We start from the raw sequence: 57671 nt of genomic DNA, 5'->3' as shown, positions 1-57671 counted from the left end.
TCGACATCTCGGACGGCGCGCTCGCCGTCGCCCGCGAGAACGCGCTCCGCCTCGGCGCGGTCAACGCGGGGTTCCTGCGCTCGGATCTCTTCGCAGGCGTGCCGTCCGGCCTTCGCTTCGACCTGATCACCGCGAACCCACCGTACATTCCGGACGAGGACGTCGCCGCGCTGCAGATCGACATCCGCGGCTACGAGCCCCACCTCGCGCTCGCGGGGGGCCCGGACGGCCTCGTCTTCACGCGCCGGATCGTCGCGGGCGCGCCGGCCTTGCTCGCCGCCGGCGGGGTGCTGGCCATGGAGGTCGAGGCCGGCAAGGCGGGCGCGGTGGCAGAGCTCTTCGCCGCGGCGGGGTTCGGCGGCGTCTCGAGGCACCTCGACTACGGCGGGCACGAGCGCGTGGTCTCCGGCGTCCTGCCCTGAGCGCCCGCCGCGCGGAGAGTGGACAGAGGGCGAGAGCGGGCGCGGCGGCCGCATGGCGCGGCCTCCGCGAGGGCCGCGCAGCGCGCACGCCTCCGCGAGGATGGGGCTGGCGCGCTGTATGCACAGCGACGCACGGCGAGGGTGGCGTGGCGCAGTCGGTGGCGGGGGGCTCGGCGGTGGCCCGCGCGCCGCCGGCTGCCTGCGCCGCCCCCGAGCGCGTTCACGCCGCGAGGCGAAGAGGTGTCCCATGAGGCAGGTGGATCCCAGGCCGGAGAGCTCGACGGCAGATCTCGTGAAGGAGGCGATCGCCGAGGCCAGGGAGCTGATGCAGGTGGAGGTCGCGCTGGCGCGCGACGAGATGAACGAGGAGATCTCGCGGGCGAAGGCGTCGTGCGTCGCTCTCGGCGCCGCGGCGGCCGCGGCGCTCCTCGGGGTCGCGCTGGTGCTCGTCGCGATCGCGCTGGCGATCGCGCCGGCGCCGCTGCCGGCGCTGCTGATCGGGCTGGCGTTCATCGCGCTGGCGATCGTGGTGGGCGCGGTCGGCTACCAGCGCGCGCCGAGGAGGCCGCTCGAGAGGACCCGGGGCCGCCTCGGTGCGGACGTCCGGCTGGTCCGGGAGCTCGTATGAAGGGGCTGAACGGTCAACGCGCGGACTTCGAGCGCAGGGCGGACGAGCTGCGCGACCGGCTGATGCACACGATCGAGGCGCTCGATCGGCGGCGCCACGCGCTCGTCGACGTGCGGTCGCGGGTGCGCCGGCACGGCCCCGAGGTGCTGGCCGGCGGGCTCCTGCTCGCGATCGCGGGCGGCGCGGCGGCGATCGCGCTGATCAAGGGGGCGCGCGCGCGCAGCGAGCGGCTGGGCGGCGAGCGCCTCCGCGCGCTCGTGCGCTTCTGGCGGCACCCGGAGCGGGTGGCGCCGCGCGGCAAGCCGAGCGTGTCCCGCGAGATCGGCCGGAGGATCCTGGTGGGCATGGCGTCGTACGTGGCGATGCAGCTCATCCGGCGCGGCGTCCGGCTCACGCTGGCGCTCCCGGAGGGGGACGCGCAGGCGCGGCGGAGCCCGCTCGAGCTCAGCGCCGCGACGTCGAGGACCAGGCCGCCGTCCGGTCAGGGCCCGGTGTAGAGGGCGGTGCGCCACCCCAGGTAGAACCCTGGCTGGCGGACGGACGTGCTCCATGTGTAGTCGGCGTAGAGCCACGGGCCCATCGCCACCTTCCAGAGCCGGATCCCCTCGTAGAACACGCCGCCTCCGATGCGGGCCGGCAGGGCGCCGTCGATGACCTCGGCGCCATCGGCGTCGGCGGTCGTGTACGCGACGCCCGTGCCGGCGTCGAAGGTGACGCCGACGTCCCTCCACCGATCCGCGAGCGAGAAGAGCGGGAAGACCTCGGTGTGGAGCATGAACCCGCCTGTGAGGGAGGTGTGGTCCGCGGCGCTCAGGCCGTTTCCGCCGAAGGCCGCGCCGAACGTGAGCCAGTCCGCGAGCGCGCCGCCGATCCAGACGTAGCCTCCCCCGCCGATCCCGACGCCGGTCTCGGTGTAATGGCGCTGGAACCCGATCTTCTGGACGTCGTTCTGGAAGCCGGCGGCGCTCCCGAGCGCCAGGCCTCCGGCGATGCCCGCGGCGAGCCCGCCGCGCCGCTCGGCTGGTCTGGGCGCGAACAGCGGGTCGGCGGCGGGCGTCTCTCCGGACGCTGTCGGCTGCGCCGCGGCGGCCGCGGGAAGCAGGCTGAGGCCAAGGAGCGCCGGCAGCGCGGCCGCGCGCGCGCGTCGGAGGTGGCGGAGGTGGGGACACGTCGCCATGGGCTCCCTTTCCTATACGATGACGCGGGGCTCGGCATCGCAATCCGGCGGCGCGCTTCGCTGGTGTGCCCCGTTTCATCCAGGGGTCGCGAGCTCCCGTGAAGCCCGGCGGTCGCTCCTGGGGGTGCATCGCCGGCCCGCACCGCTCTCCGAGCGGCGCGGACCGCCGCGAGCCAGCGCGCCTGGTCTCGGTCGCCGTCCCACGGTGTCAAGTGACAGAAAAATCTACTGATGCTCTACAGACGTTCCGGCCGCGGAGCGGTTAGCCCCCCATCGCCCATGCCTGTGAGCGCGTCACTCCGATCACCCAGGGCGCGCTCGGCCAATCTCGCTCGCGCGTTCGGTGCAAAAGCGCGGAACGCTCTGGAAATCGCTCACCGCATCAGATCCTCGCAACGGGGCTGCTTTGTCTGCATGTCGAGCGCGTAGTACTCGGTTCTGCCAATCCTTCGAAAGCCCAGCTGTGTCCAGTACTTGCGCAGCTTCGCGAACGCAGCCTTCTCGTCCGCATCGAATGAGCTCATGGCCATCCGAGTCTCCCATTCCGGCCGATCAGGAGAGGAGTGATTCGGGCGAGCATTGAACTGAAGCGGGAACGGCTTGATGACAACGGCGGCGCAGCTGTCGCCAAAGGTGTCTATTGTCCGCCGCATGGCGAGCAGGCCGACACGCCTGCCGCGGTGAGCCTGGGTGATCTCGATACTTTCAACGATCAAGATGTCTGCGCCGGCGCAGCCATCCGATATCGATTCCTTGATGTCGCCGCTGTCGAAGTCGTACGCTGCTGACGCGTATTCGTGGAGGTTCTGGTCGATGGAGTCGCAGACATCGAAGAGAGATTCCCCATCGTTGCATGCGCGCGCGGCCTGCACGACACGCGCAGAGATCCAGCCAGCGACCTCTGGTGTGCTGGAGACGTTGTTGAAAAGAACGTCGCCGCGGATATCAATTATTTCCATCTCGCACTGCGTGCATCCTAGGCTCATCACCTCGTGTGCGATCAGCGTACAAGATAGCGCGTGAGAGGCTCCACGTCACGTGCGTCGCGCAGCTTCGGTGCCCTACTCGTTCTCGCACTCCTTGACATGAAACGATGCGGAGACGAGCAACGCCGGATGGCCGTCGAGGGCTCGATCCATCGCGCAATCGGTCGTCGAAAAATCCACCTCATGCGGGTCGTCGTCGCCGACCGTCGCGACGACGTGGCAGAGCCCATAATAGGCATCATGCCCTAGATACACGCCGACATTCCTGACAGGTATCCCGTTGATCAGCTTCGTTGGCGTGGCCTCTAAGCTGATGAAGCTGATCGGCAGGTCATCATCGTACGCGCGCTGCAGGAGCATCGAGAGGCGGCCACCTATCGCGTCGCACGACGTCGACCAGCTCTCCCCGGTCTTCACGAAATGCCGGCCATCGTCGCCCGTGTCGTAGACCACGGTCTCGCCGTCGAGCTCGACGATCGCCTTCCCCGCGATGTCCGGATTGTTCGAGCAGGCGATCGCGGGGAGCGACAGCATGACCAGGAGAGTGAGCCGCGTGCTCGAGATGTGCGTTCCCATGGGTCCCCTGAGCTTCTCTAGATGTCGGAAAAGGCGCACACGACGCGCGGCTCGCGCCGTTCGACGGCGCCGGTCACGACCGGAACGCTGGGGGAGCAAGCGCCCGGCTCCGCGTCCACGAGAACGGCGCTCATGGCGCCGAGCGCCAGGGGCGACCTGACATCCGCGCAGCGCACGTCCCCGAGGCCTAGGGACAGCGCCGCGTCCACGCGGTCGCTGCACGTGCTGTCCCCATGCAGGACGACGTCGGCGAGGCACGTCCCGCCCGCCGGGGGATCACACGCGCACGGCGGGCAGGCGCGGTGGTCGATCAGCTCCTCGAAGAACTCGAGGCGGGTCAATGCAAGGTCACACCTGCCCTCCCTCGTGGCCTGCATGCAGGCGATGAACCCCGGCGGCTCCTGGGCGGTGTTGCCGGCGCACACCCGCACGAACCTCGCCGGGAGGGGCGGCGGCTCGGGCGTCCCCGAGGGCGTGCACGGCGAGAGCGCCGGCGGCTCGTAGACGACCGACGCACGCTCGTCCGGCTCGACCGGCGACGGGAGCGCGGCGCACGTCCCGTCCCATGCCTCGCCGGCGTCGACGTGCACCGAGACGTCCACCGAGCTTCCGCCGCGCGGGCAGCTCGCCGCGCTCGTGGTCACCTTGGACGGCAGCACGCACGCCGCCTGACCACACGTGCACCCTTCGCACGTCTCCGGCTGTCGTTCAGGTGCTTCGAGCATCCAGCCTTCCCACTTCGGCGCCTGGCCGTCGATGCAAGAAGGCGCTTCGTCCCTCGGACCCACCCACATCCAAAGCACCGGCGCCGCGTCGACCTGCGGCGGAGCCAGAGGAACAAACGACTCGTCCTCGCACGCGAGCAGCGGCGTCGCGGCGAGGACCAGATACGTCAACCGTCGCATCAGGCCACCCTCCGTGCGAACGTCACGATGCGAGCCCGCCGAGGCCCGGGCGACATCGCGGGCGCTCACCATCGGACGCGAACCTCCGCTCCGTGCGCAGCCAGCCGGATCTCCGTGTCGTTCGGCCACCAGACGTAGACGAGGGTGGCGGCGCCAGCGGCGGCCCCGACGATTAGAGAGCCGGTACCCAGGAAGCTCATCAGCTTCCCGGTGGCGGCTGTATCGACCATCTCGTTGTAACCGAGAGGCGGCATCGAACGGACCGGCCCACCTTCACCGGCGCGAGCCCAGGCCGCCTTCGCCTCCAGCGCATACCCTTGCGCGCTCTGCAGGCACATCACGCCCGTGACCAGGAACCCGACGGAGCCCATCGCGCCCGTCGTAACGATCCGGAGATCCGGCCCCGGCCGGGCTGCCCCCTGCGGCGGTCCTTTCGGCGCGGCCGGCCCCGGAGCCCGAGGCCCCGGGGGCGCCTGCGCGCGATCCTCCGGGGCCAGCGTCGGCTTGTCGAGCGTGAGCGGCACCGGCTTCGACTCGCCCGCCTCCACCTTCACGCTCGTGCGCGCGACCTGACCATCCTCGCCGACGGCCGTCACCTCGTGCTGGCCGGGCGGTACGTAGACGCGGCTGCTGCCATGCTTCACCCCGCGGCCGTTCACGAGCATGCCCACGACGCCGGGCGCCGGAACGAGGACCATCTCGCCCACCCGCGTCCGGGCACGGGCGAGGTCGGCGTGACGGCGCTCGTACAGGCTCCGCTCCTGCTTCGTACGGGGGGCCGGCATCTGGTCGACGCACTGCGACAGCTCCACCATGGCCTCCGCCCAGCGGCCCATCCGCGCGTCGAGCTGGCCCATGGTGCACATCGCGACGTTCGACCGCTCGATCTCGTAGACCTCGACCCACAGCTCCCGGGCCCGCGCGATATCGAGGCGAGCCACCGCCGCCTCGGCCTCGCGGATGAGCTCCTTGACAGGCCGGGAGCGCTCGGGAGGCCCCGCCGCGTGCGCGGTGGCGGCCGCGAACAGCACAAGGAACAGCGCTGTTCCCGACGTAAAACCGGTTGCTGGTCGAGGACTGCGCATGCATCACCCTGGTCGGCGGAACGCGCCCGGCGTGCGCGGCAGCGTACGGTGGCGCGGCGTTCCTCTTAACATCGTCCGTGCGTGCGTGGCTAGACGTTTCCGGGTCGCCGGAGGCCCCGAGGGACACGGGTGTTGCATTGCGTCTTGGGGACGAACATTCTCATCGGACGCGCATCGATGGCGGTCCCATGGTGGCATCACCGCCAGCGCGGTGCCCTGTCATACCGGAGCCAGACTGCGACAGGAGGGATCCAAACCACCATTGCCGCGATGTCTTCGCGGACGAGGTGCAGAGGGTGGAAGGTGAGGAAGGCGAAGACGCGCGGGAGGCGGGAGACTGATGCTCCATCAGAGGACGATCACGCGGGAGGTCAACCGCCCGACGAGGCCGCAGACGCAAACAAGGAATGAACAGCAGACGAGCCCGGCTCAGCGGACTTCACCGGTCGACGTCTGGCCGAATTTCCGCGCTCGAGGATGAGCTTTGCCCTGAAATCGCTCTCCGAACCCATGCCAAGAGATCTGGGTACTTAGAGCACCTAACATTACCCCGCTGACGCCGCTCGCTTGAGCGATGCCGCATGACCTGCGACATAGCGTGAGGCGACATCCGATATCGCTGGCGGTCGGACCAGGCGGCGGAGGCCCGATGCACGCGCCCCGGAAGGCGAACGCGGTGAGCCACGGCTCCGGCACAATGCGGCACGGTCCGCCGCGCGGCGGCTCCCTGGACCGCCAGTGAATTCGCGTCAGTCAACCCTGGTGCGCTGCTTGCAATGGCACAGCTGCATGAACAACTCTGTCCGATACCTGTCCACCAGGTCCCTCTTCACGTTGCTCCTTGGCCTCGCGACCCTCCCAGCCTGCCAGGGCGGCGATGACAGCGGCGGAGGCGGCGCCGGAGGCGGAGGCGGCGCCGGAGGCGGAGGCGGCGATGACAGCGGCGGAGCCGCGTGCACACGGAGCGCGGACTGCGCCGCGGGCGAGTACTGTCACTTCGCCGACTACCAGTGTGGCCAGGGCCAGGCCGAGGGCGCATGCTCCCCGGTCCCGATCGAGTGCGGACACGTGATGGATCTGGTCTGCTCGTGCGACGGCACCGTCCAGCGCCAGGACTGCCCGGAGCTGGGGCGCATCGACATCGCAGCGAACGGCGCGTGCACACCGCCGGAGGGCACGTTCGCGTGCGGGTTCACGTTCTGCGAGACGGGCACCTCCTACTGCATGAAGATCGACTATGCGTCGACGCATCCGGGCGTGGTGACGTTCGTGTGCAAGCAGCTCCCCGTGTCCTGCGGCGGCACCGACGACTGCTCGTGCGTCGTGGATGATCCGGACGGGTGCGGGGGACCCGCCACCTGCGAACCGGATGCGGACGGCCACGCCGTCGTGCAGTGTACGGGCTGATAGGCATGCGGTCGCCGTCGGGCCTCCCGGGGGCGGCTTGGCAAGCTGTTGGTCCGAGATGGCTCAAGATGGGTGGCACCCATCTCCGCGCTGGAGATGCCTGCCTCCACCGAAGCGCAGGGAACGGCGCTCCGACGCGGCGTGGGCCGACGAAGGCCCTCCCGGGTTTCCGCGCTATGCTCCCGCCGTGACGCACGAAGCTTCCCTGGAGCGGGCGCCGGCGGGAGGGATCGTCCTCCGGTGGCTCGTCGGGCTGCGCTGGGCGGTGTTCGCGCTGCTCGCGGCGACCCTGGCCGTCGACGAGGCGCTGTTCGGCTATCACGTCCGGTACGCCATCGCCGTGCCCATCCTGGCGCTGGCCGCCGGGCTCAACCTCGCCCTCGACCGGCGGGTGCGCTCGGAGCGGGGCGCGCAGACGGCGCTCGTCGCCGGCGTCGTGGCGCTCGATCTCGTCGCGATCGCCGGGGTCCTCGCCGCGTCGGGCGGCGCGGGCAACCCGTTCAGCGCCCTCTTCTTCGTGCACGTCGCCCTCGCCGCGGCGCTCCTGCCGCCGCGGACGACCTTCGCGCTCGCGGCGCTCGCGGCCTGCCTCTTCGCCGCGCTCTTCGCGCTCCCCGCCGGCGCGTGTTGCCCGAGCCACCCGGAGCACGGCGCGTTCTCCACCCACCTCTACGGGATGCTCCTCGCCTTCGTGCTGAGCGCGGCGCTCGTCGCCCACGTCCTCCTGAAGGTCCGCCGCGCGCTCGACGAGAGCGCGGCTGAGAACGCGGCGCTGCGCCGGCGCGCGGAGGAGGCGTCCCGCTTCCAGGCGCTCGGCGCGCTCGCGGCCGGCACCGCCCACGAGCTCGGCACCCCGCTCGGCACGATCGCGGTGCTCGCCGGGGAGAGCCTCGGCGACCCAGGATCGAGCGACGCCGCGCGGCGCCGCGCCCGGACGATCGCGGAGCAGGTCGAGCGCTGCCGCGTGGTGATCGCGCGCATGCGGGCGGACGTCCGGGCGAACGACCTGCGCGCCGGGGTCGAGGTCGGCGAGGCGGCCCGGCGCGGCGTGCAGGCCTGGCAGGCGGCGCACCCCGGCGTCGCGGTCGAGGTGCGCGGCGATCTCGCGCCGCGCCGCACGGTGCCGCTCGACGCGGCCGACGTCGAGGCGGCCCTGTTCGCGCTGCTCGACAACGCGCTCGCGGCGCTCGGGCCGAGCCCCGCGGCCGCGGAGCCGATCGTGGTCACCGTCGGGGACGAGGGCGGCGCGCCGGTGATCAGCGTCGAGGACAGCGGCGCGGGCGTCGCGCCGGGCCTGGAAGGGCGGCTCGGCGAGCCGTTCGTGACCACCAAGGCGCCCGGCGAGGGCATGGGCCTCGGGCTCTACCTTGTGCGGACGCTCATCGAGCAGGTCGGCGGCTGCCTCACCGTGTCGCCGAGGCAGGGGCCTGACGAGCGCGGCGCGCGCGGCACGCGCGTCGCCCTGCGCCTCGCGCCGGTGGACTCATGAGCTCCGAGGCCGCCGGCGAGCCGACGCTGCTCATCGTCGACGACGACGCGACCTTCCGGACCGCGCTCGGGCAGGCGCTCGGCAAGAGCGGGTTCGCTGTGTCCCTCGCCGCCAGCGCCGAGGAGGCCGCGGCGATGGCGCGAGGGCAGGTGTTCGAGTACGCGCTCGTGGACGTCCGGATGCCAGGGCAGAGCGGGATCGACCTCGTGGGGACGCTGCGGAGCATGGATGACGGCATCCGTATCGTGGTGTTCACCGGATACGGCACCATCGCGAACGCGGTGGCGGCGATCCGGGCCGGGGCGGTCGATTACCTGACCAAGCCGGTGGACGCCGCCCAGTGCGCGCGGTCGCTGCTCGGCGTCGCCCCGGCCGCGCGCGGCGAGGACGACGAGGACCTCCCGTCGCTCGATCGGGTGGAGTGGGAGTACCTCCAGCGCGTGCTCGCGGACTGCGAGGGGAACATCTCGGAGGCGGCGCGCAAGCTGAGGATGCACCGCCGCTCGCTCCAGCGGAAGCTCTCGCGCCTGCCGCCGAGATCGTGAGGGGCGTGAGGGGGTAACGGGGAGGATCCACGAGAGGCGGTTCCGCTCGGTCGAGCGGGCCCTATGGAGAGGCCATGCCCTACAAACCGATCGAGTCCTACGGCGTCATCGGCGACATGCACTCCGTCGCGCTGGTGGGGATCGATGGATCCATCGACTGGTGCTGCCTCCCCCATTTCGACTCCCCGAGCGTGTTCGCGGCCATCCTGGACGACGAGCGCGGCGGCCGCTTCGCGCTCTCCGCGGCGAACGGCGCGTCGCGCAACAAGCAGATGTACATGCCCGACACCAACGTCCTGCTCACGCGCTTCCTCGACGTGGACGGCGTCGGCGAGGTCTGCGATTTCATGCCGATCCACCGGGACACGTACGGCGCCTACCGCCGCGGGATGCACCAGATCGTCCGCGTCGCGCGGGCCGTCCGCGGCGCGGTGCTCTTCCGGCTCGCCTGCCGCCCCGCGATCGACTTTGCCCGCCGCCCCCACCGCCTGATCCTCGACGACCCGCGCGGCGCCGTCTTCGACTCCGATGGAGTCGACCTGGCGCTCATCAGCCCGGTCCCCCTGTCGAGCGACGGCGCCGGCGGCGTCACCGCCGACTTCGTGCTCCGGCCCGGCGAGTCGGCCACGTTCTCGCTGCGCCAGGTCGAGGACTGGACGGAGAGCGCCGATCTGCTCGCCAGGCCGATCGACGGCGAGGACGCCCTCCGGCGCACGGTCGCCTTCTGGCGGTCGTGGCTCGCCCGCTCGCGCTACAAGGGGCGCTGGCGCGAGATGGTCGACCGCTCGGCGCTCGTCCTCAAGCTGCTCACGTTCGAGCCGACAGGCGCGATCGTCGCCGCGGCGACGACCAGCCTGCCCGAGGAGATCGGCGGGGTCCGCAACTGGGATTATCGCTACGTCTGGGTGCGCGACGCCGCGTTCACGCTCTACGGCTTCCTCCGGCTCGGTTACACCGAGGAGGCCGCGCGCTTCATGGAATGGCTGAGCGCCCGCGTCTCCGAGGAGGACGGCCCCACCGGGCCGCTGCAGCTCATGTACGGCATCGACGGACGCCACGAGCTGCCCGAGGTCGCGCTCACCCACCTCGACGGCTACCGCGGGTCGCGGCCGGTCCGCGTCGGCAACGGGGCGACGACGCAGCTCCAGCTCGACATCTACGGCGAGCTCATCGACTCGGTATATCTCTTCGACAAATACGGATCTCCCATCTCCTATGATTTCTGGCGCGAGCTCCGGCGCATGGCAACCTGGGTATGTCAGAGCTGGGAGCACGCGGACGAGAGCATCTGGGAGGTGCGCGGCGGCAAGCAGCAGTTCGTCTACTCGAAGCTCCAGTGCTGGGTCGCGCTCGACCGGACGCTGCGGCTCAGCGACAAGCGCTCTCTGCCGCTCGACCGGCATCGGGTCGCGCGCGCGCGCGACGACATCTACGAGGCGATCATGGCGCGCGGCTGGGACGCGCAGCGGAGGACGTTCGTGCAGGCCTTCGGCTCGAGCGCGCTCGACGCGAGCAACCTGCTCATGCCGCTCATGCGCTTCATCTCCCCGACCGATCCGCGGATCCTCGGCACGCTCGACCGCACGCTCGAGGAGCTCGCGAGCGACACGCTCGTCCACCGCTACGAGCTCGGCAAGGGCGCGGGCGACGGCCTGACCGGCAAGGAGGGCACGTTCAGCATCTGCACCTTCTGGCTCGTCGAGGCCCTCGCGCGCGCTGGCCGCCTCGACGACGCGCGCTTCATCTTCGAGAAGATGCTGACGTACGCCAACCACCTCGGGCTCTACTCCGAGCAGATCGGGCCGAGCGGAGAGCTGCTTGGCAACTTTCCCCAGGCGTTCACCCACCTCGGCCTGGTCAGCGCGGCGTTCTACCTGGATCGCGCGCTCGGTCAGGGCGGCTGAAGATCGGATCTGGGTCCTCGCGCGCTCCCCGCCGGCGCGCGGTGGGGCGTGGCTCGTGCGCGAGCGGTGGAGGGGAGAGAGCAGCTGCCGGCAGCCCGGGATATCCAACCCCGGGCGGCCGGCGCTCGCGAGCCTCGTCAGAGGAGGGGGCTGGCGCGGCGCCGAGGGATCCTGCGACGTGGAGCCCCTGGCGCCGGCCAGCAGGGTGAGGTCAGCTCACCAGCCGCAGCCGCCGAAGCCGCCGAAGCCGCCGAACGTCGGGATGATGGCCGTCGTGCAGCTCGTGAACGACGAGACGAGGGCGCCGCCGCCGAAGCCGCAGCCGAGGCCGCCGAAGCCGCCCCAGCCGAAGCCGCCCCAGCCGCCGAAGCCGCCGAGGCCGCAGCCGCCGAAGAAGCGCTCGCCCTCACGCTGCCCGGTCTCCTGCCCGACCAAGCCCGTCTGCCCCACGCCGGCCTGGCCGATCTGCGCCGGGCCCGCCTGGCCGATCTGCGCCGGTCCCGCCTGGCCGATCTGCGCCGGGCCCGCCTGGCCGATCTGAGCCTGCGAGAGGTCGGACGCCTGGCCGAGCTGCGCCGGGCCTTGCTGCGCGTATCCGCCCTTGGTCGGGTAGCCGCCCTTGGTCGGGAGGCCCTTGGTCGGAAACTCACCCTTGCTGGGAAGGAGCCCGCCCTTGCTGGGCAGCTCGCCCTTGCTGGGGAGCATCGGAACGCCCTTCGAGGGCAGACCCTTGCTGGGGGGCAGACCGAGCTTGCTGGGCCCCATCTGGCCGACCTGAGCCTGAGCCTGCGACTGGGACGCGTATCCGCCGCGCTCGTCCGCCTCGAGCGCGCTGTTCGCGGAGTCGACGCTCTCATCATCCATATCGAAGTCGTCGTCCGCGCCGACCGCGCACCCGGCACCGAGCGCCAGCATCATCGCGAAACCCATCGTCTTGTGCATCGAGATCATTGGTCCTCCCCGGTGTTCCTGATGAGCCTTGCGGCCCCCGAACACCTTGGTGCACCCAAGAGCAGGCTGTGTGCCTCGCTCTTCTGTGCAGAGGCTGCCGCTTCGCACAGCATGGATTCGCGGGATGGAGCCCGCGAATCAGGCGCTCCTCGCATCTGCGCTCCCCTGGGATTTCTCCGCGATTCAATCGCGGTGGATCCGGGCGAGCGCGGCGCTCGCTGGAGCGGCGTCGCGATGACGATGGATAGGATAGAAGGAGCCCCGCCGCGCGCCGCGGGGCCGCGCGGGAAGAAGGAAGACGCGAGCGCGGCGCCCCGCGGCGCGGATCGCGCGCTCTCGCGCGGCGGCCGCGGCGAGCGGAGGTGTCCTCAAAACAGGGTGAACCTCCCTCCGGATCCAGAAAAGAGCGGGCTCACGACGCGTCGACATCACGGGACGTGATCGGACGTGATCGAACCCAACCGGACGTGATCGGACGTGATCGGACACAGGCGGATGCGATCGGACACAAACGGACGTGAGCGGGCGAATTCGATGGCGCCGTCCGGGCGAGAGATGCGCCCTGCGCCCTGCCTGCTCAGCGCCTCGCGTTCCGACACGTTTGTGCATCCCTCTGCCCGTGAGAGCGGAATTGTCGCTTCCGGTCGGAATCGTCCGCTGGAGCGCGACGCGACGCGGCGAGCGGGCGACGGGACCGCCCGCGTCGCAATAGGGCCCTCCCGCTGCGGCGCTTTCCTGCTCCGGCGGCGGACGGAGTCGAATCGACTGTTATTCCCACTTGCGCAGGACGTTCTGTAAATGGTCCAGTGGAGGATGTCGGTGACGGGGAGGGAGCATCTGATTGTGTAGTTTGCCCCACGGCTCTCGACGACTCGGTGGTGGGTTGTCTCATGTCGTCCAGGACGCTGGCTCTCCAGCGTGCTCGGCGTTGGCCGAACGGCGGTGGTGGAGCGCCGGATCGAGCTGCCCTGGCCAAGGTTTGCAGGATCGGCGCGCGTCGGTCGCGGCGCCGTAACAGAGCAGAAACATGGTCCAGCGTCGCATCGCGGCCGTCGCCGCCTATCTGCCGGAGCGCGTCGTCACGAACCAGGAGCTCATCACCAGCTACGGTCTCCCTCACGCTGCGGACTGGCTGCACGAGGCGACGGGGGTCGTGGAGCGGCGCTTCGCCGGCGCGACGGAGACCACGCTTTCCATGGCCGCCTCGGTGCTGCGGGAGCTCATCGAGGTGGGGCGGCTCCGCGATCCCTTCGTCGATGTCCTCATCATGACGGGCGACGACGGCGGGGGAGGGGACGCCGGCGCGGCGGCCTTGGCCGCGTGCATGGCCGGCCTCGTGCCCGCGCTGACGATCGATCTCACGCCCGCTCAGGGCGGTTTTTCCGCGGCCGTCGAGCTGGCGAATCGGCACCTCGACAGGGGGTGTCGGCGCGTGCTCATCGTGGCGAGCGACGTGCGGTCGCGGCGCCTGCGCGAGGGGCAGCCGTGGGATAACCACCAGATCACGGAGATCCTGGGAGACGGCGCCACGGGCGTGTTGCTCGAGCGGGTCGACGGCCCCGGGGCCGAGGTCCCCCCGCGCTGCGCCGAGCCGCCCTCGTCTCGCGGCTCCCAGCCTTTCCTCTCCGCGGCTCACGCGAACCGCGGATAGACCTCCTCCTCGAAGAGCGCCTTCACCTGCTCTCCGGGGGCCTCTGCCACGAACTCCTCGTAATCCTCCCGCACCGGCACCCTGTATCCACCCCTCCACGGAGCGACCGAGTTGAGCCACGCCGTGTGGAGGGTCAGCCCCGGCCGGAACGACGGGTGTCCCAGCTTGCAGAGCGGCCCTCGCGCCAGGTTCGTCGCGTCGAAGATCCAGACCTCCGCGCGGCACGGCGTCGCGACGATCGCCACGACGTAGCCGTCCGTGTCGGCCCCGCTGCCGCCGCGCCGCGGGACGAACTGGAGCGAGCTGAGCCATGACCCCACGGCGCGCCGCGGGAACTCGTAGCGATCCTCGATCCGCATCGCGCGGTGGTTGAACCGGAACAGGCTGTCGGGGTGGCCGCCCTCCGCGCGCATCCGGCGGAGCGCCGGGAGGGGGAGCGACCTGTGCGGGTGCGCCGCATAGAGCCGGTCGATGAACTCGGTCGACAGCTCATCCCATATCCCGCCGCCGCGCCAGTAGACGTTCTCGAGGCGATCGGGCGGCATCCACGACGCGCCCGTCTCCCGGTACGCATAGAGGCCGACGCCGAGCGCCCGCGCGGGATCGGCGAACACCGCCTGGTCCACGACGCGCTCGGCCGCCGCGTCGAAGGTATACCGGCCGATCCGGTTCACGTCCGCCTGCCCGAGCGGGAACAGGCCGCGCAGGCGCGGCGGCGCCGGCGTCTTGTCCGCGGCGTGCCGATCGCAGGGCCGGAGCCACTCCCCATGATCCGTCGCGCAGTTGTGCGCCGCGTGCACGGTGATGCGGTCCCCCGCGTCCTCGTAGTCGACGAGGAAGTGGAGAGTCTCCAGCGGGACGACGACCCGCTTCACCACGACCGGCCCGCCGCCCGGCCGCAGCGCGTCCCGCCGGACCAGGTAGAACGTCGTGCTCGGCTCGTGGGGCATCGTGAGCAGCGACCGGACGAGGCGCTCGATCCCGGGGCTCTCCTTGGAGCCCCGGAACGCCACGCTCTCCAGGCCGATCCTGAACGCCGTGTCCGCGAGCACGACCCAGCGCCGCGTCAGGCCGATCTGGTGCACGCTCTGCTCGATGCGCACCGGCGCGCCGCTCGGCAGGACCAGCGGGTGCCGCTCGGGCTCGTTGTGGCCGTCCCATCGCAGGAGAAACGCGAAGTCGCCCGCCGGCTCGTCGAGCGCCACGCCGCCGAAGCGCGCCGCCTGCCGCGCGAGGAGGTCGCCCGGCCCGGGCGGCGCGCTCGGGCGGAGGCGCGCGGGCAGGAGCTCGAGCGCCCGCTTGGCGAACGCCTCGATCCGGTCCGCCCTCGGGCGGACGAGCTGCTGCTCGATCATCGACGCGGCCGCCGCGGCGAGCCGATCCCACGAGCGCGGGAGCGCGCCGAGCTCGTCGAGCCGCGGCAGCGACGCGACGAACAGGTGGAGGAGCGAGCGGCCGTAGTTGACGGTGAGGAGCTCGCCCCGCTCCGCGTCGAAGCAGGGGTGCGCGCTCGAGAGCGTCATCGGAAAGGGGTGATCGACGGGCGCGGCCGGGTACCACGTGCTGTTGCGCCCGACCGGCGTGACGAGCTCCAGCGTGGCCGGGTCGATCTCGTAGGGCCTGCCCGTGTCGCTCGTGACGAGCAGGCGCGCGGGCGCGCGCGGCGCGTGCATGGGCACGAACGCGGTGTTGAGGTGGTTCCGCAGGCCGAGGTGCGGCGAGAAGCGGAGCAGCCCTGCGTCACGGAAGCCCAGCGCCTCGAAGCGCGTGCCGGGGCGCGAGGCGGCGTCCGCGTGATAACAGGGCGTGCGCGCGATCTTCGAGGTCAGCCGGACCGCCGCGCCGCGGCCGAAGTCGAGCCGGTAGATCATCCCATTGCCATTGAGGATCGGCGCGCCGTCCGCTCTGGGTAGGTCGCCGTCTACCGAGCCGACGGGCCCGATCGCGAACACGTGGCCCGTGAGGTCCCTCGGCACGCCGCCCGAGTGGGATGACTCAAGGACCGCGAGCTCGACCTTCGTCAGCTCTTCCGTGCTCGCTGCCATCAATGCATCGGGGACGCGCTGGCGCATGACGACCTCGGTCACACCACGCTACGCCAATCCGCGCGTCGCGTGGGCGCCGCGCAGCGCCGAGCGCCTCCGAACACGCTCCCCTCCCCGTGATTCCCGCCTGGGACGGACGCGCGCTGGCGCCCTCGCAGCGCCGCGCGCCCCTCTGCATTGCGTGGCGGCGCCGCGCGGCTGCCCTGGTCTTCCGCGCGCTGGCGCTGTCTCGGCGGCTTGCGAAGGTGCTTGTCGGCCCCATCTGTACCTGTGGATCAGGAGGCACATGTTCGACCAGGGGCTGACAGTCCTGCGGATCCGTGGAATCCCGATACGGCTGCACATCACCTTGCTGATTTTCCTGCCGTACGTGGCCTACGTGGCGTCGTCGCAGTTCTCGGTGATCGCGTCGTGGCTCGGGATTCCGCGCGAGGAGATGCGCCTGCCGCCGCTCGCCTGGGGGGCGATCCTGGCTGTCGGGCTGTTCGTGGCGGTGCTCGTGCACGAGCTGGCCCACTCGTTCGTCGCGCTCAAGAACGGGATCCGGGTGCGCGCGATCACGCTGATGATGCTGGGCGGCGTCTCGCAGATGGAGCGCGACGATCCCGAGCACGAGGCGTGGATGGCGTTCGCCGGCCCGCTCATGAGCTTCGGTATCGCGCTCGGCAGCTACGTCGCGTATCGGCTGCTCCCGGCGCCGCCGGAGATCGGCGCCGCGCTCGTGGCCTTCGCGATCACGAACGCGCTCCTCGGCGCGTTCAACCTGCTGCCGGCCTTCCCGATGGACGGCGGCCGGGTGCTGCGCGGGCTGCTCCTGCGCCGCCTCGGGCGGACCCGCGCGACGCGCATCGCCACGGCGACAGGCAAGGTGATGGCGGTGGCCTTCGGGCTCTTCGGCTTGCTCTCGTGGAACCTCATCCTGGTGCTCATCGCGATGTTCGTCTACATGGGGGCGTCGGCCGAGCAGGCGCGCTCCAGCACGAACGAGCTGCTCCGCGGCATCCCGGTCGCGCGGTTCATGACCGATCGGCTCGGCGAGGCGTATGCGGACGAGAGCCCTCGGGCGGTGGCCGAGCGGCTCCTGCGCCACAACCTGGTCGGCGCGCGGGTCATCGACGATCCCCGGGACGGCGAGGGGCGCCGCGAGATCGGCGTCGTCACGGTCTGGGATCTCGCGCGCCAGCTGCAGGGCGGCGCCGCGCCGGCGACGGTCGGCGCGGTGATGCCCGTGGATGTGCCGAGAGCGCACGCGGACGACGACGCGTCCCGCTCGTTCGACGCGCTGGCGAGCGGCGAGGCGAGCGTGATCGCGGTGCTCGACGAGGGCGAGCGCGTGATCGGCCTGGTGACGTCGGCGGAGATCCAGCGCGCGCTCGCGCTCGCCGGGGCGCTCCGCGCTGAGCGCTGAGCGCTGAGCGCCGCGCCGGCGGAGATCCGGAGATCTCGAGTCGCGCCGCGCTGGCACTCGCGTTGCTGAGTTGCGCTCGGAGGAGCAATGACGTGAAGCAGAGCAACAACGTGACTCCGCCCGTGCGAGGGCGGTCCAGATCTCTCGGTGTGACGAGGGCCTCGCTCGCCGCGGCTGCGCTCGTGGTCGGCGCCTCGCTGCTCATGGGGTGTATGGGCACGGTCGGGACCGAGGGGGGGTTCGTCGTGTCCGGCGTTCCGGCGGTGCGCGCCGAGGTCGTCCCGGTGGAGATCGCCGCGTATCCGCGCGTCTATTTCCGCGGGACGTATGCGTACCTGGTCGACGGCCGCTGGTATTACCCGACGAACCGGGGCTGGGTCATCTTCGAGGAGGAGCCCATGGAGCTCGAGCGCTACAGGCAGACGTTCCGGACGTCGCCGAGGTACGTGCCGGAGCGCGAGCTGAGCTATCCGCGCGAGCGGGGGCGCCGTTACTACACACCTCGTTGACAGCGGGGCAGCAGCGAAAGGACGGGTACGAGGATGAATCAGGAGAAGAGCGTCTTTCCCCTCTGCGGCCTCGCGTTATCGAGCTTCCTGGCCCTGGGGTGCATCGTCGACGTGGAGCCCAGCCCCCAGCGCCGGCCGCGGCCCGTGCAGGCCGTCGGGAGCCTGACGCTGGAGTGGACCGTGGCGAGCCGGATCGATTCGCGGGCGTGCTCCCAGCACAGCCGCGGAGGAGCGGATTTCGAGCTGATCGTCTACCGGGGCAGCCGCGAGGTGGCGAGAGACTACGCGCGCTGCGACGACTTCAGCATCACCGTGGATCTCCCGCCCGATGAGTACACGGCCACGGCGACGCTCGTGGAGCGCGGCAACGACCGCCCCGTCACCACGACGCTGACGGTGGACGACATCAACATCGTGCGCGGCGCCACGCTCAACCTCGACGTCGATTTCCCGCCGAGCTCGTTCCTGCGGTAGCAGGTCGCGCGATCGGATGTGGACGGCGAGGCGCTATCCCGATCGCGGGATCGTGAGCCGCACCCGCGTCTCGCCGCGCGGCCCGTCCTCGATGGCAATACCGTAGTTCGTATGGGCGGCGATCGCGTGCGCCGCGATGAGCGGCAGCGCCGGCGGGCGGCCCTGCGCGACCGCCTCGAAGTCGCGGCTCAGCACGACGCTCCGCGCGGCGGCCGGGAGCGGCGGCCCGGCGTCGTCGAAGGTGATCTCGACCCCGCTCGGGCCCTCGGCGAGGGAGACGAGCACCTCGCTGCCCGGCGGCGACGCGCTGATGGCGTGATCGAGCAGCGCGTGCAGCAGCACCGTCAGCGCGCCCTGCGGCACCACCTCCTGCGCGGTCTCCGGCGCCTCGACCACCACGCGCACGTCGTGGCGGGCCGCGCGCGCGAGATCGTCCTTCACGACGTCGCGCAGCACGTCGGCGACGTCGCAGTGGCGCGGGAACTCGTGGAGTGGACACGCACCCAACCTGGCGAGATCACTGACAATTTCTGACGCCGCCGTCACGTGGCGCCCCACCGACGAGGCCGTCTCGCCCGCGTCGCCGCCGTGGGTCCGGAGCGGCGCGATGTCGCGGCCGATCGCCGACAGGATGCCGCGCAGCTGCGTGCCGAGCACGCGCACCGCGGCGACGAGCACCGCGAGGCTGTCGCCGCTCGGCGGGAGGTGCGACACCGGCTCGCTGCCGCCGAGCCGCGAGATGACGCCGGACAGCGACCCGCGCTCGCGCTCGCGCTCGCCCTCGACCCGCGAGAAGACCGCGGCGAGCTCGCGCGCGTACGCCTCGCCCTGGGCCTGCGCGGCGGCGAGCTCCTTCTTGAGGCTCTCGACCTCGAGGCGCTGGAGATCGACCTCGGCGGGCAGCGTCAGCGTCTGCATCAGGCCGTCGAGCTCGAGCCGGCCGCCGTAGCGCAGCGCCATGCGCGACAGCCACACCCGCTCGGTCTCGAAGTTCACGGGCGTCTCCGGGCCGAGGTTGACCCGGACGCTGACCTCGTCGCCGACGCGGTGGATGCTCACGTCGGGCGCCCCGGTCAGGCTCGAGGGGTCGCCGCCCTGCGCGATGAGCACCTGGAGCATCCGCCGGAGCTCGGTCTCGTCGCCGAACACGGTGGTCCCTTCGCCCATCTCGATCTGCACCCGCGCCTCGGGCGCGACCTCCCAGAGGAGCGCGGTCAGGTCGACGCGGCCGCGCCGCCCGCGCGGCAGGGGGCGGCCGTGGAGCGACGCGAGCATGCTCACCGCCTCGTCGAGCCGGTTGAGCGTGCTCTCGACGCCGCCCGAGCTGTCGTCGGGCGACGGCGTCGGCGGCGGCGCGCTCTCGGTCGCGATCATCCCCACGCCCTGGCGGAGCTTCTGGGCGGCGCTCCGCGCCTCCTGCGCCAGCAGCCACGTCAGCTCGGGTCGGGTCAATCTGTCGCTGGTCACCCTGTTTTTCCCTCTATCCGCGACGCTCGGCGGAATCGCGCGCCATGATGCCAGACGTGGCGGTGCCCTGCTACGCTCATTGCCGCTCACCTCGTTCGATGCGGACTCACACTTCCTCCTTCTTGACGCCTTCCTCCTTGACGCGTCTCGCTCTCCTCTGCGGAGCGGTCGCCGCGGCGGCGCTCTCCGGCGCCGCCTGCGCCTCGAGCGCCCCGAGCCCCTTCCCGTCGGCCGGCGGAGCGGGCGGCGAGGGCGGCGGCGAGGGCGGCGCCGGCGGCGAGCAGGCTCCAGCGGACCCGACGCTGGGCGGCCCGTGCGTCGACGACGATCAGTGCGAGGACGGATTTCCCTGCACCTTCGATGCGTGCGACACCGCCCTCGGGCGGTGCCGTTTCACGCCGGACGACAGCGCCTGCCAGAACGACGTCTACTGCGACGGCGTCGAGCGCTGCAACCCGCGGCTCGGCTGCGTGCCCGGCGCGCCGGTCGCGTGCGACGATCAGAGCACCTGCACGATCGACGCGTGCGACGAGGCGACCAAGACGTGCTCGAGCGCGCCGCGCGACGCCGATCTCGACGGCGATCCCGACGAGCACTGCGGCGGGGGCGACTGCGACGACGCCGATCCCACGGTGTCGTCGGCGCAGCCCGAGGTCTGCGGCAACGATCGGGACGACAACTGCGACGGGCGCGCCGACGAGGGCGGCTGTGTGTCTCCGGAGCACGACACGTGCCTGGATGCGCTGGAGATCTCCGCGCCGGGCTCGTATGCGATGACGACGGCGGGCGCGGGCTTCCACTACGCGAGCTCGTGCGGCCTGCCCCGCCCTGCGAGCACGCGTGACGTCGTGGCCGCGGTGATCTTGCCGCCGGGGCCGCCTGTCGACGTCGAGGTGACCGCGCGGACGGAGGCCCCCGATGCGGAGACGGAGGCCACCGACGTCGCCGTGACGCTCGCCGGCCAGTGCGGCGACGCCGCGACCGAGCTCGCGTGCGGGGGGCCCCACGAGACGGCGGACGGCGGCAAGCTCGCGAAGCTCCGGGCCCGCGGCCTCGGCGATCCGGAGCGGGCGACGGCGCTGCCGCTCTACGTGACGACGAAGGTGGGCGCGCCGGTCATCGTCGACGTGGCGTTCCTGCCGCCGGCGCCGGCGCCGGAGAACGAGACGTGCGGCACGGCGGTGCCCCTCGCGCCGGGCGCGCCGGCGCTGGCGACGATCCTCGACGCCGCCCTGGATCTCGGGACCGCGTGCGAGACCGGGCTCGGGGAGCTCGTCTACACGTTCGAGCTCGCCGAGCCCCAGGACGTCGACCTCTACGCGATCTCGACCGACGGCGACGGCGATCCCTCGCTCTCGCTGCGGAGCGCCGCGTGCGCGCTGCCGGAGGACGAGCTCGCGTGCCAGACGGCGGCGGCGCCGCACCTCTTCCGGCGCGCGCTGCCCGCGGGGGTGTACGCCGTGGCGGTCTCCGCGACGGCGCCGACCTCGGTGCTCGTGACGCTGGAGCTCTCGCCGCCGACCGAGCCGCCGCCGGACGAGGCGTGCGAAGGGGCGGCCGAGCTCGCGCCGAACCGGACGGTCTCCGTGTCGCTGCTCGGCCACCAGGACGACGTGGATCTCGGCTGCGGCCCGGCGGCCGTCGACGCCGTGTACGCGCTCGAGCTGCCGGTCGCGTCCGACGTGCTGCTCGTCGAGAAGCTGTCGGCCGGCGACACCGGCGCGATCGCCCTGTCCACGCCGGCGTGCGGCGGCGAGGGCGATCGGCTCGCGTGCAGCGAGGGGGAGGTCACGCCGCTCCGGAGCGCGCGGCGCAACGTCGCGCCGGGGTCGTACCGGGTCGTGGCCGAGGCGCAGCTCGGCCAGCCCGTGAGCGTGACGGCGTTCGTCCGGCCGGCGGTGCCGCCCACGCTGGTGCCCTTCTCCGACGCGTGCGAGGGGGCGCTGGCGATCCCGGAGAGCGGCGGCTTCTTCCAGGGCAACACGGCCAACGCCGCCGCGGACTTCGACGCCGGCTGCGACCGCGCCGGCACGGAGGAGGGCGGCGCCCGGGACCAGCTCCTCCGGCTCACGCTGACCGCGCGCAGGCGGGTCGTGCTCGACATGGCCGGCTCGAGCTACGACACGCTGCTCTCGGTCCGCCGCGGCCCGGGCTGTCCCGGCGTCGAAATGCCGCTTTCCTGCACGATCGGTACGGATCCCCAGCGGAGCTTCCTCGATCTCGTGCTCGATCCTGGCGTGTATTACCTCCAGATCGACGGCCACGCGCTCGCGCACGGCCTCTGGTTCCTGGACGTGCGGGTCGTCGACCCCGGGGACGGCGCCGGCCCCTGACCCGCGGCCCTTTCAAGCTCCCCCCGTCCCTTGCTAACGTCGCCCCGATGTTCGGCCGCATCTCTGCGATCGCCCTCAACACCTACCGGGAGTCGCTTCGGGCGCGCATCCTCATCGGCCTCGCCGGCGTCGCCTTCGCGGTCGCGTTCTACTCGATCATCGTCGGCGCCTACACGCTCCGCAACGGGGCGCGGGTCGTCAGCGACCTCGGCGTCGCGTCGATCTCGCTCTTCAGCATCGCGGTCGCGGTCATCATCGGCGCGACGTCGCTGTACCGCGAGCTCGAGCAGAAGACGATCTTCCCGATCCTGGCCCGCCCGGTGCGCCGCGGCGAGTACCTCGTCGGCAAGTACCTCGGCACGTTGCTCACGCTCGGGGTGTTCATCCTGGCCGACGCCGGGCTCGTGCTGCAGATCAGCGCGGTGCTGGCCGGCCGCTCGCTGGCCCTCGTGGCGGGCGCCGGGGCCGCCTCGCTCGCGGCGCTCGGGCTCGTGGCGTGGCGCTCGCCGATGGCGCGCACGTACGGGTTCGTCCCCTGGGCGGCGGTCTTCCTCCTGCTCGGCGTGCTCTTCGCGGACGGCGCGCCGACGGAGCGGCGCGTCGTGCTCGCGGGCAGCGCGCTCGCGTTCCTCGAGGTCGGCATCGTCGCCGCGGTGGCGACGCTGTTCTCGTCGTTCTCGACGCCGTTCCTGTCCTCGCTGCTCACGCTCGGCGTCTTCCTCATCGGGCGCAACGCCGACTCGCTCGCCCGGCTGCCGGTGAAGTACTTCGGCCCCCAGATCAGCGCAGCGGCGCGCGCCTTCTCCAAGGTGGTCCCGAACCTCCAGATCTACGTGCCGCCGCGCCCGTTGCTCGCGGGCGAGGTCGCTGACGCGAACCTGCTCGTGTACCTGGGCTGGGCGGCGATCACGTGCGCCGGGTGGGCGCTCGTTCTCCTGTCGGTGGCGGCGTTCGTCTTCAAGAGACGCGACTTTCTGTGAGGCTCTCGGTCGTGCTCGGCGTGCTGCGCGGCCTCGCGGTCGCCGGCTTCCTCGTCGGCGCGGCGTCGCTGCGGGTGGTGGCCGCGGGCGAGCGGGAGATCGCGGAGAGCACGGACGCCCTGCGCGCCGGCGACGCGCACGCGGCGGCGCTCCACGCGCGGCGGGCGGCGGGCTGGTACGCCCCCGGGGCGCCGCACGTCCGCGTGGCGTACGAGCGGCTGATCGCGCTCGCGACGGCCGCGGAGGGCCTCGGTCGGGCCGACACGGCGCTCTTCGCGTGGCGCGCGGTGCGCACGGCCGCCCTGGAGACGCGGTGGCTCACGACGCCGCACGCGGAGGACCTGGAGCTGGCCAACGCGGCCATCGCCCGCCTCTCGGCGGCCGCGCCGCGCCCGCCGGGCACGCGGACCGAGCCTGCCGCGATGGTCGAGCGGCAGCACCTCGCGGCGCTCGCGCGCGACGACGCGCCGCGGGTCGGCTGGGTGGTCGCCCTCGTCGGGGCGTTCGCGGCGTGGGTGGCGGGCGCCGTCTGGGTGGTGCGGCGCGGGGTCACGGTGACGGGGCAGTGGGTATGGCCGAAGGCGGCGCCGGGGCTCGCGGTGTGCGCGGCGGGCGTCGCGGTGTGGCTCCTGGCGATCTGGCAGGCGTGAGGCGCGCTGGCGGGCGCATTCCGCGCTGAGCTCGCGTATCGCGGTGCCAGAGGTGGAATGGACCGCGAGGCGAAATAGGGCAGCGGGGCGAAATGGGGCGGGCCAGCAGGGGAGGCGGTCGGGAGAGCCACAGGCGGGAATCCGCAGGACACGACGTCTGCTGATCGGGGGGCGCGCGGTATTGCAATGCGACGCGCGCGACACATCGATCTCGGGGGAGCGGCTCTTGCAGCGCTCCGTTCCGAGGAGGGAACGAAGTTCATGAAGAATCAGATCAAGACGATCCTGTTGCTCGGCGTCATGTCGGCAATCCTGGTGTCCATCGGCGGGGCGCTGGGGCCCGGGTACCTCGTCTTGTTCGGCGTGCTCGCGCTCGCGATGAACCTGGGTGCGTATTTCATGTCCGACCGCATCGTGCTCGCGGTGCACCGGGCCGCCGAGGTCTCGCCCTTCGAGGCCCCGGGGCTGCACCGGATGGTGGAGGAGCTCTCGAGTCGGGCGGGGATCCCGAAGCCCCGCGTCTATGTCATCCCGGACGCGCAGCCGAACGCCTTCGCCACGGGGCGCAACCCGGAGCACGGCGTCGTGGCGGTGACCGAGGGCATCATGCAGCTCCTGAGCGAGCGTGAGCTGCGCGGCGTGCTGGCGCACGAGATCGCGCACATCAAGAACCGCGATATCCTGGTATCGACGATCGCGGCGGCGTTCGCCTCGGGCATCACGTGGGTGGCCCATGCCGTGAGCTTCGCCGGGATATTCGGCGGATCGTCGGACGACGAGGACGGCGCGAGCCCGCTCGGCGGGCTGGCCCTCGCGATCGTGGCGCCGATCGCGGCGACCCTCGTGCAGCTCGGCATCTCGCGGTCGCGCGAGTACATGGCGGACGAGCTCGGCGCCAAGCTGTCCGGGGACCCGGAGGCGCTCGCCAGCGCCCTGTCCAAGCTGGAGCACGGCGTGGCGCTCGTGCCCCCCGAGGCGGCGCGCCCCGCGACGGCCAGCCTCTTCATCGTCAACCCGCTCGCCGGGGCTGGCTCGGTGCTGAAGTGGTTCTCGACGCACCCGACGACGGAGGAGCGCGTGAGCCGGCTGCTCTCGATGGCGTCGAGCGGCCGGACGGCGCGGGGCTGGACGAGCGTGATGGCCTGACGGCGGGTAGCGGCCGCCTTCACTCCACGGATTGCGGCTCCTCGTCGTCGTCGCTGTCCTCGCCGTCCTCGCCGTCGTCGCCGTCCTCGTCGTCCTCGTCCTGCTCGGGGGGCTTCGGCGCGAGCGCCACGCGCGGGTAGCGCTCGCCAGAGGTGTCACGGCGCCCGGCCTCCCAGGCGTCTTCGAGGTTGACGAGCTCATACCAGCCAAGGCGATTCACGGCCTCGAAGAAGAACTTGCCGTCAGCGCTCGGCTCGAAGCTGAGCGGCTCCGGCTCGAGCTCGGCGAGCGTGCGGACGCCATCATCGTAGACGCCCCAGACCCGGATAGGCTTGCCTTCGGAGACCTCCAGCACGGCCACGCGGCCCCCCGCGGCGCTCTCCACGACGCGCAGATCCAGGTCGCCGCGCGCCTCCAGCCTGGACGCGCCGCCGCTGACCGAGAAGATCCAGGTCTCCGACGAGGTGCCGACGATCACCCGCCCGGAGGCGAGCGCCTCGAGCGTGTAGATCTCGTCCTCGCTCTCCTCCTTGCTGAAGTCGTGCACGAGGATCGGCTTGCCGTGCGGGAGGTCCACCCACCAGAGCTTGGCGTCGCCGTCGGTCGCCACGAGCGCGGCGCTCCGATCCGCGTTCACGAGGCCCGTCGACGAGGGGGAGCTCGCCTTCACCGCGGTCTCGATGAGCTCCCCGTCCTTCAGCACGGCGAAGACGAAGGAGCGCCGGGCTTCCTTCTTCCACCCGATGTACACGTCGGCGGGGCGGTAGCGCTCGAGCTCCCGCGCGCCCGCTCCGAAACGCGCGCGCACGTCCCTCGGGACGTCCTCCTCGTCCTCTGGCAGCGGGCGCTGCTTGCCCAGGTAGCGCACGCCGACGCGGCCCGGGGCGGGCTCGATGGCGTACTCCTCGGGCGCCTTCCTCGGGCCTGACTCCGGCGCCTCGTCGTCGTCATCGTCCTCCTCGGACGGCGTGTACACGGCGACCTCGGGGAACGCGTCGGGGTCCGTGGCCAGCCGCTCGACCAGCGCGTCGAGGCCGAGCAGCTCGTAGGTGTCGCCGCTGTGATCCATGAAGGCCCGGCCCTCGGCGATCCGGACGTCGCCCACGGAGGCCTTCACGCGGCCCACGCGGCGCAGCTTGCTCCCGTCGAAGCCGACGAGGGTCAGCCCGTCCTCGGAGTCCTCGCCCTCGTAGCTCTTGACGAGGAGCAGCCGGCCGCCGAGGGCGGGGGTCAGGCCGTAACCGCTCACGCCCCAGCGCTGCTCGAGCACGGCGCCCTCTCCCTCGCGGCGGTAGACGTCGAGGGACTCGTCCGCGGCGAGGATGACGCGGCCCTCCGGGCCGTAGGCGATCTCGGAGATCGACGCCTCGTGCTCGAAGAGGCGACGCAGCTTGCCGTCCGCGAAGGAGAGCTCGGCGACGAGCTTGTAGTCGAAGCCGTACAGCACCGCGCCGCCGTCCTCCCGCGCCGCGATGTAGCCGTGGGGGCTGGGCAGCGCCTCGCCATCGGCGCGCTTGAGCTCTCCGCCCTCGATCCAGGCGGCCGCCGCCGGCTTGCGCCGGAGCTTCGCGATGCCGTAGACGCGTTCGCCGGGCGCGACCGAGACACAGGAGCTCGACCCGAACAGATCGCGCTCCGCGCGCTCGATCTCGGGCTCGGGCGGCACCTCGCGCGACCTCCGCCGCTCCAGGCGGAGCGCGCCCTCCAGGACCTCTGGCCGGGAGTCCTCGTCCTCGTCGCCCTCGCTGGACGCGCTCTCGTCCTCGTCGTCGCCCTCGCCGGACGCGCTCTCGTCCTCGTCTCCGGGCTCGCGCTTCTTCAGCTCGGGGAAGGCGTCCGGCTGCGCGGCGAAGCGCGCGGCGAGCTCCTCCAGGCCGAGCAGCGCGTAGTACTCGCTGCCGTCCTCCACGATGACGCGGGCGCCGTCGATCACGATGTCGCCGATCGAGATGCGCACGCGGGCCAGCCGGCGCATCGTGGAGCCGTCGTAGCCGAGGAGGGTGACGCCGTCCGCGCTCTCGTCCTCGTCGTCGAAGCACTTCACGAGGAGCAGGCGTCCGCCGAGCACCGACTGCATCCCGTAGCCGTCGAGGTCCCAGCGCCCCTCGAGCGCGACGTCCGAACCCTCCCGCCGGTAGGCGTCGATCGAGCCCGCGAGCACGAGCACCCGGCCCTCCGGGCCGTAGGCGACGTCGGAGAAGGGCTCGTCGTGCTTGAAGAGGCGCCGCACGGAGCCCTCCGCGAACACGACCTCCCATACGGCCTCCGAATCCTCCCCGATCAGCGCCGCGCCGCCGTCGTCGCGCGCGGCGACGTGAGCGCCGGTCGTGGTGGCGAGCGGATCGCCCTGAGCGGTGCGGAGCTCGCCGTGCTCGATCCACGCGGCGACAGGCGGCTTTCGCTTCGGCTTGGCGACGCCGAAGACGAGGCCGTTCGGCGCAATCTGCACCTCGCCGCTCCGCCCGAAGAGCTTCCGTTGCTCGTCGGGGGGCTCGGGCGCCTTGTACCCCGGCACGCGCTCCAGCCGGAGCCCGCCGGAGATGACCCTGGGTATGTCGTCGTCGTCGCTGGCCTCCGCCTCGTCCGTCTCGTCCGCGTCGTGGTCGTCGCCCGCCGTGCTCGCCGAGGAGCGCTTCTCCTCGAGGGGCGCGGCGCGCGCCGCCTCGCGCGCGGCTTCGACCGCCGGATCGACCGCGCACGCGGCGTCGAAGCGCTTGCCACCGCCGAAGCGGGGCAGCTCGACGGGCCACCTCGGGCCCGTCGGGGGCTCGGGTCGTTGCTCGGCGGACCAGGCGTCCCAGTCGCTGTCGCTCTCGATCGCCTCGGCTAGGGAGGCCACCTCGATCGGGTGCGCGCCGTGCGCCGCGGTGAGGGCCTGCTGGACCGCGCGCGCCATGTCGGCGACGCACGCCTTGCTCCACCCCGCCGGCCGCACCCGCACGAGCGCCCAGCGATCGGCCCACTGGAAGGGCTCGCCGTGCTCCACCGCGCGCGCGTCGAGCGCCCGCTCCCACGCCTCGCCGACGGCGCGCCGCGCGGCCGCGTCCGGGGGCGCCACGAAGCAGAGCTCATAGGAGAACAGGTCCCCTTCGAGGTCGAACCAGTCGCTCGGCGCTGCCCCGAAGAACGCAAACGGATAGGGCGGAGATCCCGGCATGGGGGCGAACGGTACCGCAGCTCCTGGCGAGCGTGCAGATCCAGACGCCCGACGGCCCAGCGAGGCCCGAGAGGCGCTGCTCATCGTTCACAGTGGTCTTACAGTGGGCTTATCGGTTCCGCGAAGCGAAGCGCATGGACGTGGCTTCATGGCGCTTTCGGAGTCGCCGTTTCGTGATCTATCGAGGTGGCCCGGCTGGAATCGCCATCGCGGTAGCGTCTACTGCCGTCCGTGGCTCGGGATGCCCAGGAAGCTCGGTTGTGCGCACGTGTTCTGCGCGCGCGACCACCTTGTCCCCTTCGGCGATCACGTCCTCGATCGACCATTGTTCGCTCACGAGATCGAGAATCCGTCGCGCGATCGATTTGTTATCTTCGATTGAAGACATCGCTACACCCCCTCCTCTTGTCATGCGGAGAGCGCATCGTCGCTCGGCTCGCCCGCAAAGCCAGCTCCAGGAGAGCCGCCGGCCGAGGCGCCCGCGGGAACGCCACTCTGAGCTGAAAAGGTGGCGCCTCGCGCGCCGCCGAGCCGCCGCGCCGGCCCGCTACGACGCCGCGCGCGGCGCCTCGCCGAGGAGCTCCAGCCTGGCCAGGCTCCCGCAGGTCTCCGCCAGGGCGCGCATCAGCCGCAGCCGGTTGTCCCGCACGGCCGCGTCGTCGGTCATCACGAACACGTCGATGAAGTACTGGTGCAAGAGCGGGGCGAAGTCCGCCACCGCCCTGAACGCGGTGTCGTACGAGCCGCTCCGGACGTCCGACGCGATCTGGTCGCGCAGCTTGAGGTACCCCGCGAAGAGCGCCGTCTCGCTCGGGTGCACGTCCTGCCCGAACGGCGCCACCGGCTCGCCGGCAGGCGCCTTGTCGGCGATGTTCGTGGCCCGCTTGAAGACCTCGCCCACCCGCGCGCGCACCTCCGGGCTCAGCGCGTCGATCGCGCGCACGCGGGCCCTGAGATCGAGCGGGCGATCCGCGGCGACGCGCAGGCACGCGAGGACCGCGTCCTGCGGGAGCCGGTCGGAGAGCAGGCCCCGCAGCCGCTCGGAGAAGAACTCGCCGAGGCGGGTCGCGAGCTCCTCGCGCGCGACGTTGAGCTCCACCCCGGCGTAGCCGTCGTAGGCGGCGCCGAACGCGGCGCCGAGGCGCAGATCGAGATCGCGATCCAGGAGCGTGCGCAGCACGCCGAGGCACGCGCGGCGCAGCCCGTACGGGTCGGCGGTGCTCGTGGGGACGAGCCCGATCGCGAAGCAGCCGACCAGCGTGTCGAGCCGATCGGCCATCGCGACCAGCGCGCCGGCGTTCGTCGGCGCCGTGGCGTCCGCGGCGCCCTTGGGCAGGTAGTGATCGCGGATGACGTCGGCCACCTCCGGGCTGACCCCCTGGGCGAGCGCGTACGCCCGCCCCATCTCCCCCTGGAGCTCGGGGAACTCGCCCACCATCAGCGCGACGAGATCGCACTTCGCGAGGTGCGCCCCCGAGGCCGCCGCCACCAGCGTCTGCTCGGGCAGCATCAGGAGCAGGCCGAGCTCGCGGGCGAGCCGCTCGACGCGCTCGGCCTTCGCCAGGACGCTGCCGAGCCGCTTCTGGAACACGATGCCGCCGAGCTTCTCGCGGCGGTTCGCGAGCGGGATCTTGACGTCCTCCCGGTAGAAGAACTGCGCGTCCGACAGGCGCGAGCGCATCGTGTTGTCGTTGCCGCGCTTGATCTTCTCGGGCGCCTCCGCGGTGTTCACGACCGCCAGGTACCTCGGGAGCAGCGCCCCCGTCCTCGCGTCGCGGACGCCGAAGTAGCGCTGGTGGCCGCGCGCGACCTCGAGGATCACCCGCTCCGGCAGCTCGAGGAACCGGTCCTCGAAGCTGCCGACGATGACGTGCGGCTCCTCCACGAGGGAGAGGTTCTCGCCGATCAGGAAGTCGTCCTCGATCAGCACGCCGCCCGCGTCCCGCGCCGCGGCGAGCAGGCGCTCGCGCATGAGCTGCGCGCGCGCCTCGGGGTCGACGAGCACGTGCGCCGCGCGCATCGCCTCGACGTAGTCCTTCGCGGCGCCGATCGCGATCTCGCCCGACCCGAGGAAGCGGTGGCCGCGGCTCGTGCGCCCGCTGCGGATGCCGGCGATCTCGACGGGGATGACCTCGCCGCCGGAGAGCGCGACCAGCCACTGGATGGGGCGGCCGAACGCGAAATCTCCCTGCCCCCAGCGCATCGACTTGCGGAAGGGGATGGCCGCGACGAGCGACGCCAGGACCTCCGGGAGGAGCTCGGCCGCGGGCTTGCCGGCCTCGCGGCGGGTGCCCGCGAGGTACTCGCCCTTCGGCCCCTCGACGCGGCGCAGGTCCGCGACGGTACAGCCGAGCTTCTGCGCGAACGCCTCGGCCGCCTTCGTGGGCGCGCCGTCCTTGAAGGCCGCCTTGACCGGCGGGCCGGTGACCTCCTCCTCGAGGTCCGGCTGGCGCGCCGCGACCCCGGAGACGAGCAGCGCGAGCCGACGCGGGGTGCCGAGCGCGCGCACCGCGCCGTGGCGGAGCCTGAGCTCCGCGAGGCGCTTCGTTGCGAGATCCGGGAGCGCGCGGAGCGCGGCCTCGACAAACGACGAGGGGAGCTCCTCGACGCCGATTTCGAGCAGGAGATCGCTCGCTTCGTTGGACATGGGACCGCGGACGCTACCCCAGAACCGCTCGTTCGGCGAGGTGGTCGAGCGATCGATCCGCGCTGTTCACGCCGGTTCACGCCGGTTCACCCCCGTTCACGCCGGCCGCGCCGTCCGCGTCGCTCGCCACGCCGTGGCACGGCGCGCACCACGGGCACGCGCCACGGGCGACGTGACGTTCGCGCGGCTCAGCGGGCCTGTGCCGTGTTTCGGAGCGCGCGCGAGAGCACCTTCTTGAAGGCGCTGGCCTCGCCTCCGTTCGGCTTGTTCTTGCGCCCGTAACGGGTCGCCGCGCCGACCCGGGCGACGCACTGGGCTGCGCGCATGTACCGCCGCGCCGCCTTCGCGACAGCCCGATCGCCCGGAGCAGACGCCGACGCGACGGCCGCGCCGAGCTCGTTCAGGGCCTCGTCGAGCGGCGTGCAGCCCTCGGGCGTGGGGGGCAGCTGGAGGGGGGGCGGGGCGTGGCAGCAGCGGGCGCGCAGGGTCGCGAGGGTCGCCATGTCGTGCCAGCCGAGCACAGCCCATTCCTTCGTGGCGTCCGAGACGCCCTTGGGCCCAGCTGCCTGCGCGAGCTGGCTCTTGAGCGCCGAGACGCCCTTCATCGGGTCGGTCTCGGCGCAGGCGAACGACAGCTGGCCCGCGATGGCGGCGTCGACGCTCTTGCCGGGAAAGAGAGGCATCGCGCATGCGGCGAAGTCCGCCGTGGCCGCAGGGTCCGGCGCTGCGCTTGCGGTGCCTGCGTCCGCCGGCGCCGCCGTGCCTGCCTGTTCCGCGCCGGCGTCACCGAGCGCCGGCGCGCTCGGCTCTACGGGCGCGGCGCATGCGGCGGGCGCAGCGTCCGCGGACGGCGGCGCCGGGAGGGACGGCGGCGCGGCGTCGCGGTGGCGAAGCCAGAACCAGGCTGCCCCCGCGGCGCCCGCGATGGCCACGACCCCCAGCGCCAGCGTGACCCACCGGCGCGCCGCGGACGGCGTCTCGCGGCTCGCTCCGGGCGCCGGCGCCGGCGCGCGAAGCGGCGTCGCCGTGCGCGGCGGCGTGCCGAGCCCGGACGCGCCGCCGCGCACGGCGACGCCGCCGGGCGCCATCGGGAAGGGGTGCGACGGCCGATGCGGGTCGTCTTCGCCCAGCCAGGGGAGATCGACGGCCGGGACGTGGGGAGTCGGCGCGCCGAGCCCGGGCGCGCCGAAGCGCGCGGCGACGCTGCCGGGCGCCATCGGGAAGGGGTGCGACGGCTCGTGTGTGTCGTCTTCGCCCAGCCAGGGGAGATCGACGGCCGGGACGTGGGGAGTCGGTGCGCCGAGCCCGGGCGCGCCGAGGCGCGCGGCGACGCTGCCGGGCGCCATCGGGAAGGGGTGCGACGGCTCGTGTGTGTCGTCTTCGCCCAGCCAGGGGAGATCGTCGATCGTTCGCGGGCTCGCTGGGGCATCCGCGTCGAAGAGGGGCACCGCGGTGGGCGAGAAGGGCGGCTGCGCCGTTGCTGCGGGCGCGACGGGCGGCTGCACTATCGCTTCGGGCGAGAAGGGCGGCTGCGCCGTTGCTGCGGGCGCGACGGGCGGCTGAGCTATCGCTGCGGGCACGACGGGCGGCTGCGCCGTCGCTGCGGGCACGACGGGCGGCAGCGCCGTCGCTGCGGGCACGACGGGCGGTCGCGGCGGTGGCTGCACGTGCGCGGTCGGGGCAGCCACTGCGCCCGCGCGCGAGCGCTCCTCCGTCGCTGCGCCGGCGAGCCGCGGCGATGCGGCAGGCAATGCGGTCTGCGCCTTCGAGGCACGGTCCGGCGCCTCCGGAGGCGGGGTGGTCGGCACGCCGATCGTCGACCGGAGCCCCAGGCTGGCGAGCCCGTGGAGGGGCAACGGCGTCCGGCGGGCCGAGGCGCCCGCGAGGGGCGGCGGCTGCGAGCTCGAGTGGCCATGCGGCGGCGCGCTCTTGCGGGGCGGCTGCGAGCCGGTGCCCTCGCGCGGCGGCGCGCTCTTGCGGGGCGGCTGCGAGCCGGTGCTCTCGCGCGGCGGCGCGCTCTTGCGGGGCGGCTGCGAGCTCGACGTCCCCCGCACCCCGCTGCTCGACGGGCGCGGCGCTGGAATCGTCCTCGCCGGCGCCGCGAGCGCGTGCTCATCGAGCGGCGGCAGCTCCTCCAGGCCTTCGCCCGGCCGCGCGGCCTCCAGCGCGCGACGGAGCGCCGCGACCTCGGTGATCCGCTGCTCGGCGCCGCGCGCGAGCGCCTGGTCCAGCACGCGCCACAGCGCGTCGCCCGCCGCGCCGGGCGGCGTTACCCGCGGCGCGGGGCCGGCGCCTTGCTTGCGGCGGAGCTCCTGGTCGCTCTCGGCAGGGAACGGGAGCGCTCCCGAGAGCGCCGTGTACAGGGTGACCGCGAGCGCCCACGTGTCGTCCCGGCGCGACGGCCCCTCGCCCGCGGCCCGCTCCGGCGAGCGGTAACCCACGAAGGCGGGCGTGGCGAGCGGGTCCGAGAGCCACCCCGTCGACGTGCACGGCTCGCCCTCCATGACCACGCACGCGGCCGACAGGCGGCCGTGCACCGTCCCGCGCGCGTGCAGGCTCTCGACGCGCTTCGCCAGGCGGACGACCCAGCCGACCGCGTCCCTGTCCGGCAACGGACCGGCGCGTGCGATCCTCGCAGCGAGCGTCTCCATACGAGCGCCGCAGCGTAGTGCGGCGAACCGCCGCTGACCACATTGTGGCTCCCTCGCGGAACGCCGGAGCGCGGATCGCCCGCGTCTGGCCCTGGAGCGCCGGGGTCAGCCGCCGATCACGTCGGCCATCGTGTATCGGCCGGGCGGCTTCCCGTGCAGGTGCCACGCCGCGCGCAGCGCCCCGCGCGCGAAGAGATCGCGGCTGGTCGCGCGGTGCGTGAGCTCGAGGCGCTCGCCGGGGCCGAGCAGGTGGACGGTGTGGTCGCCGATGACGTCGCCGCCGCGCACGGCGAAGATCCCGAGCTCGTTCGCCTTGCGCGGGCCGACGTTGCCTTCGCGGCCGTGCACGTCGTCGAGCGTCGCGGCCGGCTCGCGGGCCGCGCGCACGGCGTCGGCGAGCCGCACGGCCGTGCCGCTCGGCGCGTCCACCTTGGCGCGGTGGTGCACCTCCACGATCTCGACGTCGTAGCCGGGCCCGAGCCGCCGCGCCGCGCTCGCCGCGATCTCCGCGAGCACGTGGATGCCGATGCTCGTGTTCGGCGACCAGAGGACCGGGACGTGCTGCGCCGTCTCGTCGAGCAGCCGCTCGCACGTGCCGTCGAGGCGCGTCGTGCCGCTGACCACGGCGACCTTGGCGCGCATCGCGAGGTGCAGGAGGCGGGGGAGCGCCTCGGGCCGCGAGAAGTCGATGACCACGTCCGCGCCGAGCAGCCCGGCGCTGGTGTCGTCGCTCATCGCGACGCCGATGGTGCCTGTCCCCGCGAGCTCGCCGACGTCACGGCCGATGCGGGAGGAGCCGCGCGACACGATCGCGCCCACGATCTGGGCTCGCTCGTTCGCCGCGAGCCGGACGATGGCCTGCCCCATCTTGCCGCTCGCGCCGTGGATCGCGACCTTCAGCAGCCGGGCGTCGTCCCCCTGGGCGGCCCCCAGGAGCGCGCTCATCGGCACGCCTCGATGATCTCCGTTCGATTTCACGACGCCTCGCGCCTCGCCTCGAGCCGCCTCATCGCCTCGGCGATCTGCTGCCGGGTCGCCTCTCCGGCCGGCACGAGGGGCAGCCGGACGGCGGCGCTCATGCGGCCCAGGGCGGCGAGCGCGGCCTTCGCGGGGGCGGGGTTCGGCTCGACGAACAGGAGCCCGTGCAGCTCGAGGAGCGCGAGGTGGGCTGCGCGCGCGCCCGCGAGGTCGCCGGCCAGGAACCGCCGGGTCACCGCGCTGGTCTCGCGCGGCAGCACGTTCGACGTGACGCTGATGACGCCCTGCGCGCCGAGCGCCATCATCGCGAGCGTCAGCGCGTCGTCGCCGCTCAGGATCGTGAGCCGGTCGCCGAGGCGCCGCACGAGCTCCTGGCAGCGGAACACGTTGCCCGAGGCGTCCTTGATGGCGACGACGTTCGGCGCGGCGGCGCAGATGCGCTCGGTCGTCTCGGCGGAGAGGTCGACCACCGTCCGCCCCGGGATGTTGTAGAGCACGATCGGCGCCGGGACGGCCCTGGCCACGGCCAGCGTGTGCTCGCGGAGCCCGTCCTGCGAGGGCTTGCTGTAGTATGGCATCACGATCATCACGCCCGCCGCGCCGGCGGCGAGCGCGGCGCGCGAGGCCTCGATCGTCTTCTTCGTGGAGAACGAGCCCGTCCCCGCGATCACCGGCACGCGGCCGCGCGCCGCCTCGACGACGCGCCGGATGACCGCGGTCGTCTCGGCTTCGCTGAGGGTCGGCGACTCGCCCGTGGTCCCGCACGGCACGAGCCCGCTGACGCCGCCCGCGATCTGCGCCTCGACGAGCGCGTCGAGCGCGTCGAAGTCGACGGCTTCGCCATCGGGCGTGAATGGCGTGACGAGGGCGGTGAACGTTCCCGACAAGGGGAGCTGCGACATCAGACGACCATGATCGCCACCCCGGGTGCGCGTCAACAGGAGAGGACGGGTTCGCCGCGGACTCCCCGCTCTCCGCTGGTTCCCGCGCGGGGCGAAGCCGAACGGACGCGGCCTTCGGGCGGGCTGGCGGGAGCCCGCGGAGCTTGTACGGCGCGGGCTGGCGGGACCCGCGGGGCCTGCGGGGAGCGGGCCGGACGCTCCAGGGCAGGTCCGCGTCTGCTATCGTCCGCGGTGTAGCGCCTCGCTCCTTCGGGGGATTTGCCCGAGCGCGTCAGGTCCCTGAGAGGCACCGGCCATGGATCTCGCCCAGTACATCAAGAGCATCTCCAGCGCGGCCAATACCATCCTGGAGGGGATGGCGGTCACGTTCTCCCATCTGTTCCGGGAGCCCATCACCGTCCAGTACCCCGACAAGACGGACCGCCCCGTCAGCGAGATGCTCCCCCCGCGGTACCGAGGCTTCCTGGAGGTGCAGATGGACATCTGCACCGGCTGCAAGCGCTGCGAGCGCGCGTGCCCCATCGAGTGCATCGCCATCGATCTGGAGAAGGACCCGGCGACGAAGAAGCAGGCGATGAGCCGCTTCGACATCGACATGGGCAAGTGCATGTACTGCGGCCTGTGCGTCGAGGCGTGCAAGACGGAGTCGACAGGCGCGATCCGCCATACCCGCGAGTTCGAGGGGGCGGCGCCGACGCTCGACCACCTCACGTTCCGCTTCATCCCGGAGGGCCTCGTTCCGCTCTACAAGGCGCCGAAGGACCTCGGCGAGGTGCCCGTCGGCGAGTACGGGCCGCACGCCCGGGAGGCCCGCGAGCGCGCCATGCGCGACAACCCGGCCGCGCTGGAGGAGCTGCGCGCCATCTGGCGCAAGGAGCGCGAGAAGCAGCAAGGCGCCGAGGGCGCGGAGCCCGCGGGCGGGGGGGCCGGAGGGGGGGCTGGAGCGGGGGCTGGAGCGGGGGCTGGAGCGGGGGCTGGAGCGGGGGCTGGAGCGGGGGCTGGAGCGGGGTAGGAGCGGGGTAGGAGCGGGGGTCGCCCTTGATGGGCGGTGGGCAGCGGTCTAACGTCGCGGCCCTCACCCCATGCCCTCCCTGAGCGCACTCGTCTTCCTCGGGCTTGCCGCGCTGACGCTCGGCTCGGCCGGGCTCGTGGCGTTCTCCAGGAACATCATCCACTCCGCGCTGGCCTTGCTCGGCACGTTCCTCGGCATCGCCGGGCTGTACGTCTCGCTCTCGGCCGATTTCATCGCGGCGACGCAGGTGCTCGTCTATGTCGGCGGCACGCTCGTGCTCATCCTCTTCGCCGTGATGCTCACGAGCCGCATCGCGGAGATGAAGATCTCGAACCCGCGCGGCGGGCCGGCCGTGGCGTTCGGTCTGGTCACGGCGGTGCTGCTCCTGCTCGGCAGGGTGGCGACCCAGACCCCTTGGCCCGCCGAGGCCAGGCCGGCGATGCCGTCCACCGCCAAGCTCGGACACGCGTTCCTCGGAGAGTACCTGCTCCCGTTCGAGCTCGGCTCGGTCGTGCTGCTCGCCGCGATGATCGGCGCGGTCGTGCTCGCGCGTCGAGCCGTCAGGCGCGCCTGGGAGAGGGAGTAGGCGATGGAGGTCGGTCTCATCCATTACCTCACCGTCGCCGCGGTGCTCTTCGGGCTCGGGCTGTTCACCGTCATGACGCGGAAGAACGCGGTGGGCATCCTCCTCGGCGTCGAGCTCATCCTCAACGCCGCCGCGCTCAACTTCATCGCGTTCGACCACTTCGTCGCCGGCGGCGTGGCTGGCCAGGTGTTCACGGTCTTCATCATCGTCCTCGCGGCGAGCGAGGCGGCGATCGCGCTGGCCATCGTGCTTCAGGTCTACCGCAATCACCGGAGCATCATGGCCGACCAGCTGACCTCCCTGAAGAACTGACGCGAGAGCGGTCATCCGTGCGGAAGCGCGGGGTCGGCGTGACGCGTGTGACGCGCGGGATGGGCGCGACGTTCGGACCGGCGGCCGCCGCGTCGCGCGCCGGCGCTGCGCGCCGATGCCGATAGTCGACCGTCGACCAGGCGATGCGCTCGACGCTCCCGCGCTCTTCCTCTTCACGTGGAGCTCAATCCCAGCGACAAGCAGGAAAAACCTGACCTTGCTAAGGCCCAGCGGGCGACCCACGTTCGAAGGCATGCAGAACCTATCCAAGACGGAGCTGGTGGGGTTCGTGGAGCTCGAGGTCGGTTCGCTTGCTGTGCAGGTGCCGATCCGCGCCGCAGCGGCGGCGACAGAGCTGCCGCTCGCATCCTTCGAGGCTGAAGGGGACAATTGCGCCATCCTCGTGCGAGGCGACACGTCCTCGAAGGCGGTCGAGGTCGCGCTGCGAAACGCGGCGCAGGAGGCGGTCAAGCACCTCTCGAAGAAGTTGCTCAACTAAGCGGAGCGATGGTCCCGCTGGCCCGGCGCAGCGCTGCAGGCCAGCGTCTCCGCGATGTTCCGTGAAGTTCCGCGATGTCGGTGCCCCGGGGCACCGGCGGAGCGACGTGGACAGGTTTCTGCTGGCCGCCCGGCGCTCAGCGCGAGCGGGGCGGCCTTCCGGCCCGCGCTGGAGCCTCGCGTTGCGGGGAGCCCGCTGCGCGCCGAGGTGAATTTCTCGACGCACGTCGTGCTACGCTGCGCCGCGAAATCGCCCGTGAAGCTCATCATCCAAATCCCTTGCTTGAACGAGCGCGACACGCTCGCCCAGACATTCGCGGACCTGCCGCGGTCGATCGACGGTGTGGACGAGATCGAGGTCCTCATCATCGACGACGGCAGCACGGACGGGACGAGCTCGCTCGCCGAGCAGCTCGGGATCCACCACATCGTCCGCTTCGCCAAGAATCGAGGCCTCGCCGCCGGGTTCATGGCCGGCATCGACGCGTGCCTGCGGCTCGGCGCCGACATCATCGTGAACACCGACGCGGACAACCAGTATCGCGGCGCGGAGATCCCGCAGCTCGTCGCTCCCATCCTCGAAGGCCGGGCCGACCTGGTGATCGGCGATCGGCAGACCGATAGGATCGAGCACTTCTCGCCGCTCAAGAAGGTCTTGCAGCGGTGGGGCTCGCGGCTCATCCGGCGCCTGTCCGCCACGGAGGTGGCCGACTCACCGAGCGGCTTCCGCGCGGTGAGCCGGAAGGCGGCGCTGCAGCTCTTCGTGCACAACCGCTTTACCTACACGCTGGAGACGGTGATCCAGGCAGGCCGCCGCGGCCTCGCCGTCGCGAACGTGAAGATCACGACCAACCCGAAGACGCGCGAGTCGCGGCTCTTCCGTTCGATCCCCGACTACCTGCGCCGCGCCGGTCCCGTCATGTTCCGGGCTTATGCGATGTACCGCCCTGTGCAGCTCGTGGGCTGGGTCGCGACGGTCCTGCTCGTGTTCGGCGTCGCGATCGGCGTCCGGTTCCTTTACTTCTACCTGCGGAATCCGGACTACAGCGGTTATATCCAGTCGCTCATCGTCGGCACGGGCGCCGTCGTGATGGCGTGCATCCTGGTGGCCGTGGCGCTGCTCGCGGAGCTCATCGCGACGAACCGCCGCCTCGTCGAGGAGGTGCTGATGCGCGTGCGCCGGATCGAGACCGAGCTCGCGGAGCGGGAGCCGGCCCTCAGGCTGGAGGGGATCCAGTCCACCGGCGCGAAGCCGTGGCACAACCAGCAGGTGCAACCGGCGCGAGTGAGCGCGAGGTGAAGAAGAGCCCGGTCCCCTGGACCGGGCTGCTGGTCGAACAGCGCTCGTAGCCCCGGGCCGGGAGCTCAGCCGTCCGGGTCCTCCAGATCGTCGTCCTCCGGGGGAGCCACAGGGTCGCTGGGCTCCGACCCGGGCGGCGTGCCAGCGGCCGGGGGCTCGGGCGGCGTGCCCGCGGTCGGGGGCTCGGGCGGCGGCTCCGCCCGGGAGGTGTCGCGCTGCTGCCGCAGGTAGACCGTGTAGTTCTTGAAGCGCTCCGCCGCGAAGAACACGCCGTCCAGCTTCACGTTCCGGCCGTTCCGCGCGTTCTTGCCTAGCACCACCGCCTCCGCGGCGTCGAGGAGCGCGGCCTGCGCGTTCGTATCCTTGGGCCACGCCCGTGCGGGCTTGGGCTCCTGGCCCTTGGGCGGCTGGAGCTTGGGGAGGATGTGGAGCGCCTCGACCGGGTAGAGCCCGTCCGTGTAGTAGCCCGGCGCGCCGAGCGCGAGCACCTGATAGGGCAGCTCGTCGGCCGGCGGCGGCTCCTTCGGCATGGTCACGAGCTGAAGGCTGCCGAAGCGGCGCTTCTCGGTCGCGTAGCGGTGCACGAGCTCGTTGAACAGCACGGCGGCCTGGAGCGTGTCCGGCGGGCGCTGGTTCGGCGGATACAGGATGTGGGTGATGCCGACGCTCCGGTAATGCGCGTAGAGCTCGGCCGGTCCTCGCACGGGCTCGTAGAAAATGAGCGATTGCCAGGCCTGGATATCGAAGATGATCTCGCGCTCGATACCGAGCGTCGTGCGGTAGTTGCGGGCGAGGATGCGCGCGTCGGGCGGGGTAGCCCCGTTGATCGCTCGGTGATCCTGGCGGAACTTGAACCGCTGCGCGTCGGTCCATCGCTTCTCGTAGGTGGAGCGGATCAGCGAGAGCGCGCTCTCCAGCCGGCGGGGGCCGGAGTAGAAGGGCACATCGCCGCTCCACACGATCTGGAACACCACGAGCGGCACGAGGCCGAGCCGCGCGACGGTCCCGAGCTGCCATGTGCGGACGAGCAGCGCGGCGGCGGCGGCGATCGGCACCGCGAGCATGCCCTGCAGGTACCGGTCCGCGGTGTACGTGTTGCTCCACATCCAGATGCCGGCGAACGTCGCCCAGGCCGCGAGCGCCGGCCTGCGACGCCCGCGGATGACCAGCAGCATCGGCAGGAGCAGCGTGAAGAGCGAGCCCATCGAGGGGACGTAGCGAGTGAACGAGTAGTGCGGGGAGAACGAGAACGTGAAGAAGTTGCCGGCCGCGATGAGCTGCCGCTCGAGCCCCTTCCCCTTGGGCAGGTAAGGCGCGTTGGGATACGCCTTCTCCATGAACTCCGCGGAGCGCGCGTGCTGCGGGTACGACCGCGTGAACACGCGCTGGGCCAACGGATAAACCGGGTTGTTATGGTAAATGGTGTTCTTGATCAGGTGCGGCGCGGCCGTGCCGAGCGCCACGCCCGACGTGATGAGCCCGGCCACGAGGACGCGGCGCGCCGAGAGCAGCGGCCGCCTGCGCTTCTTCAGGGCGCGGGAGGCCGCGCGCGCGAGCAGGTACGCGGCGCGCGGAACGACGACCGCCGCCGCCATGCCCAGGTGATAGACCGCCTGGTACTTCACCAGCATCGCGCCCCCGAGCGACGCGCCGAGCAGGACGGCATACCGCCTGTCGAAGCGCTCCGCGAAGCGCATGGACGCGAGCAGGACCGGCGCCGCGAAGAAGCCCAGGAAATGGTCGGCCGAACCGCCGGGGTTCTGGTCCTGGACGAACAGCGACGGGAACAGGAAGAAAGCCGCCCAGAGGCCAGGGACGCGCTCGCCCTGGAGCAGGTACCGCGCCAGCGCCGCGACGCCGACCACCTTCCCGAGGACGAACACGAACTCCAGGTGGAGCGCCATCATCCACCGTTGCTCCACGAGCATCCCGGGGACGCTGAAACCCCACGCGTAGAGCATGCTCGCGAAGTGGGGGAACGAGCGGTTCACGTCGCCGTAGAACGGCACGATACGGCCGGCGCGCGCATAGTCCTGCCCGATCGGCAGGTGATACCAGGTCGCGTCGAAGCTGATGGAATCCGGGGTCAGCGACAGCAGGTAAAGGAGCACGATGCACATGGCGCCGACGCCCGTGGCCGTGAGCCACAGCCAGCGCATCGTCCCCTTCGGCGTCGTCGAGGCGTCGAGATCGTGCTTCAGCCGCGATAGCCAGCGTGGCAGCTCCAGGAGGCCGCCCGCGAAGAGGGCCGCCGGCATCACGAGCCCGTACCAGGGGCGGATCCAGCCGACCACGCCCGCGAGGTACATGCCAAACACGAAGGCGATGGAGCCGAGCGTCACGCCGAACAGGCCCTCTTCGACCGGCGGCAAGTGCGCGAGGCGGAGCACCCGGCGCAACAGCACGAGGCCGATGCCGAGGCTGGAGAGCAGGAACAGCAGCGAATAGCCCCAGAGCGGCGCGAGCCGCCACAGGAGCCAGTGCTGGACTGGAATGTGCGCGTGGACCACGAGCGCGTAGCCGACGAGGCCCATGAGGCACGCGACCGCCGCGAAGACGTTGCGCAGCAGCCTTTCCCGGGGCGAGCCGGAGGTCAGGGCGGCACAGAAGCGGGCCAGGGGGGAGTCGGGGTTCAGGGCAGCACGCAGGCGGGCCAGCATGAGAGGGGGCGCATCCTAGCGAGGCGCGGCGCGTCGGCAAAGCAGCCGCGCGATCTAGCGAGGCGCGGCGCGTCGGCAAAGCAGCCGCGCGATCTAGCGAGGCGCGGCGCGTCGGCAAAGCAGCCGCGCGATGAGCAAGCCGCCCACGTCCACGGCGAGCGAGGTGGCGCGCGAGATGAGCGCGGCGCCCAGCGCCGCGGCGGGTCCGACGACGGGGGCGAGGCCGACGGAGAGCAGCGCCTCACGCACGCCGATGCCGCCCGGCGTGGCCATCGCGAGGAAACCGGCGATGGGCGCCAGCACGAACAGGCCCGAGCCGCCGAGCGCCGCGCCCGGCGTCGCGCCGACGGCGAGCGCGGCGCACGCGCCGTGCGCGGCCCAGGTCAGCGAGTACACCGCGTGCACGAGCGGCAATCGCGCCGGCATGAGCGGCCCGCGCCCCTCGGGCGCGAGGAGCTTGCGCACGCGCTCGGGCGCGCGGGTACGATCCACGGTCATGAGCGCGACGAGGACCGCGCCCAGGGCGAGGAGCACGGGCAGCCTCCATGGACCGATGAGCGCGTTCGCGCCCGCGAACTGCTCGCCGCCCGCCGCGAGCAGGCCGAACCCCACCATGGCGCCGACCGCGATGAAGCTGGTGAACTCGATCGCGAAGGACGACCCCACCTCCGCGCTGGTCGTCCCGATGCGCGACGCGCCCAGCATGCGGAACAGCGGCACGCCGACCTTGCCGGGGATGTACCGCGCCGCCTGCGACTCGATGTGCAGCGCGATCGCCGGCCAGCGAGGGATGGGCCGGCCGGTCAGCTCTTCCAGGATGAAGGCCCAGGCGAGCCCCAGCACGACGAGGCCGAGCGCGAGGGGCAGCACCGAGAGCGCCACGAACGCGGGACGGATGTCGATCGGCGCGCCGCTCTCCCACCTGCGGGCGAGGTCCCGCGCGGCGAGCCCGATGAACAGGGCAGCGACGACGACCATGATCGGGCGCAGCGCCGTGCGCACCCTGGCGAGCGGGCCCCCGATCCGCTGCGGCGGGCCGGGCGCGGGCTCGGGCGGATCTGCCGAGATCCTCGGGGGGGCGGGCGGGGCGCCGGTGGGCGGGGTGCTGGGGAGATCGGCGAGCGACGCGGATCTGTCCTTCATGCGGCCCAGCGCTTCGCCACGCAGAAGACCGACAGGCCGAAGCTCGGCCGGTAGCCGCGCGCGATGAGGTCGACCTCGGCACCGAGGACGGCTTCGAGCGCGGAGGAAGCGAGGCCCGACTTCGGCGAGGGCTGCTTCATGCTGGTCTTGCGAGGGCGCAGCTTGCGCGCGGCGCTCCAGACGGCGCGCGAGCCGACCGCGGCAGGGAAGAGGAGCTGGTTGAAGTAGGCACAAGCTTCCACGTGGAGCTCGGCCGGCAGCGCGGCGCGGAAGCTGCCAGCCGTGTACCGGCGGAAATGCTGCAATGCGCGGTCGTGGTCGCTGAACAGCCACGGATACGCGGGCACCGTGGCGACGAAGATTCCGCCGGGGCTCAGGTGGTCATGGATCCACCGGAGAGCGGCGCGGTCGTCCTCGATGTGCTCGATGACATCGAGCGCGCAGATCACGTCATAGCGTCGGTCGAGCTGGAACGGGATGGATGTGCCGTAGAGCGTCCTCGCCGCGCCGACCTTCGCGATGGCCTCCTGTCCGAGAGGGCTCACCTCGTTGGCGTCGACGGCCCCGAACTCCGCGAGGACACTCAGGTTCTGGCCGACCCCGGCGCCGACCTCGAGCAGCTCGAGCGGCCGCCGTTCCGGGCCGAACTCGCGCACCAGATGGGCCAGCAGCCGGGCCCTCCCCTTCCTCAACCAGTCGCCGGATTCTTCGGAGTATTGCTGATAGGCAGTCGTTTCCACGCTTCACTCTGCATGCGGGGCCGGATCGCCCTGGGGCGATCCGGTCGGGGGCGGCGACTCTGCTGGTGAGGTCGGTTCCGCCTCGGCCGGCTCCGGGGGGATCGGGATCTCGATCGTCAGGTCGTCCACCTTGCCCGGCTCTTTCCGCGACTTCTTCGGCGGTGGCGGCGGCGGGCGCCGCTTCCGCGGCGGCGTCGTCGTGGCGGCCCTCGCCGACGGCTGCGCGGACGTGGCCGTGGCCGTTTCCACGGCCTTCGCCGTGACGGTCGGCTGGGGCGCGGGCTCTGGCGGCGGTGCGGGCTCTGCCGTGACGGCGGGCGGCGGCGGGGCCTTGCTCTCGGCCGCCGGCGTGCTCTGCGGCAGGCGCTGCGAGCGGACGACCATCTGCCACGCGGCGACGCCGGCCAGGGCCATCAGCGCGAGGGCTGCCAAGCCGGCGCGTCGGCGCCGACGTGAGCCGGGGTCGAACTCCGGAAGCACGCTCTCGCGCGCCTCGTGCGCCACCCCGCTCACGCTGGACCCCTTCATCCATTGGTCCGGCGACTGGCCGGAGGGCAACGCGCGAGCCCGAGGGGCGAGCGGCGGATCGAGCGGGGGCGGCTCGCGCAGCGAGGCGGGGGGCGCGGCAGCCGCGACCGCCCCGACGACCGCTCGCCTGACGTTGTCGCGGAGCCTCTCCGACGACGGGTCCTGGCTCGGCGGCGCCTCGCGCTCGGGGGCGATCGCGTGCGGATCGGCCTGTTGCGGCGAGAGCACGTGTGGCGTTTGCGAGGAGAGCGGCGGCTCGGCCGTGGCGTCTGGCGCGACGGGTACGCCGCTCTGGGGCGCAGCCATCGCGGGCTCGGCCGGCGCCTGGGCCGCGGGCTCGGCCGGCGCCTGGGCCGCGGGCTCGGCCGGCGCCTGGGCCGCGGGCTCGGCCGGCGCTTGGGTCGCGGGCTCGGCCGGCGCCTGGGCTGCGGGCTCGACCGGCGCCTGGGCTGCGCGCTCGGCCGGCGCCTGGGCTGCGGCCGCGGGCTCGGCCGGCGTTGCGTCTGCGCGTGGAGCGAGCGCCGCGGATGCGGCCGTCGCCGTCCAGGGCTCGTCCACGTCGGTGTCGATCACGTCCTCTTCGAACTCGTCGATGTCGACGTCGACGAGCGAGGACGCGCTGTCGGCGGCCTTCCGGAACGTGTCGCTGGGCGCCGGCGCCGGTGCAGGCGCGCCTGGTGGGGCGTCCACGCCGTCTGTCGTCGCGGACGATGCACCGCTCGGCTGCGCGGAGACCGGCGTCCCGGTGGCGACCGGTGTTCGGGCAGCGACCGGCGTCCCCGTGGCGACCGGCGTCCCGGCAGCGACCGGTGTCCCTGCAGCGACCAGCGTCTCGGCAGCGACCGGCGGCTTCTGCGATGCGCTGTCGCTGTGCTGCGGCGGCGCCGGAGGTCGATCGCCGGGCCGAGCCGAGAGCGGCGGCCGTTCGCCGAGCTCGGACGAGCCCGGTGATTGCTCGCTGATCTGCGCCAGCGACGGCGTCTGAGGCCGCGCCGTGGGCCGAGGCGGCGCCGGAGGTCGCTCGGTGGCCCGCGGCGGTGCGAGAGGCCGCTCGCCGATCCGAGAAGACAGCGGCGGGCGCTCGCTGAGCGGAGGCCGCTCGGTGAGCCGCGGCGGCGTCTGCGGCCGCTCGCTTGGCACCGCGGGGACCCTCGCGCTCGATCTGGCCGACGGCGGAGCGGCCGGCATGTCCGCCGGCGGCTCGCCCGATCCTCGCTCGGGCGATCGCGTCGAGCCGGCGCCCGTGGGGTCGGCCACCCGGGGGAGCGGCGGCGCCTTCGGGATCACCGAGCCTGTCGCCGGCCGCGGCGGGGCCGCCGGCGGGCGCGTGGGCGAGGCCCGGGGCGGCAGCGGCGGCGGCGACTGCGGCGATCTCATGCTGATCGGGGCCTCGGTCGACAGGTCGGCGACGCGGGCGAGCGACTCCGCGAGATCGCGCGCGCTGCTGAAGCGCCGCGACGGATCGCGGTCGCAGGCGCGCGCGAACCACCCGTCGAAGCTCGCCGGCAGCTCCGGGTTCACCCTCGACGGGACCGGGATCTCGCCGAGCGAGATCTTGATCAGCAGGTCGCCCACCCCCTCGCTGTCGAACGGGAGCTCGCCCGTCACGCACTGGTAAGCGATCACGCCGAGCGCCCAGAGATCCGCGCGGTAGTCGACCTCCCGGAGCCCCTTCACCTGCTCCGGGCTCATGTAGTGCGGCGTGCCCATGAGCGTGCCGACGCTGGTGCGCTGGGCGACCCGCTTCCCCTTCCCCTGCCCCTTCACCTTGGCGATGCCGAAGTCGAGGATCTTGACGATCTCGTCGTCCTCGTTCGCGCAGAGGAAAAAATTCTCCGGCTTGAGGTCGCGGTGCACGATGCCGGCCCCGTGCGCGCGGGTGAGCGCGCGCGCGACCTGCGTCACGATCTTCGACGTCTCCTGGAGCGAGAGGCGGCGCCGGCGCGCGAGCCGATCGAAGAGATCCTCGCCCTCGAGCAGCTCCATCACGATGAACGGCTGCTCCCCGTCGATGCCGTGATCGATGATCTGCACGACGTGCGCGCTGCGCAGCTGCGCTGCGGCCGTCGCCTCGCGGCGGAACCGCTCGCGCGCGTCCTCCTGCTTCGCGAGCTCCAAATCGATGAGCTTGACCGCGACATGGGTGCCGAGCGCCAGGTGCTCGGCGACCCACACCGCCGCTTGCGCGCCCTGCCCCACGGGTCGGATGAGGCGGTAGCGCTCGCTCAGCACCTGACCAGCTGCAATAGACACGGCGGCAAAAGCCTACGTCGAGGACAACATCCGTGTCGAGTTCATGCGTACCACCTCAGATGCCCTGCGGAACGGTTTCCTTCATCAGCTCGCGCCATTCGTCGTGGGTGAGCTCTGGATAAATGTAGTCGCCCTCGAAATTTGTATGGTGCAGGAGCAACCGGGCGACATCGACGATGGCCTCCGCGACGTCGCCGCCCTGCGCAACGGCCGCCAGGGCGTCGGTCGCTTCACGCACGGCGGCGTGCTGCTTCAGCGCCACCTGGACCTCCTCGGCGAGCCCGCGCGCCTGAAAATGCGGGAATATGGCGGTCTCTTCGTAGCGCATGTGCCGCTCCATCGGCCCACGCAGGAACGCGAGCAGGCTCGCGCGCTCGGCGCGCGCCTCGTCCGCGGAGCGCTGCGCCAGCTCGATCAGCTTCTTCGCCGTGTCGCGAGCGAGCTCTTCCTCCTGGAAGAGCTCGCTCACCATCCGGTCCAGTTCCATGAGGTGCGGGCCGTCGTAGTCCAGATCCCGTGGAGGGTCGAGCGGGGCGCGGCGCGATCCCGCGGCGGAGCAGGTCGACTGCGTCGTGCGCGTCAGTCGTGCGCGCGGGCGCGGACGATCGCGGCGAGCCGGCCGACGACGCCGCTCGCGACCATGGCGAGCACCTGCTTCTCCAGCGCCTGCCGCTCGCTCGGCCTGCCGCCGAACGAGATGCGCGAGCGGGCGGTGGGGCCGCCGACGACGCGGCCGACGACGGTGCAGCTCACGCGGTGGACGTCGCCCCGCGTGGACGAGGTGAACTCGACGACGCGCGCGCTCAGCACGACCGATTTCGCCTTGCCGAAGTCCGCTTTCTTCGCGGCGCTGGAGAGCATGCCGCGCAGCGCGCGGGCCCGCTGGGCCTGGCCCTCGCCCGCGGGGACGTCGACGCTCTTCCATTCGACCTTGGTGTCGCGGGCGAAGGTCGATGCTGGCGAGGCCGTGAGCGTGGTCAGGGCCATCACCGCCGAGAGCAGCCATCGTGACGCGCGGCGCATGCGAGCAGGGTAGGGGGCCGCGAGCTCGCCGGCCAAGTTCGCGCACGGCGCGCGGGTGCGGCGCGGCCGCACCTGCGCGTGATCCGCGGCCGCACCCGCGCGTGATCGCCGCGCTCGCGCCGCGATCGGGCCCGCGCTATGCCGTGGCCGGGAAGCGAGGTTCGATGGAGCGCAGCTCGCCGGGGGGAGATCGACGGGATCGACGAGGACGAGATCGACGCGCGCGCGCCCGCGCGCTCCGCGGGGGCGGGTGGCTCGTTGCGCTGCTCGCGATCGCCGCCGCGCCCGCGGCGGGCAACGCACAGTCGCCGCGTCCGGGAGGCGCGACGGCGGGCACGGGCGCACCCGCGGCGGGCAGCGCGCCGGCGCCGCGAGCCGGGGGCGCGCCGACGCTGCGTCCGGGAGGCGCGAAGGCGGGGGCGAGCGCTCCCGCGGCAGGCAGCGCGCCGGGGTCCGAGAAGCGGGCGCCCATCGCGCTGCCGCTGCGGTGGACCGCCGCGACGCCCGACGAGATGCTCGGCGCGGCGCTGGCCCGGGCACGGCGGGGCGGCGACGACGCGTTCGCCGGGCTCGTGATCGCGGCAGCGCTCGCCGACCGCGCCGCGCAGGGCCGCGCACGGGAGGGCCTCGCGCAGATCGGGGCGTCCTCCTCGCCGCTCGCCGATGAGGCGCGCTGGCTCGCCGCCTCGCTCGCCCCGGAGCCGCCGGCGGCGACGTGGCCGGGCGCGCGCGCCGTCTCGTACGACGCGCCCCCGGACCCGTCCGGGCTCGTCAAGGCGTTCGCCGTCCTCGGCCCGTTCCAGGACAACTCGGGCGGCGGGCTCGCGCTCCGCGAGGGGCCCGAGGCCGAAGGCCAGCGCTTCTCCGACATGAGCGCCCGCTACGCCTGGGGGGTGTACGACGTCGCGTGGCGCAGGGTGCTGCCCGCCGCGTCGACCGCGCGCGGCGTGCCGCTCGATCTTTACATCCATCCGCGTACGGAGACCTGCACGTACCTCGCCTCGCGCGTGACCGTCCCGGCCGCGCTCGATCGCAAGCCGATCCTCGCCCACGTCGCCGCGACCGGCGCCGTGCGGCTCCTGTGGGACGGCGCCGACGTCGCCGCGAGCGAGGCGGCGCACGAGCGCCTCGTGCTCGACCGCATCGCCTCGCGCATCGAGGCGCCCGCCGGCGATCACCTGCTCGCCCTCAAGGTGTGCACCGGGGCCATCGCCGACGCGGGGCGCGTCCGCGTGCGCTTCACCGACGAGGACCGCCGGCCCGTGGCGCTCGCGACGTCGTCGGACCTCACGCCGCTCAAGCCGCCGGCCCCGCCCCCGGGCGCGCGGGCCGCGACCGCCGTCGCGACGGCGCTCGACAGGGCGCTCGACGCGGGCGCGTCGCAGTCGCTCGATCAGACCCTCACGGCCGTCGTGGCGCGCACGCTCGGGGGCGCCGACGACCAGCGGTCGCCCCGCGCGCCCGGGCTGCTCGACCGCGTGACGCGGTCGCCCGGGATCTCCGCCGACGCGCTCGCGCTGGCGGGGTGGGTGTCGCCCTTCGGCGCGAACCGCAGCGGCTGGCTCGAGGCCGCGCGCGCCCGGGGCCTCGCCGAGAAGGACCGGGCCACCGCGGCGTTCGCGCAGCGCCGGCTGGTCGCCGCCCACCTCGCCTCGGAGCGGGTCGACTGGGCCGCGGCCGCGCTGCGCGAGGAGCCGCTGCGCTCGGCGCGCGATCCCGAGGCGCGCGTCCTCAGGGCGCTCGTCAAGAAGAAGCTCGCGACGGCGGGGCTCACGCGGGCCGGGCTCGAGGAGCTGCTCGCGGTCGAGCGCGAGCAGAAGGACAGGACGCCGGTCGTCGTCTGGCAGGAGATCGCGGCCGCGGCCCGGCTGGACCCGGCGCTCGAGCTGCGGGCCGCGCGCAGGCTCGCCGAGATCGCGCCCGAGTCGCGGGGCGCGCCCTACGTGCTCGCGTTCGAGCCCGACGGCGGCGCCGCGCTGGAGGTGGCGGCCGCCGGGGCGCTCGCGCAGCAGACGTCGGCCGAGGACGTCATCCGGATCGGCCGCGCGCTCCACGACGCGGGCCGCGTCGCGTGGGCGCGCGAGGTGCTGTCGTACGCGACGCAGGTCGCGCCGAACCAGCCCGCCGCGTTCCAGGCGCTCGCCGCGGTGCGAGAGGATGGCGCGGGCGCGCGGCCGACGGCCGCCGCGTCGCGCGTGGCCACGGCCGCGCTCGCGCGGGCGCGCGACCTCACGCCCGGCGATCCGTACCTCAAGGCCGAGCTCGCGCTCCGCCTCGGCGAGGGCTCGGCCGGCGCGCCGGGCCGGCAGCGCATGCGCGACGAGCAGCACCTCGTCGCGCCCGGCGTCTTCCTCGCGCGCGGGCGGCAGACCCCGGCGAAGAAGGGGGAGGTGGCCGACCGGCAGCTCCACTGGGTGCGCGTCGTGACGTACCACCCGGACAAACGCGTCTCGCAGCTCATGCACTACGCGCGCGAGATCGTCATCGAGCCACGCACCGATCAGGATCTCTACGAGCGCGACATCCCCGCCGAGGGGGAGGACACGGAGCTCCTGCTCGCGCGGGTCCACCGCAAGGACGGCACGGTGGCGCAGCCGGACGAGCAGGGCGCGGGCGGGCAGAAGCCGTTCGTGCGCTGGCCCGAGCTCAAGGCGGGGGACGTCGTGGAGGTCGCGGTGCGCTCGTGGACCCGGGGCCCCGTCGGCCGCCGGGGCGACGCGCCGTTCTACTTCATCGACTACGTCGGCTCGACCGACACGCGGCCGATCCTCTACAACGAGGTCGTCGTCGACTCGCCGGCGAGCGACCCGCTGGCGATCGACGTGCTGAACGGCAAGGCCGAGCGGGTGCTCAGGTCCGAGAAGGACGGCCGCCAGGTGACGCGGTACATCTGGGACGACCCGCCCGAGGTGCCCGAGGAGCCGCTCGCCCCGCACCTCGCGGAGGTGCTGCCGGTCGTCGTGGGCTCGACGTTCCACGGCTGGCACGACTTCCGGGAGTGGTACCGGGGTGCGGTCGCCGGCTTCATGGAGCCCGACGATCAGGTCCGCCGGCTCGCCGCGGAGCTCACCAAGGGCAAGGCCACGCGCGAGGCAAAGCTGCGGGCGCTCTTCGACTTCGTGGCGGACGACATCCGGTACGTGAACTTCGTGTCGGGCGAGTGGTGGCTGCCGAACCGCCCCCAGGAGCTCCTGGCGCGGCGCCAGGGCGACTGCGACGACAAGGCGATGCTGCTCATCACGCTGCTCAAGTCGATCGGCATCGAGGCGACGGAGGTGCTGGTGCAGACGCGCTACACGGGCCAGCCCTCGCTGCTCAGGAGCGAGGTGGCGGCGATCCCGGTGTTCGATCACGGCATCGCCTACCTCCCGGGCGCGGGCGGCGCGCCGGGCCTGTGGCTCGACGCGACGAGCCCGCAGAGCCGCCTGGGGCCGCTGCCGGCGATGGACGCGCGCACGCTGGCGCTGTTCGTTGACGAGGGGCCGCCGAAGATCGTGGAGACGCCGGCGAGCTCGCCCGCCGATCACGGCGTCGACGCCGAGTGGACGATCGCGCTGCTCCCCTCCGGCGCGGGCGAGCTCGCGGCGAAGGAGCGGCACATCGGCGACGCCGCGTTCGAGCTCCGGTCGAACCTGGCGGAGGCCGACGCGCGCGCGCAGTGGGTCGAGCAGTACCTCGCGTACGGCTGGTTCCCGACGGTCGACGTGAAGCCCAAGGTCGCGTTCCAGGCCGATCTCCCGCACGGGGCGGCGACGCTCGAGTACGAGGCGCGCTCCGAGGGGCTCGCCCGCCGCGAGGGCGCGGAGCTCTCCGTTCCGCTCTCGGGCGCGTCCACGATGACGTCGCAGCTCGCGCCGCTCGTGAAGCGCACGCTGCCGGTGGTCCTGCCGCCGAGCTTCGCGCCGCGGCACCACAGCCGGACGATCACGATCACCGCCCCGCCCGGGTACGCGTTCGCCGAGCTCCCGCCGGGCGGCGACGAGAACGGCGGCGCGTTCGGGCGGGCGACGATCTCCTTCGCGAAGGTGCCCGGCAAGAACGCCGTGGTGGTGAAGGAGCGCGTGATCCTCGATCAGTCGACCATCCCGGTGGCGCAGTACGCCGCCTGGCGCGGCTGGCTGCAGCGGGTCGACGGGCTCCTGCACCGGATGGTGCGGCTCGCGCCTGTCGCGCCCGCGACCAAGCAGGCGCGCAGCGCGCTGGGCACCGAGGCGGGCGGCGGCGCCAACGCGGCGCCGCAGGCGCGCGGCGCGATCCGCTGACGAGCGGCTTCGCCCCTCGCGCCGGCGGCGCGTAAGGCTCTTGCTCGTCCGCTCGCGGCGGCGATCGGCGATCCCGCGCGCCGCGTCCACCCGCCGGCCACGCGCGCCATCGCGGTTGGTACCGTTCTGGCTAGCCGCGCTCTGGCGTACGCACGCACAACCCCGAACGCGCTGCCCAGGGGAGGGACTCGCCATGTCGCTCGAAGAGTACCGACGCCCGAGAATGATCGTTCTTAGCCCGCGCTCGACCGCTTATGACGCCGTGAGGGCGATGATGGACAACCACGTCGGCGCGGTCCTGGTCCACGACGGCCAGCGCCTCGCCGGCATCGTGACCGACCGCGATATCGCGCTGGAGGTCGTGGCAGGCGACCTCGACGCGCGCAGCACGATGCTGCGCGACATCATGTCGGACGAGATCGCGACGCTCGAGCTCGACGCGTCGATCGACGACGCCGTGCGCACCATGCGCGATCATGCGTGTCGGCGCGTGCCGGTGACCGAGCAAGGGCGGCCCGTCGGCCTGGTGACCCTCGACGATCTCCTCGCCGATGGGGTCATCGACGCGGAGGCCGCCGGCTCCGTCGTGAAGGCGCAGCTCGAGGTGGCCGCCCGCTTCAAGCCGGAAGGCGCGCTGCACCCCGAGGGGACCGCGCGCCCGGAGCGCTCGCACGGCCGCGTGCGCGCCCTCACCCGGCGCAAGGCGCGCGCCGACAGCGCCTATGGCCGGCTGATCCACGCCGTCGAGCGCCACAGCGGCCTCCAGCAGCGCGACCGCGCCGAGCTCGCGCTCCAGATCGTCCTCGGCTGCCTCTGCCGCAGGGTGACGCCCCAGGAGGCGCGGCACCTCGTCGCGCAGCTGCCCTCGAAGCTCCACCCGTCGCTCGAGCCGTTCCTCGACGGGCCGGACAAGCGCATCACGACGGCGACCATCGAGGCCGACGTCGCGCGCGAGCTGCGCATGGACCGCGAGGCCGCCGGCTTCGTGCTGCAGGCGATCTGCGAGGCCGTCGCGGACAGCGTGTCCGCGGGGGAGATCGAGGGGTTCCGCGGTCAGCTCCCGCTCGACATGAAGGACCTGTTCCCGCCGACCCCGCTCCGCCGGGCCGTCTGAGCGGGGGTCGGCCCGGCGCGGCGAGGCCGCGCGCCGCGCTCCACCTACGCTTGCGGCCAGACCACGCCGCGGGCGCGCAGATCGGCGACCGTGTCCGCGAGGGTCTCGAGCGGGTCGCGCGGCGTCCAGCCGAGCTCGCGCCGGGCCTTCGTCGCGTCGAGGTACCAGAAGTGCTGGCCCATCTCGGCCGACACCGGATCGACCGGCAGATCGAACGGCAGCCGCTTCCGCGCCTGCTCGATGAGGTGCGCGCCCGCCTTCGCGAGCGCGATGCTCCGCGGCAGCCGCAGGGCGGGGGCCGCGACGCCCGAGATGCGCGCGAGGCGGCGGAAGAAGACCTCCAGGCTCATGTTGGCGGCGCCGAGCAGGTAGCGCTCGCCCGGGCGGCCCTTGTCCATCGCCAGCGCCATGCCCTGGGCCGCGTCGCGGGCGTCGACGAAGGAGAGGCCGCCCGCGGGGGTGAAGGGGAGCCGACGCTCGAGGAAGCTCACGATGTCCCCGGTCGAGGCGCCATGGACGTCGCCCGGGCCGAGCAGGATGCTCGGGTTGACGGCGAGGACCTCGAAGCCGGGCCCGCTGCGATCGAACGCCGCGCGCTCGGCGTACAGCTTCGAGCGGTAGTAGGGCCAGCCGGCGATGAGGTCGATCGGCGTCGCCGCCGTCTCGTCGCGGACGTCGTTCGGGTCCTTGCTGACCGCGACGACGCCGCTCGTGCTCGCGATCACCGCGCGCTTCACCCCCGCGTCGCGGCAGGCGTCGAGGGTGATCTTGGTCCCCTCGACGTGCGTCCGGTAGAGCGCCTCGGCGTCCTCGCGCCGCCGCGAGACGCGCCCGGCGCAGTGGAACACCCCGTCGCAGCCCTCGGCGGCGCCGCGCACCGACGCCGCGTCGAGGATGTCTCCGCGGCGGAGCTCCACGCCCTGCGCGGCGAGCGCGGGCGCCTCTGCCCGGCAGAGCGCCACCACGTCATGGCCACCCCCACGGAGCGCCGTGACGAGGTGCGATCCCAGGAAACCGGTCGCGCCGGTGACGAGATAGCGGCTCATGCGAGGTCGAACACCTTCTGGAAGGTCTGCAGGAGGGAGATGTCGTTCGATTTCACGAGGCCCGTCATGAACTCCATCGGGCTCGGTGTGTAGGCCTCGCGGACGATCTTGGTGAATATCTCGGGCGTGGTCTTGAGGACACAGTCCGCTTGCTGGCTTGGCTTACCGATCCGCGCCTCGCAGCTGGCCGCGTCGATCCGCAGCGTCCACTTCGCCTCGTCCTCCGTGCCGAGCGTCACGTAGTAGGTGATCGGCTGGCTGACCCGCCCCGCCACGTATTTCGACTCGAGCTCGCGGAACAGGAGCGTGAGCGGGTGCTCCTTGGTCGTGGTGGCGGCCTGATCGATGCTCTCGACCCGGCTCAGATCGAGGGCGCCGCCGTCCTTGAGCTTGATGACGGCGAGCTGCGTGAGCTCCGCGACCTTGCGGCAGGCCACCGCGTACTTCATCCCGGCGGTGAGCCGCCGGAGGTCGCCGATCGCGAGCGGCGGCCCGATGCGCGCGACGAGGTCGCGGCGGATCGGGACGGTGCGCCCCTTGGGGAGCGCCTCGAAGGTGCCGCCCAGGTAGAGGGGCAGGATGTCGACGTTGTGGGTGAGCGCGAGGTGCCCGATCGCCGGCTTGAACTCGAGGATGCCGCCGTCGGGGCTGCGCGTGCCCTCCGGGAAGAGGAGCACGGTCCGCCCGCGGTCCAGGATCTCGCCGGTCTGGCGCAGCGCCGTGCGGAGGCCGCCCTTGCGGTCGAAGGGCGCGAGGTTCGTGAGGTTCTCGAAGTAGGCGCGCCGCCAGCGGTTGCCCTCGAAGAAGTAGTCCTGCGCGGCCAGCGAGACGAGGCCGTCCCCGTAGCTGCCGAGCGCGAACTTCACGAGGCCCATGTCGAGGTGGCTCGCGTGGTTCGAGACGACGATCGTGTTGCGGTTGTGCGGGATGAACGCGCGCCCGTAGACCTTCGGGCGCATGACGTTCCCGTAGAAGCCGGACTGGACCTTGTTCATCCAGTGCTTGGCGAAGTCGGCCACCGGGCGGGGGATGTGGATCGGCTCGTCGCCCGCGCCGTGCGCGTTCGGCTCTGCGATCGCCGCGCCGGCGTCCTGCGCGACGGCGGCAGCGCCCGCGCCGGCCGCGGCGGCCTCGGCGGCGAGGCGCGTGACGATCGCCTTCACCTCGGAGCGCTTCACCTGACCGGACGCGGTGCGGGGCAGGTCGGCGTCGTCGAGGTGGACGGCCATGGGGTGGCACGGCTTGGGCAGCGCCTGGATCGCCGTCCGGAGCGCGTCGAGCGCGCGCTCGTGCTGCTTGGCCCGCGCGAGCGCCTCGTCGTCCTCGCCGTCCTTCGCGCCGGGCGCCGTGGGGACGGCGAGGCAGGCGACCTGCTCGCCGCCGCGGCCGTTGTCGATCCCGACGATGGCGAGCTCCTTGACGTGCTCGACCTTGCCGAGCATTCGCTCGATGTCGGCCGGGTACAGGTTCTCGCCCTTCGCCGCGCTGATGACCTCGCTCTGCCGGCCGACGAGGACGAGCCGCCCTTGCTTGTCGAGCTTGCCGAGATCGCCCGTCCGGAGCCACCCGTCCGCGTCGAGGGCCGCCTGGGTCGCGTCCGGGTCGTCGGCGTAGCCCTTCATCACGTTGGGGCCGCGCGCGAGCACCTCGCCGACGCCGTTCGCGTCCGGGTTCGCGATCTTGATCTTCACCCCGGGGATCGGCTTGCCGACGTTCCCCGGGCTCGCCGCCGGCGAGGGCTTGGTGACGGTCAGGAGCGGCGCCGCCTCGGTCAGGCCGTAGCCCTCGGCGAGCGGCAGGCCGAGCCCCTTGAACACGGCGGCCGTGTCCCTGGGGAGCGCCGCGCCGCCCGAGATGAGGAAGCGGACGTTGCCGCCGAGCGCGTCGTGGACGCTGCCGAAGAAGAGGCGCCCCGCGTTCAGGCCCAGGCTCTTGCCGAGCATGCGGTTCAGCTCCATGGCCCAGCTGAACGCGGTGGCCGCGGCGGGCCCCTGCTCCTTCACCCTGGCGACGATCTGGCGCTCCAGCATCTGCCAGAGCGCGGGCACGCCGACCATCGCCGTGACGCGCGCCTTCTTCAGCCCGTCGCTCACCCGATCGGCCGAGACGTCGTCGAGGTAGATGATCCGCGCGCCCTGCGACAGCGGCAGGAGCAGGCCGCAGGTGACCTCGAAGGTCTGGTGGAGCGGCAGCACGCTGAGCACGCGGTCGCTCGCCTTGAGCGGGAACAGCGGCGCCAGCGAGGCCAGCAGCGCCGTGAAGTTGCCGTGCGTGAGCAGCACGCCCTTCGGCTCCCCGGTCGTGCCGCTCGTGTAGACGACGCTCGCGACGTCCTGGCTGCCCACGCGCACGTCCGGGGGCGCGAGCCCGTCGCCGGAGGCCGGGCCCAGGTCGGGCACCTGGCCCTCGGCGAACCCGACCATGTCGAAGGCGACAAGGTTCGGCAGCGCCGCGCGCACGTCGGCGCCGAGCTTCTCCGCCACGCCGCCGTCCCAGAGGACGACCTTCGCCGTCGACGAGCGGAGGACGTCCGCGAACGCCTTCGCGTCGAGCCCGGGATCGATCGGGACGGCGACGGCGCCTGCGCGGAGGATGCCGAAGTAGGCGACGGGCCACGCCGGCTGGTTCGCGCCGGAGAGCGCCACGCGATCGCCGCGGCGGACGCCGAGCGCGGCGAGGCGCGCGGCGGTCATGCAGGCCGCGTCGCGGAGCTCGCGGTAGCTCGTGCGCGAGAGCCCGTCCTGCTCGAACCGCTGCACCGAGAGCGCGTGATCGAAGCGCTCGGCGACCTCGTCGAGCAGGTCGACCAGGCTGTCGTAGGGCCGGAGCGGCTTGATCTCCCGGCGGAGCATCTCCTCCATGAGCGGGAAGGCCCACTTCTCCAGGCCGGGGAGGTGGACGTTCCAGATGTAGTCGCGCCAGTCGATCTTCTCGGGCGCCCAGACGAAGCGCGCCCGCTCCTCGGGGGGCATGCGGGCCATCGCCGCGCGCGTGTTGGCGCAGGAGTAGACCCAGTCGCCCTCCGCGACGAACGGCATGAAGACCTCGAGGAGCGTGGCCGTCTTCTGCTCGGTCCTGGCGGCGTTCTCGAGCGCGGCCGCCGCCGGCTTGAGGAGGGCCGCGGCGGGGCCGACGCTCGCCGTCTTGAGCAGGCCGCCCAGGCCGCGGAGGGCGCCCTCGATGGCGCGCGCGCCGTGCGCGCCGTACTGCTGCCGGGTCAGCCCGCGCGGCTCGAAGCGGGACGACACGACGTCGAAGAGCGAGGTCTTCTTCCCCTCGAACACCTGCCGCCGCTTGTAGAGCCCGGCGAGCTCCAGGTAGCGCGTCACGCGGCAGCCGTTCGTGTCGGTCGATCCGTACTGGTACACCGCGGGCGCGCGGCCCTCGATGAGCTCGCAGAGCGAGGCGATCATGCCGCTCGCGGTCATGTCGACCGGGATGAGGTCGAGCCGCACGTCGTGGTCGCCCGGGAACTGCACCTGCCCCTTCGAGGCGAGGTAGAGGTACGGCGCCGAGGTGTTGATCCCCTCGTTCCAGCCGGTGAACGGGAACTCGACCGCGGTCTCCACGACGGCGGGGCGGACGATGGTGAAGGGCAGCCCGGAGCTCGCGAGGACCTGCTCGCCGATGCTCTTCGTGTAGGTGTAGATGTTGGTCCACCCCCAGAAGAGCGCGCGCTCCTTGCCGGCCTCGATGAGCCGGTCCTTGATGAACTTGCGCTTCACCCTGGCGAGCTCGTTCTCGAGCGCGCTGCCCCGGCACGGCTCGCTGCGCGAGGCCAGGTTGGCCTTGGCCTCGTCGAGGAAGGCGCTCTGCCGGAAGGCGTCCTCGCACCGCTGGCGCGCCTGCTGCACGAGGTCGAGGCACTCGCTGATCTCGCGCTGCGGATCCCAGTGCGATCGATCGAGGGTCCGCTTCGGGCAGGCGGCGCCGAACCACGTCTCGCCCGCGGCGCGGGGGAAGGGGATCTCGGCCGGGTGGTTCTCCTCGATGAGCCCGGAGCGGTAGCCCGCGACGAAGCAGGTGCTCGTGTGCATCACCTTGGCCCCGAGGGTCCGCGCGAGCTCGACGAGGTTGCTGATGCCGAACGCGTTGACCTCGAGCGCCTCGTCGAGCGGCGG

General features: G+C 72.7%; 44 protein-coding genes (2 of these 44 only partly in view). 22 read left to right on the top strand and 22 right to left on the bottom strand.

Annotated features, from left to right (window positions below; all coding sequences use genetic code 11):
* The 3 genes from prmC to WMF11_RS44860 form a co-directional block, all read left to right on the top strand.
* Positions 1-422: the 3' portion of a peptide chain release factor N(5)-glutamine methyltransferase gene (gene prmC / locus WMF11_RS44870; RefSeq protein WP_437975100.1), read on the top strand. The gene continues 457 nt to the left of window position 1, outside the view; the window shows 422 of its 879 coding nt (coding positions 458-879); the start codon falls outside the window, past its left edge; the stop codon is at positions 420-422.
* A gap of 247 nt (positions 423-669) precedes the next feature.
* Entirely contained in the window at positions 670-1050 is a 381-nt protein-coding gene (locus tag WMF11_RS44865) for a phage holin family protein (RefSeq protein ID WP_437975099.1), read from the top strand.
* Complete coding sequence (locus WMF11_RS44860) at positions 1047-1547, top strand: hypothetical protein (protein ID WP_437905180.1); 501 nt, start codon at positions 1047-1049, stop codon at positions 1545-1547. Before WMF11_RS44865 ends, WMF11_RS44860 begins: the two co-directional genes overlap by 4 nt.
* On the opposite strand, the gene WMF11_RS44855 is transcribed toward WMF11_RS44860, so the two are convergent.
* From WMF11_RS44855 to WMF11_RS44835, 5 genes are all read right to left on the bottom strand, one after another.
* Positions 1532-2227, bottom strand: a complete 696-nt coding sequence (locus WMF11_RS44855; protein WP_437975098.1) for a hypothetical protein — start codon at positions 2225-2227, stop codon at positions 1532-1534. The genes WMF11_RS44860 and WMF11_RS44855 overlap by 16 nt on opposite strands.
* A gap of 374 nt (positions 2228-2601) precedes the next feature.
* Positions 2602-3186, bottom strand: coding sequence for a hypothetical protein (locus tag WMF11_RS44850; RefSeq protein WP_437975097.1), 585 nt, complete (start codon positions 3184-3186; stop codon positions 2602-2604).
* Between the two features lie 102 nt (positions 3187-3288).
* Positions 3289-3789, bottom strand: coding sequence for a hypothetical protein (locus WMF11_RS44845; protein ID WP_437975096.1), 501 nt, complete (start codon positions 3787-3789; stop codon positions 3289-3291).
* 17 nt (positions 3790-3806) lie between these two features.
* Positions 3807-4694: a hypothetical protein gene (locus tag WMF11_RS44840; RefSeq protein ID WP_437975095.1), complete on the bottom strand. Its 888-nt coding sequence runs from the start codon at positions 4692-4694 to the stop codon at positions 3807-3809.
* A 65-nt stretch (positions 4695-4759) separates the two neighbouring features.
* Positions 4760-5725 (bottom strand): tetratricopeptide repeat protein, encoded by a 966-nt coding sequence (locus WMF11_RS44835; protein WP_437975094.1) that lies wholly within the window; start codon positions 5723-5725, stop codon positions 4760-4762.
* Between the two features lie 843 nt (positions 5726-6568).
* On the opposite strand from WMF11_RS44835, the gene WMF11_RS44830 reads away from it, so the two are divergent.
* The 4 genes from WMF11_RS44830 to WMF11_RS44815 all read left to right on the top strand — a co-directional run bounded on the left by WMF11_RS44830 (position 6569) and on the right by WMF11_RS44815 (position 11124).
* Positions 6569-7186, top strand: coding sequence for a hypothetical protein (locus WMF11_RS44830; RefSeq protein WP_437975093.1), 618 nt, complete (start codon positions 6569-6571; stop codon positions 7184-7186).
* Positions 7187-7373: 187 nt separating this feature from the next.
* Entirely contained in the window at positions 7374-8675 is a 1302-nt protein-coding gene (locus tag WMF11_RS44825) for an ATP-binding protein (RefSeq protein ID WP_437975092.1), read from the top strand.
* Complete coding sequence (locus WMF11_RS44820; protein ID WP_437975091.1) at positions 8672-9220, top strand: response regulator transcription factor; 549 nt, start codon at positions 8672-8674, stop codon at positions 9218-9220. Before WMF11_RS44825 ends, WMF11_RS44820 begins: the two co-directional genes overlap by 4 nt.
* A 74-nt stretch (positions 9221-9294) precedes the next feature.
* Positions 9295-11124, top strand: a complete 1830-nt coding sequence (locus tag WMF11_RS44815) for a glycoside hydrolase family 15 protein (RefSeq protein WP_437975090.1) — start codon at positions 9295-9297, stop codon at positions 11122-11124.
* 216 nt (positions 11125-11340) lie between these two features.
* On the opposite strand, the gene WMF11_RS44810 is transcribed toward WMF11_RS44815, so the two are convergent.
* Positions 11341-12075 (bottom strand): hypothetical protein, encoded by a 735-nt coding sequence (locus WMF11_RS44810; RefSeq protein WP_437975089.1) that lies wholly within the window; start codon positions 12073-12075, stop codon positions 11341-11343.
* Between the two features lie 1027 nt (positions 12076-13102).
* Here WMF11_RS44810 and WMF11_RS44805 point away from each other — a divergent pair.
* Positions 13103-13726 (top strand): hypothetical protein, encoded by a 624-nt coding sequence (locus WMF11_RS44805; protein WP_437975088.1) that lies wholly within the window; start codon positions 13103-13105, stop codon positions 13724-13726.
* Here the strand turns inward: WMF11_RS44805 and WMF11_RS44800 are convergent.
* Complete coding sequence (locus WMF11_RS44800; RefSeq protein WP_437975087.1) at positions 13708-15798, bottom strand: carotenoid oxygenase family protein; 2091 nt, start codon at positions 15796-15798, stop codon at positions 13708-13710. The genes WMF11_RS44805 and WMF11_RS44800 overlap by 19 nt on opposite strands.
* 259 nt (positions 15799-16057) lie before the next feature.
* Between WMF11_RS44800 and WMF11_RS44795 the strand changes: the two genes are divergently transcribed.
* From WMF11_RS44795 to WMF11_RS44785, 3 genes are all read left to right on the top strand, one after another.
* Positions 16058-17179, top strand: a complete 1122-nt coding sequence (locus WMF11_RS44795) for a site-2 protease family protein (protein WP_437975086.1) — start codon at positions 16058-16060, stop codon at positions 17177-17179.
* Between the two features lie 92 nt (positions 17180-17271).
* On the top strand, positions 17272-17688 hold the full coding sequence (locus tag WMF11_RS44790; protein ID WP_437546690.1) for a hypothetical protein: 417 nt from the start codon (positions 17272-17274) through the stop codon (positions 17686-17688).
* A 33-nt stretch (positions 17689-17721) separates the two neighbouring features.
* Positions 17722-18162 carry a hypothetical protein gene (locus WMF11_RS44785; protein ID WP_437975085.1) on the top strand — a complete coding sequence of 147 codons (441 nt, stop codon included), beginning with the start codon at positions 17722-17724 and terminating at the stop codon, positions 18160-18162.
* 33 nt (positions 18163-18195) lie between these two features.
* On the opposite strand, the gene WMF11_RS44780 is transcribed toward WMF11_RS44785, so the two are convergent.
* Positions 18196-19629, bottom strand: coding sequence for a sensor histidine kinase (locus WMF11_RS44780; RefSeq protein WP_437975084.1), 1434 nt, complete (start codon positions 19627-19629; stop codon positions 18196-18198).
* Between the two features lie 137 nt (positions 19630-19766).
* Between WMF11_RS44780 and WMF11_RS44775 the strand changes: the two genes are divergently transcribed.
* From WMF11_RS44775 to WMF11_RS44760, 4 genes are all read left to right on the top strand, one after another.
* Positions 19767-21962 carry a MopE-related protein gene (locus WMF11_RS44775; protein WP_437975083.1) on the top strand — a complete coding sequence of 732 codons (2196 nt, stop codon included), beginning with the start codon at positions 19767-19769 and terminating at the stop codon, positions 21960-21962.
* Positions 21963-22009: 47 nt separating this feature from the next.
* Complete coding sequence (locus WMF11_RS44770; RefSeq protein WP_437546682.1) at positions 22010-22942, top strand: ABC transporter permease; 933 nt, start codon at positions 22010-22012, stop codon at positions 22940-22942.
* Positions 22939-23592, top strand: a complete 654-nt coding sequence (locus tag WMF11_RS44765) for a hypothetical protein (protein ID WP_437975082.1) — start codon at positions 22939-22941, stop codon at positions 23590-23592. The genes WMF11_RS44770 and WMF11_RS44765 overlap by 4 nt, the downstream gene beginning before the upstream one ends.
* Before the next feature lie 261 nt (positions 23593-23853).
* Positions 23854-24738 carry a zinc metalloprotease HtpX gene (locus WMF11_RS44760; RefSeq protein ID WP_437905157.1) on the top strand — a complete coding sequence of 295 codons (885 nt, stop codon included), beginning with the start codon at positions 23854-23856 and terminating at the stop codon, positions 24736-24738.
* Positions 24739-24757: 19 nt separating this feature from the next.
* Here the strand turns inward: WMF11_RS44760 and WMF11_RS44755 are convergent, their stop codons facing one another.
* The 6 genes from WMF11_RS44755 to dapA form a co-directional block, all read right to left on the bottom strand.
* Entirely contained in the window at positions 24758-27895 is a 3138-nt protein-coding gene (locus WMF11_RS44755; protein WP_437975081.1) for a hypothetical protein, read from the bottom strand.
* 178 nt (positions 27896-28073) lie between these two features.
* On the bottom strand, positions 28074-28283 hold the full coding sequence (locus WMF11_RS44750) for a hypothetical protein (RefSeq protein ID WP_437905155.1): 210 nt from the start codon (positions 28281-28283) through the stop codon (positions 28074-28076).
* Positions 28284-28442: 159 nt separating this feature from the next.
* A complete protein-coding gene (glyS, locus tag WMF11_RS44745; protein ID WP_437975080.1) occupies positions 28443-30542 on the bottom strand; it encodes a glycine--tRNA ligase subunit beta in 2100 nt (699 codons plus the stop codon).
* Between the two features lie 188 nt (positions 30543-30730).
* Positions 30731-33193 carry a hypothetical protein gene (locus WMF11_RS44740; protein WP_437975079.1) on the bottom strand — a complete coding sequence of 821 codons (2463 nt, stop codon included), beginning with the start codon at positions 33191-33193 and terminating at the stop codon, positions 30731-30733.
* Between the two features lie 105 nt (positions 33194-33298).
* Positions 33299-34096 carry a 4-hydroxy-tetrahydrodipicolinate reductase gene (gene dapB, locus WMF11_RS44735; RefSeq protein WP_437911091.1) on the bottom strand — a complete coding sequence of 266 codons (798 nt, stop codon included), beginning with the start codon at positions 34094-34096 and terminating at the stop codon, positions 33299-33301.
* 71 nt (positions 34097-34167) lie between these two features.
* Entirely contained in the window at positions 34168-35073 is a 906-nt protein-coding gene (gene dapA / locus WMF11_RS44730; RefSeq protein WP_012240636.1) for a 4-hydroxy-tetrahydrodipicolinate synthase, read from the bottom strand.
* A gap of 295 nt (positions 35074-35368) precedes the next feature.
* Here dapA and WMF11_RS44725 point away from each other — a divergent pair, with 295 nt between their 5' ends.
* The 5 genes from WMF11_RS44725 to WMF11_RS44705 all read left to right on the top strand — a co-directional run bounded on the left by WMF11_RS44725 (position 35369) and on the right by WMF11_RS44705 (position 38781).
* Positions 35369-36085, top strand: coding sequence for a NuoI/complex I 23 kDa subunit family protein (locus tag WMF11_RS44725; protein WP_437975078.1), 717 nt, complete (start codon positions 35369-35371; stop codon positions 36083-36085).
* 70 nt (positions 36086-36155) lie between these two features.
* Positions 36156-36671: an NADH-quinone oxidoreductase subunit J family protein gene (locus WMF11_RS44720; protein ID WP_437905151.1), complete on the top strand. Its 516-nt coding sequence runs from the start codon at positions 36156-36158 to the stop codon at positions 36669-36671.
* A 3-nt stretch (positions 36672-36674) separates the two neighbouring features.
* Positions 36675-36983 (top strand): NADH-quinone oxidoreductase subunit NuoK, encoded by a 309-nt coding sequence (gene nuoK / locus WMF11_RS44715; protein ID WP_012240633.1) that lies wholly within the window; start codon positions 36675-36677, stop codon positions 36981-36983.
* A gap of 253 nt (positions 36984-37236) precedes the next feature.
* Positions 37237-37482, top strand: a complete 246-nt coding sequence (locus WMF11_RS44710) for a hypothetical protein (protein ID WP_044967022.1) — start codon at positions 37237-37239, stop codon at positions 37480-37482.
* A gap of 255 nt (positions 37483-37737) precedes the next feature.
* Positions 37738-38781: a glycosyltransferase family 2 protein gene (locus WMF11_RS44705; protein WP_437546651.1), complete on the top strand. Its 1044-nt coding sequence runs from the start codon at positions 37738-37740 to the stop codon at positions 38779-38781.
* A 65-nt stretch (positions 38782-38846) separates the two neighbouring features.
* Here WMF11_RS44705 and WMF11_RS44700 read toward each other — a convergent pair whose 3' ends face one another.
* The 6 genes from WMF11_RS44700 to WMF11_RS44675 all read right to left on the bottom strand — a co-directional run bounded on the left by WMF11_RS44700 (position 38847) and on the right by WMF11_RS44675 (position 47128).
* On the bottom strand, positions 38847-41441 hold the full coding sequence (locus WMF11_RS44700) for a hypothetical protein (RefSeq protein ID WP_437975077.1): 2595 nt from the start codon (positions 41439-41441) through the stop codon (positions 38847-38849).
* Between the two features lie 93 nt (positions 41442-41534).
* Positions 41535-42584, bottom strand: a complete 1050-nt coding sequence (locus tag WMF11_RS44695) for a lysylphosphatidylglycerol synthase domain-containing protein (protein WP_437975076.1) — start codon at positions 42582-42584, stop codon at positions 41535-41537.
* Complete coding sequence (locus WMF11_RS44690) at positions 42581-43324, bottom strand: class I SAM-dependent methyltransferase (protein WP_437975075.1); 744 nt, start codon at positions 43322-43324, stop codon at positions 42581-42583. Before WMF11_RS44690 ends, WMF11_RS44695 begins: the two co-directional genes overlap by 4 nt.
* 3 nt (positions 43325-43327) lie before the next feature.
* Positions 43328-46105: a protein kinase domain-containing protein gene (locus tag WMF11_RS44685; protein ID WP_437975074.1), complete on the bottom strand. Its 2778-nt coding sequence runs from the start codon at positions 46103-46105 to the stop codon at positions 43328-43330.
* Positions 46106-46160: 55 nt separating this feature from the next.
* A complete protein-coding gene (locus WMF11_RS44680) occupies positions 46161-46592 on the bottom strand; it encodes a hemerythrin domain-containing protein (protein WP_437905147.1) in 432 nt (143 codons plus the stop codon).
* 92 nt (positions 46593-46684) lie between these two features.
* Positions 46685-47128, bottom strand: a complete 444-nt coding sequence (locus WMF11_RS44675; RefSeq protein ID WP_437905146.1) for a hypothetical protein — start codon at positions 47126-47128, stop codon at positions 46685-46687.
* A gap of 164 nt (positions 47129-47292) precedes the next feature.
* Here WMF11_RS44675 and WMF11_RS44670 point away from each other — a divergent pair, with 164 nt between their 5' ends.
* Positions 47293-51390 carry a transglutaminase domain-containing protein gene (locus tag WMF11_RS44670; RefSeq protein WP_437975073.1) on the top strand — a complete coding sequence of 1366 codons (4098 nt, stop codon included), beginning with the start codon at positions 47293-47295 and terminating at the stop codon, positions 51388-51390.
* A 193-nt stretch (positions 51391-51583) separates the two neighbouring features.
* Positions 51584-52504 carry a DUF2267 domain-containing protein gene (locus tag WMF11_RS44665; protein ID WP_437905144.1) on the top strand — a complete coding sequence of 307 codons (921 nt, stop codon included), beginning with the start codon at positions 51584-51586 and terminating at the stop codon, positions 52502-52504.
* A gap of 44 nt (positions 52505-52548) precedes the next feature.
* Here WMF11_RS44665 and WMF11_RS44660 read toward each other — a convergent pair whose 3' ends face one another.
* Positions 52549-53550 carry an NAD-dependent epimerase/dehydratase family protein gene (locus tag WMF11_RS44660; RefSeq protein WP_437905143.1) on the bottom strand — a complete coding sequence of 334 codons (1002 nt, stop codon included), beginning with the start codon at positions 53548-53550 and terminating at the stop codon, positions 52549-52551.
* On the bottom strand, positions 53547-57671 hold the 3' portion of the coding sequence (locus WMF11_RS44655; RefSeq protein ID WP_437975072.1) for an AMP-binding protein. 468 nt of this gene lie beyond the right edge of the window; 4125 of the gene's 4593 nt are visible here — the last part of the coding sequence; its start codon lies off the right edge, out of view — the gene reads right to left on this strand; the stop codon is at positions 53547-53549. The genes WMF11_RS44660 and WMF11_RS44655 overlap by 4 nt, the downstream gene beginning before the upstream one ends.

Origin of the sequence: Sorangium sp. So ce295 (assembly GCF_051527405.1) — a bacterium.
Taxonomy (GTDB): domain Bacteria; phylum Myxococcota_A; class Polyangia; order Polyangiales; family Polyangiaceae; genus Sorangium; species Sorangium cellulosum_B.
The sequence above is the reverse complement of the archived record's forward strand: the minus strand, read 5'-3'. Positions and strand labels throughout refer to the sequence as shown.

What these genes read in the sequence shown, in the direction of transcription:
- WMF11_RS44760 (WP_437905157.1), top strand. Translation starts at nt 23,854, where the DNA reads ATGAAGAATCAGATCAAGACGATCCTGTTGCTCGGCGTCATGTCGGCA.
- WMF11_RS44845 (WP_437975096.1), bottom strand. Translation starts at nt 3,789, where the DNA reads ATGGGAACGCACATCTCGAGCACGCGGCTCACTCTCCTGGTCATGCTG.
- WMF11_RS44755 (WP_437975081.1), bottom strand. Translation starts at nt 27,895, where the DNA reads ATGCCGGGATCTCCGCCCTATCCGTTTGCGTTCTTCGGGGCAGCGCCG.
- WMF11_RS44840 (WP_437975095.1), bottom strand. Translation starts at nt 4,694, where the DNA reads ATGCGACGGTTGACGTATCTGGTCCTCGCCGCGACGCCGCTGCTCGCG.
- WMF11_RS44695 (WP_437975076.1), bottom strand. Translation starts at nt 42,584, where the DNA reads ATGAAGGACAGATCCGCGTCGCTCGCCGATCTCCCCAGCACCCCGCCC.
- WMF11_RS44750 (WP_437905155.1), bottom strand. Translation starts at nt 28,283, where the DNA reads ATGTCTTCAATCGAAGATAACAAATCGATCGCGCGACGGATTCTCGAT.
- WMF11_RS44795 (WP_437975086.1), top strand. Translation starts at nt 16,058, where the DNA reads ATGTTCGACCAGGGGCTGACAGTCCTGCGGATCCGTGGAATCCCGATA.
- WMF11_RS44785 (WP_437975085.1), top strand. Translation starts at nt 17,722, where the DNA reads ATGAATCAGGAGAAGAGCGTCTTTCCCCTCTGCGGCCTCGCGTTATCG.
- WMF11_RS44820 (WP_437975091.1), top strand. Translation starts at nt 8,672, where the DNA reads ATGAGCTCCGAGGCCGCCGGCGAGCCGACGCTGCTCATCGTCGACGAC.
- WMF11_RS44675 (WP_437905146.1), bottom strand. Translation starts at nt 47,128, where the DNA reads ATGCGCCGCGCGTCACGATGGCTGCTCTCGGCGGTGATGGCCCTGACC.
- WMF11_RS44665 (WP_437905144.1), top strand. Translation starts at nt 51,584, where the DNA reads ATGTCGCTCGAAGAGTACCGACGCCCGAGAATGATCGTTCTTAGCCCG.
- WMF11_RS44660 (WP_437905143.1), bottom strand. Translation starts at nt 53,550, where the DNA reads ATGAGCCGCTATCTCGTCACCGGCGCGACCGGTTTCCTGGGATCGCAC.
- WMF11_RS44865 (WP_437975099.1), top strand. Translation starts at nt 670, where the DNA reads ATGAGGCAGGTGGATCCCAGGCCGGAGAGCTCGACGGCAGATCTCGTG.
- WMF11_RS44740 (WP_437975079.1), bottom strand. Translation starts at nt 33,193, where the DNA reads ATGGAGACGCTCGCTGCGAGGATCGCACGCGCCGGTCCGTTGCCGGAC.
- WMF11_RS44850 (WP_437975097.1), bottom strand. Translation starts at nt 3,186, where the DNA reads ATGGAAATAATTGATATCCGCGGCGACGTTCTTTTCAACAACGTCTCC.
- dapA (WP_012240636.1), bottom strand. Translation starts at nt 35,073, where the DNA reads ATGTCGCAGCTCCCCTTGTCGGGAACGTTCACCGCCCTCGTCACGCCA.
- glyS (WP_437975080.1), bottom strand. Translation starts at nt 30,542, where the DNA reads ATGTCCAACGAAGCGAGCGATCTCCTGCTCGAAATCGGCGTCGAGGAG.
- WMF11_RS44810 (WP_437975089.1), bottom strand. Translation starts at nt 12,075, where the DNA reads ATGATCTCGATGCACAAGACGATGGGTTTCGCGATGATGCTGGCGCTC.
- WMF11_RS44670 (WP_437975073.1), top strand. Translation starts at nt 47,293, where the DNA reads ATGGAGCGCAGCTCGCCGGGGGGAGATCGACGGGATCGACGAGGACGA.
- WMF11_RS44725 (WP_437975078.1), top strand. Translation starts at nt 35,369, where the DNA reads ATGGATCTCGCCCAGTACATCAAGAGCATCTCCAGCGCGGCCAATACC.
- WMF11_RS44860 (WP_437905180.1), top strand. Translation starts at nt 1,047, where the DNA reads ATGAAGGGGCTGAACGGTCAACGCGCGGACTTCGAGCGCAGGGCGGAC.
- WMF11_RS44720 (WP_437905151.1), top strand. Translation starts at nt 36,156, where the DNA reads ATGCCCTCCCTGAGCGCACTCGTCTTCCTCGGGCTTGCCGCGCTGACG.
- WMF11_RS44770 (WP_437546682.1), top strand. Translation starts at nt 22,010, where the DNA reads ATGTTCGGCCGCATCTCTGCGATCGCCCTCAACACCTACCGGGAGTCG.
- WMF11_RS44700 (WP_437975077.1), bottom strand. Translation starts at nt 41,441, where the DNA reads ATGCTGGCCCGCCTGCGTGCTGCCCTGAACCCCGACTCCCCCCTGGCC.
- WMF11_RS44710 (WP_044967022.1), top strand. Translation starts at nt 37,237, where the DNA reads ATGCAGAACCTATCCAAGACGGAGCTGGTGGGGTTCGTGGAGCTCGAG.
- nuoK (WP_012240633.1), top strand. Translation starts at nt 36,675, where the DNA reads ATGGAGGTCGGTCTCATCCATTACCTCACCGTCGCCGCGGTGCTCTTC.
- WMF11_RS44830 (WP_437975093.1), top strand. Translation starts at nt 6,569, where the DNA reads ATGAACAACTCTGTCCGATACCTGTCCACCAGGTCCCTCTTCACGTTG.
- WMF11_RS44800 (WP_437975087.1), bottom strand. Translation starts at nt 15,798, where the DNA reads ATGCGCCAGCGCGTCCCCGATGCATTGATGGCAGCGAGCACGGAAGAG.
- WMF11_RS44680 (WP_437905147.1), bottom strand. Translation starts at nt 46,592, where the DNA reads ATGGAACTGGACCGGATGGTGAGCGAGCTCTTCCAGGAGGAAGAGCTC.
- WMF11_RS44805 (WP_437975088.1), top strand. Translation starts at nt 13,103, where the DNA reads ATGGTCCAGCGTCGCATCGCGGCCGTCGCCGCCTATCTGCCGGAGCGC.
- WMF11_RS44855 (WP_437975098.1), bottom strand. Translation starts at nt 2,227, where the DNA reads ATGGCGACGTGTCCCCACCTCCGCCACCTCCGACGCGCGCGCGCGGCC.
- WMF11_RS44815 (WP_437975090.1), top strand. Translation starts at nt 9,295, where the DNA reads ATGCCCTACAAACCGATCGAGTCCTACGGCGTCATCGGCGACATGCAC.